This window comes from Demequina pilifera, assembly GCF_048814985.1.
Lineage (GTDB): Bacteria > Actinomycetota > Actinomycetes > Actinomycetales > Demequinaceae > Demequina.
Genome location: NZ_JBMDTW010000002.1, coordinates 106,247 through 162,640, shown reverse-complemented (window position 1 = coordinate 162,640; position 56,394 = coordinate 106,247). Strand labels below are relative to the sequence as shown.

Sequence of the window (56,394 nt, the reverse complement as noted above, 5' to 3'; positions counted from 1 at the left end):
GCGCCCTCGAAGAGGCGTCACGTCCTGTGGCACTGGGTCAAGTCTCAGCCGATCGAGGCGCTCGCCTTTCTCGGCTTTCTCGTTGCCTGCATCTCGTTCCTCACCATCGTGATCCCCGAGTGGTCGCAGGGAGCAGGCGGACTCGTGATGGCGAACCTCCTGGCCCATGGGTACGTGCTGATCTGGATGCTCGTGGCCACGGTCGTGGTGCGCACCGTGGGGATACGGCAGACGGTCGCGATGTTCTTCTCTGGCTTCTTCTTGGCCACGACGGTCTCGTGGCTGTTCACCAGGCCCCTGTTGAACCTGTTCGGCGGGAACGACCTGACGGTCGCGGTGTGGGTGCCGCTCGTCGAAGAGTTGGCGAAGGCCATTCCGCTGGTGCTCTTTCTGTGGCTCTATTCGCGCCGCTCCGGTCAGTCGCACGGGGTGAGCGAACTGATGATGCTGGGCTTTGCCGTAGGCGGCGGCTTTGCGGTCTACGAGGATCTGCTGTGGAACCGCTCGATGGCATCGTCGGATGGGGCAGTGTTCGGTGCATTTACCGAGCCTTGGGGAGCCGTTTTCCCGACGTTCTATGCCGGCTTTGGGGACCTGTTGATTGTGCACGCGGGCTGGACTGCTATCGCCGGCCTGGGCCTGGCTCTGGCGTCGATCTACCGCCGTCGTCGCATTCTCGCGCTGTGTTGTGCGGTCGCGCCGTTGGTGCTCGTCACGCTCGACCATTCCGCGCTCAACATGCGCGGTGGCTTCGCGCCCGTGGTCAATGTGCTGACGCTCAACAATGTGCTGCCCCTGGTGGTGCTCGTGGTGGGCTTTCCGCTGGCGATCCTCTACGACGTGCTGCGGCGGCGTCACCGTCCTCCGGCGTTGCCCGTGCCCGGGCGCGAGCTCTACCGGGTGGGCCTGGGCAACCGGGGCGATGTGTGGCGGGCCGTCATCAACGTGCTCGCGCTCGGCCACTACCGCAGGGGATGGACGGCTGCCGCCTATGACCGCGCATCGGTGCTGGGCCGGGGCGACGACTACGCCCGGCTGGCGGCCTGGTACCGGGTGGTGGTGCCGCCCTCGCGGGTGGCTGAATCCGCGCCCGAGAAGTAGTCCAGTGCTGGTGCGCTTATAGGGCGAGCCGGCCCGCGCATCGGCCGGTCGCGTAGGAGGCGTCGGGGTGTCGGGAACGCTTGCCGATCACCGATGTCAGACCCGGGTGATGGGATGGATGCATGACCGAGGCACCCGAACTGCTCACCCCCGTGGGGGGCGATGCTGCGCGGGTTTCCGAGGGCACGCGGGGTTCCGAAGGTGCCGCGACGTGGGACGAGCGCGTGCGCGCCGCCCTCGTGGACCGGCGCGAACTCACGCACGCCGGTGTGAGCGCGATGGCGGAGGACGATCTTGTGGCTCTCGGCGCCGCTTTGGGCGCGGTGCGCAAGGACGCGGACCGGATGATGGCCGTGGTGGCCGCCGAGCAGGCCGCGCGCTCCCGCGCCACGGCGAAGAAGTTGGGGTTGGCGCGCCGTCGCGGCACCGGTGACGAGCGCGGGCTGGTCTCCTCTCAGACCGGCGGCTCCAATGCCGAGGCGGGCCGCCTCATCGAACTCGGCGAGGCGCTGCGGGATGTGGAGCGGGCGGAGGCCGAACCTGAGGTCAGCGGGGAAGCCGCGCCACCGGCGCCGGGCCCGGATCAGCGCCAGGAGCAGCCGGAGCCCGCCCCCGTGTTCCCGCTCGTGGCCAAGGCCGTCAACGCCGGAGAGCTGGGCGTCGAGGCCTCCACGATGATCTTGCGGATGCTGCGGCGCGTCGCGAAGAGCTCCGCCGAGCAGGCGGTGTCGGCCGCCGAGAAGGACCTGGTGGAGTCCGCGCAGTACATGCGGCTCGACCGGTTGGCGAAGCTCATCACTCGCACCGAGGAGCGCCTGGATCGGGAACACCTCGAGGAACTCGCGCGGGACCGGCGCGAGCGGCGCTACCTGCATATTGGGGAGACGCCCGACGGCATGATCACGGTCAGGGGCCAGCTCGACCCCGAGAATGGCGCGCCGCTCGTCGCGGTGATGCAGGCGATGGTGAACCAGAACTTCCGGCTGCGCAAGCGTATGAAGGACGCGGCTAAGGCGGGCAAGGCTGTCGTGATCGACGAGCGCACTCCTGAGCAGGTGAGGGCCGATGCGATCGGCGACTTCGCGCGCCACCTCGCCGGGTGCGAGGTTGAGGTTCTTCCGCGCTCGGGCGTGACTTTGGTGGTGCGGAGCACTCTCGAGGAGCTGCGCGAGGGTCTTGGTGGCGGATCCGTCGACGGGCTCTCGACCACCATGGATGCGGGCGCGCTGCGGCGTGCGGCCGCGGCGGCAGGTGTGATTCCCGCCGTGATGGGAGGGCCGTCGGTGGTGCTGGACTACGGGCACCGCCGGCAGCACTTCACGTTTGCGCAGAAGCTGTCGCTCGTCGAGAGGGATGGCGGGTGCGCGATGTGTGGCGCTCCGCCCTCGTGGTGCGACGCGCACCATATTCGTCATTGGGCTCACGGCGGCCCCACGGACCTGGCCAACGGCGTGATGTTGTGCGTGCGATGTCATCACGACATTCACAATGACAATTGGCAGATTCATGCCACCGCGGAAGAGGTGTGGTTCACGCCTCCGGCCATTGTGGATCCTGCCCGAAGACGGCGCCCGGGAGGGCGGAGGCTCTTCGACGCGTATCCGCTTGAACCCGAACCGGCGGCGAGTCCTGACCCGACGCCCAGTCTCGAACCGATGGCTAGTCCCGAACTGACGTCCAGTCCCGAACCGACGCCCAATCCCAGTGCGGAGGACGGCCTATGCTTGATGGCGGCTCGGGAGCCGTGTGTGGTGGCGCCGGCACGCGTCGATGTGGCGAAGCATCCAGCGCTCGACCGGGGCGGGCCGTCCGTGGTCGAGAGAGCGCTGTCCGGGCTCCAATCCGGCCGGCGTCGGTCGGGAGAGCACATCGAGCGATGCGGTCCGGCCGGTCACGCGAGCGTCCTCGAGCGAGCGGGACCGGCGGGCTCTCGCCCCGGCTGGCGACACCGCGGGCAGAGTCTGATGGTGGGCTTGCCGGTCGCGATCGACCTCGGCGACGCCGACTGACGCCGCACCGTCCCCTACAGGGAGCGCCGCTGTTGCGCGAACCACTCGACGACCGCACTGGACGCGCTGCCGAAAACGAGCATCGGACCTACCACCAGGAATGGCATGGCCAGTGAACCGATGAGGTCAAGGTCGAGCGAGGTTGACGCCAGTACGGCCCAGATTCCCACAGGAAGCCCGACGATCAGCGCCAGCACTCCCCAGATGGCCGTCAGTGAGGCCACGCGCTGCCAGTAGGGGCGGCGCTGTGCTTCCTCGACGTCCTTGGCGCTGCGACTCGCCATCCGGACGAATGCTGCGATAGCGAACACCGGTGCGCAGATCACGGTGACGATCGTCGTGACCCCCATGGACGGCGTGCCGGAGCGGCCATCGGTCCCACCCTGCAGCAGGAGAGTGCCGACGACCGTCAGCCCTGCGATCGCGACTGCTTTGGCAGCGGCTCTAGCGGTGCGTGCTCGACTCATGCCGGCCTCGTGTTTGTCGGTTGCCCGCGGGAACGCTTGTTCTGTAAGCGCCACGCTAGCAAGGTGTGCGGCCCGCGGCCTGGTTCGCGTGTCCTGGGCAACGCGGCAGCCTGCCGCCACCCGCGTGCCTGCCCGGGCTGACCTGAGCACCGGCACGCCGCCGACATAATGGATGCGTGGCGTCGCAACGGATCTTTCGCAAACTTGTGAGCGACGACGATGCCGACGCCGAAAGCCTGAGCCCGGAGGCCCGTCCCCATATCGCGGCCAACGGGGTCCGGCAGATGGCCGCCCAGGCCCTGCAGTCCGTGGGCGACCAGGTGGTCAACGCCAAGACGGTCCTGCCGTGGCTGGTGAGCGCGCTCGGCGCACCCAGCGCCTTCGTCGCCTTCCTGGTGCCCATTCGCGAGTCCGGCTCGATGCTTCCGCAGGCCGCCTGGGCTCCCAGGGTCCGCAGCCGGCGCGTGCGCAAGTGGGTGTGGGTCGCGGGCGCGACCGGCCAGGCCATCGCGACCGCGGGGCTTGCGCTCGTGGCGGCGACCGCATCGGGCACCGTCGCCGGAATTGGTGTGCTGGCCGCGCTCGCGGTGTTCGCGCTGGCCCGGTCGCTCAGCTCGATCGCGAGCAAGGACGTGCTGGGCCGCACCGTGCCCAAGGGGCAGCGAGGCCAGATCAAGGGGGCGACCACGGTCGCATCGGCCGCCGTGGCACTGACGCTCGGCCTGGCGCTGCGCGCTTGGGGCGGCGATGGCCTGGGAACGGGCGTGATCGCGGCGCTGCTCGGCGGTGCGGCGCTCGCGTGGGCGGGTGGGGCCGCCATCTTTGCGACCATCCGCGAGCCCGCCGGGGAGGCGACCCCGGTTGATGAGGACGGCCCGGGCTGGGTGCGTCAGTCGGTCGAGCTGTGGCGCGGGGACGCGGTGTTCCGGAAGTTCGTCATCGCGCGTGCGCTGCTGCTCGTGTCCGCACTCAGCCCGCCGTTCGTGGTGACGCTTGGCGTTCAGCAGGGGGCGGGACTGAGTTCTTTGGGCCTGTTCGTGATCGCGCAGGGCATCGCTGGGCTCGTGGGCGGTCGCGTGTTCGGACGGCTCGCGGACCGATCGTCGCGGCGGCTGATGATTGGGGCCTCGCTGGCGGCATCGGCCGTCATCGTGGCGTATCTGGGGCTGTTGCGCGTGCCCGGCCTGGGCGAGACCGCGTGGCTCGCGGCCGCGACCTATCTGCTGCTCGCGCTGGTCCACGTGGGCGCGCGCCTGGCCCGCAAGACCTACGTGGTGGATATCGCCGAGGGCGACCAGCGCACCCAGTACGTGGCGGTGGCCAACACGATGATGGGAGTGCTGCTGCTGGCCGTGGGCGCGGTCACCGCAGCGCTGGCGATGCTGGGCGGCGAGTTCGCGCTCGTGCTGCTCGCCGTGCTGGGCGTGGCCGGAGCGGTGGTGGGCCGGGGTCTGCCCGAGGCGGGGCGGACGTAAGGGGTCCTGCCGATCGCGTGCAGTAGCCCGCCACCCGGCAGCCGAAGTCCTCGCGTGCCAGGATCGATTCATGACACCCTCAGGCGGAATCGTCCATGTGGTCCTGACGCAGTGGCGCAGCGACACCCCCAGCGAGGCACTTGCCGAGTTGCCGGAGATGATCGAGCGCTTCCCGGCCGAGATACCCGGGGTGGTGAGTGTGGTCCACGGCGAGAGCGTCAGCCCCGAAGGGCTCGAGGCCGGATACGACTGGGGTCTGGTCGTGACCTTCGACAGGGCGGACGGCCTCGACGGCTACCTACCGCACCCGACACACCTTCCGGTGGCGGGGGTGATCGGCGAGTGGGCCGAGCGCCTGGTGGTGTTCGACCTCAGCGCCTAGGGCGCGAGCCCCGGCACCGTGGTTTCAATCCTCACAGCAGTCGGCCTCAAAGCAATCGATTGAGCGCGCCCAGCGGGATCTGCACCCAGTCCGGCCGGTAGTTCGACTCGTAGACCACCTCGTAGAGGGCCTTGTCGATCTCGTAGGCGTGGAGCAGCGCCACGGCCGTCTCCGTCTGCTCATACCCGTAGCCGCGCAGGAACGCGATGCGGTTGCGGCTCACCCAGTCGTTGATGTGCTCGGTGTCCTCGATGCCCGAGACGATCGCGACGGAGTGCGCCGCGTAGTCCAGCGACCTGAGTTGGCCTGCGACATCGCGAGCGACCGAATCCAGGCGGGTGCGCTCGAGGAGCGGCTGAGCGGGCTCGCCCTCGAAGTCGATGATCTTCCACCCGGAGGTGGTGCGCAGCGTCTGCCCCAAGTGGAAGTCGCCGTGCACGCGCTGCACCGGCACGGGGGTACCCGAGTCGATGGACGCATAGGCGTCACGGGCGCGGTCGGCGTAGTCGGCCACCGACGGCTGCATCGAGACGGCCGAGTCCAGGCGTGCGGTCAGGCGCTCAACAAGAGCGTGGACCTCGGACGGGCCCCAGCTGCCGGTGGGCAGCGTCTGGCGCATCTGCTCGTGCACCAGCGCCAGGGTCTCGCCCAAGCGCTCGCTCTCGCCCGCGAAGTCGCCGCCGGCCTCACGAGCCCGGACCGCATCGTCCTGAAGGGCGCGCACGCTGGTGCGTGCCGTGTCCCAGCCGTCGGTCGCGGAGCGCTGGAAGACGCCGATCATCGCGAGGTCGATGTCGCCCGCGCTGATCCAGCCTTCGAGAGGCGAGATCTCCTCCGAGCCCAGCTCGGTGAGTGCCGCCTGGATCTCAATGTCGGGATTGCGGCCGGGCGCGAGCTTGCGGAAGAACTTGATGAGGCTGTCGCCCACGATCACGGAGGTGTTGCTCTGCTCCGCGGACAGCAGCACGTTGTCCTCGTGGGACTCGAGGGCGAACCCGTCGATGCGCGAGTATTCGATGCCCGAAGGAGTATCGGCGCCCTCGGCGAAGCCCTGCAGCAGGATGCCGCGGGCCTCCGGGTCGTGCAGGGCGTCGTAGACATAGAAGACCTCGCCGTCGAGCGTCCCAGCGCCGATGAATCCGTACGACAGGTCCTCGCGAGGCGTCTGCCGGTAGGACAGCGGCACGTTGAACAGGGACCCGGCAGTCACGAGCTCGAAGCGGACTCCGAGCCCCTCAGAAGGGTCGCTCAGCCACTCGAGCTCGCGCACCTCGGTGATCGCGACCTCTTCTTGGCCCTGTCCGAACCAGCGCTGACGCGCCAGGTAGGCGCTGAGTTCCGGGCGTTCGATCCACTGACTCATGGCAGTGTTCCTTCCGTGAGAGCGGGCCGGCTGATCCGGAACCAGTAGAAGCCGTATCCGGCGAGGGTCAGCAGGTAGGGCAGGTCGCCGATGGCGGGGAACTCCACGCCACCGAGCATCTCCACCGGCTGCGAACCACTGAACTGATGCAGGTCGAGCTCGACCGGCTGCGGGAAGCGGGAGAGGTTGTTGACGCACAACATGACGTCGTCACCGTCCTCCCGCAAGTAGGACAGCACCGACGGGTTGGACCCGCCGAGGTCATAGAAGCTTCCTCGACCGAAGGCCGAGTGCTGGCGGCGCACGTGGATCATCCGGCGCGTCCAGTGCAGCAGCGAGGAGGTGCTCTCCTGCTGCGCCTCGACGTTGACCGACTGGTAGCCGAACACCGGGTCCATCACCGGCGGCAGCGCCAGCTTGCCCGGGTTCGCCTGCGAGAAGCCGGCGTTACGATCGGGCGTCCACTGCATCGGCGTGCGGACGCCGTCGCGGTCACCCAGCCAGATGTTGTCTCCCATTCCGATCTCGTCGCCGTAGTACAGCACCGGGGAGCCCGGCAGGCTGAGCAGCAGCGCGGAGAACAGCTCCATCTGGTTGGTGTCGTTGTCGAGCAGGGGAGCGAGCCGCCGCCGGATGCCGATGTTGGCCTTCATCCGCGGATCGGTGGCGTACTCCTTCCACATGTAGTCGCGGTCCTCGTCGGTCACCATCTCGAGCGTGAGTTCGTCGTGGTTGCGCAGGAAGATGCCCCACTGGCAGTGGTCGGGGATCTCCGGCGTCTGGTCGAGAATCTCGCTGATGGGGTAGCGCGACTCACGCCTGACCCCCATGAAGATGCGCGGCATGACGGGGAAGTGGAAGCACATGTGGCACTCGTCGCCGCCGACCTCCGGGTCGCCGAAGTAGTCGACCACGTCCGCCGGCCACTGGTTCGCCTCGGCCAGCAGCACGCGGCCCGGGAAGTTCGTGTCCACGTACTTGCGCACGGTCTTGAGGAACTCGTGGGTGCGGGCGAGGTTCTCGCCGTTGGTGCCCTCCTCCTCGTAGAGGTAGGGGACGGCGTCCAGGCGGAACCCGTCGACGCCGCGCTCGAGCCAGAACTTCAGCACGTCGAGCATCGCCTCGTGGACCGCAGGGTTCTCGAAGTTGAGGTCGGGCTGGTGGCTGTAGAAGCGGTGCCAGAAGTACTGCTGGCGCACCGGGTCCCACGTCCAGTTCGAGCTCTCGGTGTCGACGAAGATGATGCGGGCCTCGGAGTACGGCTCGTCGGTGTCGTTCCACACGTAGAAGTCGCCGTACGGGCCGTCCGGGTCGCTGCGCGAGGCCTGGAACCAGGGGTGCTGGTCCGAGGTGTGGTTCATGACCACGTCGATGATCACGCGGATGCCGCGCGAGTGCGCCTCGTCCAGGAAGGCCTGGAAGTCGTCGATGGTCCCGATGTCCTCCGCGACGGCGGTGTAGTCCGCGACGTCGTAGCCGCCGTCCTTCAGGGGCGAGGGGAAGAACGGGGGGAGCCACAGGCAGTCCACCCCGAGCCACTCGAGGTAGTCGAGCTTCTCCGTGAGCCCCTTGAGGTCGCCGACCCCGTCCCCCGACGAGTCGCGGAAGGACCGGATGAGCACCTCGTAGAACACCGCCGATTTGAACCAGTCGACGTCCGTGTGGTCTATGCCCTGCTCGACATCAGTCATGTACCCAACCTATGCAATGGATTGGCAAAGAGCCAGGTGGGTGTGCGAGGTCGGGTGCGCCCGGACCGTTCCGCGCCGTCGGGACCAACGTCCCTAGCGCGCTGGCGCCCGCGGACTAGCGTCGCAAGTGGAGGCGTGTCATGGATGACATCCGGATACTCGCTGTGTCGGGACTCGACGCCCTCATCGCAGAGCTACGGTCTCGCGGCTACCGGGTGATGGGTCCCACTCTCCGGGACGATGCGATCGTCACCGGCGAGATTCGCTCGGCCTTCGACCTTCCGCGCGGCATTGGCGACGAGCAGGAACCGGCCCGCTATCGCGTGCGTCAGCGAGAGGACGGCGCCTTCTTCGGCTTCGCCGCTCCCGCCCAGTCGTCCAAGCCCGTGTTCTTCCCGGCGGAAGAGGTGCTGTGGCGCGGCCGCCGCGATCGCGCTGCCACCTCGAACCACGGCACCTCGAACCACGGCACCTCGAACCACGGCAGCGCGAACAGCGACCCCGGGTTCACCGTCGAGCGCGACCACCTCGATGCCCAGCCCACCGCGCTGCTGGGCGTCCGCTCGTGCGACCTGCGCGCCGTCCAGATTCACGACGCGGTGCTCGCGGGCCGCACCCACATCGACGCTCACTACGTCGCCCGCCGCGAGGGCACGTTCGTGGTCGCCGTCGCGTGCGGAGTTCCCGCCGCCACGTGCTTCTGCGCCTCGATGGGGACCGGGCCCCGCCCGGCCGATGCCGACCCCGGCACCGGCGAGCCGTCGTACGACCTCCTGCTCACCGAGGTCGCCGCCAGCAACCAGGACCGGCACCACTTCGTGCTCGAGATCGGCACCGACGCCGGACGCGACGTCGCCCGGGCGATCGAGACCTTCCCGGCGGACTTCGACGACCAGCACGAGGCGCTGGCGGTGACCGCCCACGCCGCGTCCCTGCAGACGCGAAGCATCGACACCGCGACCGTCCACGACGACCTGCGTGCATCGGCGGAGTCCTCGCGCTGGGAAGACGTGGCCTCGCGGTGTCTGTCCTGCACCAACTGCACCCTCGTGTGCCCCACGTGCTTCTGCACCACCGTCGAGGACGTCTCCGACCTCACCGGTGATGCGGCCGAGCGCCACCGCGTGTGGGACTCGTGCTTCTCCGAGGACTTCACCTACATCCACGGCGGCCCCACCCGCGAGTCCGTCAAGGCCCGCTACCGCCAGTGGATCACCCACAAGCTGTCCTCATGGGAGGACCAGTTCGGCATGCTCGGCTGCGTGGGCTGCGGCCGCTGCATCACCTGGTGCCCCGCGGGCATCGACATCACCGAGGAGGCGGCGGCCCTGGGCCGCATGCGCGCTGACAGCCTCGCTCCCACCGGGGGCGCTGTGCCAGCGGCGAGTCGCCGCGTGTAGGGGGAGGAGCAGCGATGACCAGCATGGGCACCATCGCCGATGCGGTGGCTCGCACGGGTCGCGCCGACCCGATGATCCCGCGCCGCTTCGCGATCACCCGCGTGCGCCAGGACACCCGCGACACCTTCACGCTGCTGCTCGAGCCCGTGGACGGCGGCGATGAGATGACCTTCCGCGCCGGCCAGTTCACGATGCTGCATGCGTTCGGGGTGGGGGAGGTGCCCATCTCGATCTCGGGCGACCCGCGCCACCCCGCGCCGCTCGAGCACACCATCCGCAACGTGGGCGCGGTCACCCGCGCGCTCGTGAACGCTTCTCCCGGCACGGAGATCGGCGTGCGCGGCCCCTTCGGGACCTCGTGGGATGCCGCCGATGCGATCGGCCACGACGTCGTCTTCGTCACCGGCGGCATCGGGCTGGCACCGCTGCGCCCCGCGATCCTGGGCGTGCTCGCGGAGCGCGACCGCTACGGCAAGGTGCTGCTGCTGTACGGCTCGCGCACCCCCGACGACATCCTCTACGGCGACCAGATGCGCCGGTGGCAGGACCTCGACGGCGTCAACGTGCAGATGACCGTCGACAACGCCCCCCATGGATATCGCGGCCGCGTGGGGTTTGTGACCGAGCTGATTGGTCGCGCCGGCTTCGACCCCCGCCGCGCATACGCGTTCGTGTGTGGGCCCGAGCCGATGATGCGCTCCGCAGCGACCGCGCTCGTGGGGCGCGGCGTGAGCCCCGCTCAGGTGCGGCTGTCCATGGAGCGGTCCATGAAGTGCGGCATCGGACTCTGCGGGCACTGCCAGATGCGCGAGCTGTTCGTGTGCGTCGACGGGCCCGTGCTCGACTACGCGCGCCTCGAGCCGCTCATGGACGTGAGGGAGCTGTGACATGACTGAGCACCCAGTGCCAGCATCGGCCGAGCCCGCCACCGGAACTGAGCCGACCGTCGCATCGGCTGTCGCACCCGAGCCGGCCGCCGGAACTGAGCCAGCCCCCGCATCGGCCGCGCGCCCCAAGCTCGCCGTCTGGAAGTTCGCCAGCTGCGACGGCTGTCAACTGAGCCTGCTCAACTGCGAGGACGAGCTGCTCTCGATCGCCGGTGCGGTGCACATCGCCTACTTCCCGGAGGCCACCCGAGCCGTGGTCGAGGGGCCATACGACCTGTCGCTCGTGGAGGGCTCGATCACCACGCCCGAAGACATGCGCCGCATCCACGAGATCCGCGCGCAGTCCGGCACCCTCGTCACGATCGGCGCGTGCGCCACCGCCGGCGGCATCCAAGCGCTGCGCAACTGGGCGGACGTGGACGAGTTCCGCTCGATCGTCTACGCGCACCCCGAATACCTGTCCACGCTCGACACCTCGACGCCCATCGCGAGCCACGTCGATGTCGACTACGAGCTGCGCGGCTGCCCCGTGGACAAGCGCCAACTCATCGAGGTGCTCGCGGCGTTCCTCAACGGCCGCAAGCCCCGCATCCCCAGCTACTCGGTGTGCGTCGAGTGCAAGCGCAAGGGCAACATCTGCGTGCCCGTCGCGAACGGCACGCCGTGCCTGGGTCCCGTCACGCAGGCCGGCTGCGGTGCGCTGTGCCCCTCGTACGGGCGCGGCTGCTACGGCTGCTTCGGCCCGCAGGACACCCCGAACACGTCCTCGCTGACCACGCAGCTTGTCGAGCTGGGGATGTCCGACGCAGACATCGTCCGCGTCTACCGCACCTTCAATGCGGGCGCACCGGAGTTCGAGGCGGCCGGCAACGCGGTCGAGGCGGGAGGTGCACGGTGACGCACACGCTCAAGGACGGCGGCCAGGTCCTCAACGTCGGCATGCTCGCGCGCGTCGAGGGCGAAGGCGGCATGCACATCGAGATCAAGGACCGCAAGGTCGTCGACGTGCGGCTCAACATCTTCGAGCCGCCGCGGTTCTACGAGGCGTTCCTGCGCGGCCGTCACTTCACGGAGCCACCGGACATCACGGCGCGCATCTGCGGCATCTGCCCGGTCGCCTACCAGAGCGCGTCCACCGAGGCGATGGAGGTGATCTGCGGCGTCCAGACCACGCCCGAGATCCAGGCCATGCGCCGGCTGCTGTACTGCGGCGAGTGGATCGAGTCCCATGCGCTGCACATCTTCATGCTTCACGCGCCCGACTTCCTGGGCTACGACTCAGTGCTGGAGATGGCCGAGACCCACGGCGACGTGGTGCAGATGGCGCTGCGCCTGAAGAAGTGCGGCAACGACCTCATGGACATGGTGGGAGGGCGCGCGATCCACCCGGTGAACGTGCGGGTGGGCGGCTTCTACCGGATGCCGGCGCGCGCCGACCTCCTATCGCTGCGGCCCGACCTCGAGCGGGGACTCGAGGACGCGCTGGCCGCGGTCGAGCTGGTGTCCACGTTCGACTTCCCCGACATGCAGCAGGACTACACCTACGTGTCGCTGCGCCACCCCGACTACTACCCGCTCGAGCGGGGCGCGGAGGTGGTGGCGTCCACGGGGGCGCGGTTCCCGGTCGCAGAGATGCCCCGGCACGTCGAGGAGTTCCACGTCGCGCACTCGAACGCGTTGCACGCGAGGTTCGACGGCGAACCGTTCTTCGTGGGACCCCTCGCCCGTTACACCCTCAACTTCGACCAGCTCAGCCCGCGCTGCCAAGACGCCGCGCTCGCGGCGGGCCTCACCGAGACGTGCAGGAACCCGTTCAAGTCGATCATCGTGCGCTGTGTCGAGCTGGCCTACGCCTTCGAGGAGGCGCTGCGCATCATCGACCAGTGGCGCGACGGGTACGCGCCATCCGTGCCCGTCGCGCCACGTGCGGGCGAGGGGGTGGGCGCCTCCGAGGCTCCCCGCGGCACCATCTGGCACCGCTACCGCACCGACGAGGCAGGTGTCATCGAGGACGCGCAGATCGTGCCGCCCACGTCTCAGAATCAGTCCAGCATCGAGATGGACCTGCGCACCGCCGCCGAGCAGTGGGTGGACCTCGACGATCACGCCCTCACGCATCGCTGCGAGGCGGCCATCCGCAACTACGACCCGTGCATCTCATGCGCCACGCACTTTCTGGACCTCCGGGTGACGCGGTCATGAGCACGCCGGGCGTGGTGGTGGTCGGTCCGCTGGTCGTGGTCGGCCTGGGCTCGCCCGACCGGGGAGACGATGCCGTGGGCGGAGCCGTCGCGACGCTGGTGTCGGAGCGGCTCGGCGCCCAGGTGCGCGTGGTGACTCGCGAGGATCCCACCGCGCTGGTGCAGCTGTGGGACGGCTGCCGGGAGGCGATCGTGATCGACGCCGTGGTCTCGGCCCACACTCCGGGGACCGTGCAAGTGATTGAGGCGGGAGCCGACGACCCGCCGCTGCCCACCGACGCGTTCGCCGCCAGTGGCCGCGGCGGCACCCATGCGTTCGGACTCGCGGGCGCGGTCGAGCTCTCGCGCAGGTTGGGGACGCTGCCTCCCCGAGTCGTGATCGTCGGCGTCGAGGCGGCCACCTTCGCCTACGGACCCATGTCCCCACAAGTCAGCGCGAGCATCACCGCCGCGGCAGCCGCCGTGGAGGTCGAACTCGCCCGAGAAGGAATCGAGGCCACGACATGTGCTTAGGAACCATCGCGAGGGTCATCGAGGTGCACCGGGACGGCCGTGCCGTCGTCGACGTGGATGGCGCTCGCCAAGAGGTGCTCGAGATGACGCTCTCCGACGACGACATCGAGCCAGGCGACTGGGTGGTCATCAACTCGGGCTTCGCTCTCGAGAGGCTCACCGAGGAGCAGGCCCTGGAGGCGCTGCGGATCCGCGCCGCTGACGAGACCACGGGGGAAGCCCGGCCCGCGCAGGAGGGCCAGCCCGGGCCGGAGGCGCCACCCGTGCAGGAGGCCGAGTCATGACTTCCACCCGCACGCGCGGCCTCGCGCTCGCAGCGGTCACCGCGACCATTTCCGGTGTCGCGATCTACGTGAATACCAATGGCGTGGCCGCGTACGGAGACGCGACCGCCTACACCACCGCCAAGAACTCCGCGTCGGCCCTCGTGATCGCGTTGGTCTTCGTGTTGGCTCGCCGCGCCAAGGGCGCCGGCTCCGTCTCCCTCACCCGCCCGTCGCGACCCGGGCACTGGTGGGGTCTGATCGTGGTCGCGGTGCTCGGAGGGGCAGTGCCGTTCGTGCTGTTCTTTGAGGGGCTCGCGAGCACCGCGTCCACCCAGGCGGCGTTCCTGCACAAGACCCTGATCGTGTGGGTCGCGGTGCTGGCCGTCGTGCTGCTCAAGGAGAGGCTCACGTGGTGGCACGGTGCGGCGATCGCGCTCCTGGTGCTCGCTCAGTTCGGCCTCTCCGGCGACGTGCGCATCGCGGCGGACATGGGGACGGCGCTGATCGCCGCCGCCACGCTGATGTGGGCGGCCGAGGTGGCCATCACCAAGCGGCTCCTGCGCGACGCGACGCCGTGGACGCTGTCGCTGACACGCATGGCGGGTGGCTCCGTCGCGTTGCTCGCATGGTCCGCGCTGACGGGCTCGCTGAGCGCCGTGGTCCCTGCGACTGCCGCGCAGTGGGGATGGGTCGCGGTCACCGGAGTGCTGCTCGCGGGTTACGTGCTGACGTGGCACCAGGCGCTCGCGAGGGCGCAGGCCGTGGACGTCACGGCGGTCCTGGTGCTGGGCGCGCTCGTGACGGCGGCGCTCGCCGGGGCCTTCGACGCGGTGCCGATCGCGGCTCAGGCGCCATGGCTCGCGATGATCGCCGCTGGCGGGCTGCTGGTGTGGCTCGCTCCCCAGCTGTCCCCGCGCGGAAGGCGAGCCGTGACGTGACCCAGACCGCGCATCGGCCGGATGCCGCGCCTGCCCAGGCGGACGGCGCGCTCCTGTTCGGCCGGTACGCGTTCCCGCCCAACGAGCGCGGCTACTGCGGGCCCGACCGGGCGCAGGAGTTGCTCGAGCGGGTGAGCGAAGGAGCCTCAGGCGGCGCGCTCGCGGAGGTGGCGCGCGGCTTCGAGGGCGCGTGGCCCTACCTCGAGCACATCGGCCAGTGCCTGGGGCGCGCGCCGCTCGACGCCGCGGTGGTGACCACGTACTGGCTGGGCGGCCCCGCCTTGGCCCGATGCGGGGGCGCGGCCTTCGCGCGATCGCTCGAGGAGCGGTTCCGGCGCCGGCTCAGCCGCGAGGAGTTCGAGCGACTCGAGGACGGCGTGCGCAACGGGGGGACCCCCCACCACAGCTTCCACGTCTTCGGCGTGTACCCGTGGGTGGGGCTGCTGCGCGGCGGGATGACCGACGCTCCGCTCCTCGTACTGGACCGTTGTCGCATCCGGTGGGGGCGGGTGGTGTCGATTGACGGCGAGACCGCCGTGGTGCGCAGCCGTCACCTCGAATGGGACGGACGGCGGCTGCACCTGGGGCCCCGCACCCTCGACACGGCGCGGCTGCGGCGCGGCGGGCATGCGCTCAGCAGGCCGGTCGAGCCCGGCGACTGGGTGTCGCTGCACTGGGACTGGGTGTGCGACCGGCTCACGCCCCAAGAGATGTCGTGGCTGGTGCAGTCCACTTCCATCGAGCTCGAGGCCGTGAGTTCCTGTCGATACTCCGCGCCGGCGACTGTCCTGTCCTGAGCGCCGGTGCTGGCGGTGATCACCATGACCGCAGTGCTGGTGTGCGAGGCGCGGGTGTGGCGTCGCCGTACTGTCACACCGCAAACGGCGGCGGTTGTTGTACGTCGATAAAACCCTATTCCTGCGCGTCCGTCGATACCGGCGGATAGCGGCCTCGGCAGGGGAAAAGGGTGCACATAAAACGCGTTCGTGACAATGTCACACGAGGTCACTAGCCTGGTTGCGAGCGCGACCGAACAATGCGGTTCGGTCGGCCCGGTGCGGACCGGGTTCGCTGTGTGAGGGAGTCGACGAACAATGACAGAGAATGCCCCTGCAGGCTGGTACGCACAGCCCGACGGAAGTCAGCGCTATTGGGACGGTTCGGAGTGGACCCCGCACATTGTGCCAGCGGGGACGCCGCAACCCGAGGCGGCACCAGGTGATGGAAATCCCGACGTGCCGGTGTCGGATTCCACGGCCACTGACGATCGGCCGCTGTGGAAGAAGAAGCGCCTCATCATCCCGGTCGCCGCAGTCGCCGCGCTGATCGGCATCAGCGCCCTGGGCACGGCAATGGGCGGCGGCGGCGCGACCGACGATGTGGCCGCCAGCCCGTCGCCGTCGGCCACCGTCGAGGAGGTTGTCGCCGAGCCGACCGAGTCGCCGGCGCCCACGACGCTGACGATGCCGGACGTGGTCGGCACCAATCTGCAGGACGCCCAGGACTCTCTGCAGGCGCTGGGCTCCTACTTCCTCGACCAGGAGGACGCGTCAGGGGAGGACCGGACGCAGATCGTCGACTCGAACTGGCGAGTGTGCACTCAGGAACCCGTCGCGGGAACAGAGATCCCCATCGAGGCCACCGTGATCCTTGCCTCGGTGAAGGAGGATGAGCCGTGTCCAGGGGACGAGCCCGAGGATACGACCAGGGCTGACGAGCAGGAGGAGCAGGACGAGCCCGCGGAGCGGGACGAGCCCGATGAGCCCGCCGATGAAGGTCCGACGGAGACCGCGGGGCAGCGCAACGCTCGCCAGTCGGCCGAGTCGTATCTCGCCTTCTCGGCCTTCTCCCGTTCCGGTCTGATGGATCAACTGGACTACGAGGGGTACGACGCGGCCGACGCCGAGTACGCCGTCGATGCCGTCGGCGCCGACTGGAACGAGCAGGCCGTCAAGAGCGCGGAGTCGTACCTCGACTTCTCGGCGTTCTCGCACTCCGGCCTGATCGACCAGCTCGAGTACGAGGGGTTCACCACCGCGCAGGCGACCCACGGTGCGGATTCGGTGGACGCCGACTGGAACGAGCAGGCGGTCAAGTCCGCGGAGTCGTACCTCGACTTCTCGTCGTTCTCCCGCTCGGGACTCATCGATCAACTCGTGTATGAGGGCTTCAGCCGCGAGCAGGCGACGTATGCCGTAGACGAGGTTGGACTCTAGGGGACCACTGGCGCAGCGCCCCCGGGCCGCGTCACCACGCGGCTCGACCCGTCCGCGAGCCTCTCGACCTCGAGTTTGGCCGGGATCTGCTCCTTCATCGCCTCGACGTGGGAGATCAGCCCGATCGTGCGCCCGCCCGACCTCAGCTCGTCCAGCGTCGACATCGCGTCCTCCAGGGTGTCGGCGTCGAGCGAGCCAAAGCCCTCGTCGATGAACAGCGTGCTCAGCCGGATGCCGCCGGCCTCGGCGGTGACCGTCTCCGCGAGCCCCAGCGCGAGCGCGAGCGACGCGAGGAAGGTCTCGCCCCCCGAGAGCGAGTGAGTGGAGCGTGACTGGCCCGTGTGGGAATCGGCGATCTTGAGCCCCAGGCCCGCCTGCGTGTTGCGGAACTGCTTGTCGTCGTCGTGCTCCAACCGGTACTGGCCGCTCGACATCACCTGCAGCCGCGCGTTCGCCGCCGCCACGATCCGCTCGAGCTTGGAGGCCAGCACGAACGACTCGAGCCGGATCCGGCGCGCGTTCGGCGGGTTGCCCTCGAGGCTGTCCGCCAGCGTCAGCGCCACGTCCCGAGCCTCTCGGGCCTGCAGAGAGGACTCCGCCCGCTGGGCGTACTCGGCACGCAAGGCAGCGAACCTCTCGCTGCGCGACACGGCGGCGGTCTCGGCAGCCACCGCGGCGTCCCGCGCCTCCGACGTGTCGGCGGCCGATGCGGTCAGCACCTCGAGATCCGTCGTCAGCTCCGGTAGGCCCTCGCCGCCCAGGTTCTTGACGACGGCGCGCGCCCCCGCCAGCTCCGTGTCGTGGTCGGCGACGGCCGTGGTCAGTGCCGCGAACTCCGTCTCCGGCAGCAGCGCGTCGCGCGCCTCCGGGGCGGTCTCGAAGCCCGACTCCTCGAGGGCCTCGGCCAGAGACTGCTGGGCCTGCGCTGAGGCGGCCTGCGCATCGGCCAGCGTTCCGACGGCCGATGCGACCGCCGCCACCAGCTCCTTCGCTCGCTCCAGGTCGCGCGCCCGGGCGCCCACCGACTCGTACTCGGCCCGGCTCTTCGTGACGGACTCTTGCGCTGATTCGACTGCGGCGACGGCCTGGGTGCGTGTCGACTGCGCCGCCTCCAGTGCCGCCGTCTTGGAGGCGAGCGACTCGTCGAGCACCTCCTTGCGCTCGTCGAGTCCCGCCAGCTCCTCGTCGAGCCGCGCCCGCTCGTCGACGGCCGCCCGCGCCGCCTCCAGCTGGGCCAGCGCCGCCTCGACCTTCGCGGTGGCCGCATCCGCGTCCTCGTCGCCGGCCTTCGCACGCACGGCCGCCAGGTTCGACTCCACCCCGGCCACCGCATCCTTGGCGCCCTTGAGCGCGTCTCCGGCCTCGGTCTCCGTGGCGCGCGCCGCGTCGACCTCGTCGTCCGTGACGTGATCCTCGGACGGCTCGGCGGGGGAGGGATGCTCCGTCGCCCCGCACACCGCGCACGGCTCTCCGTCGGTGAGCGCGGCGGCCAGATGCGCGGCCTGCGACCTCAGCCGCCGCTGCACCAGGTCGTTGTAGGCCTCCGTCGCGGCCGCGTGGGCGGCGAGCGCGGCGTCGCGTTCCTTCACGGCGGCCTCGAGCTCGGACGCCAGCTCGACGGCCCGCTCGTGAGCCTCGGCCGACTCCTCGGCGCGCAGGTGCGCCTGCTCCAGGTCCTCCACGCGCGCCGCTGTGGTGGCCGCCTCGTCACGCTTCGCGCGCAGCTCGCGCGCCAACTCGGGCAGCGCGTCGATCTCTTGTTTGACCTCATCTCGCGCCTCGACCGCAGCAGCCACCGCGAGCTCGGCTGCCTCGGCCTCTTCGCGCAGGCGCGGGAGCGCCAACTCCTGTTCGAGCGCCTTCGCCAGCGCGCCGGTCTCTGCCGACAGATCGTTCACGCGAGCCGTCAGCGCCTCCTCCGAGGCCTCCGCCAGCGCACTGAGTCCATCCAACGCGTCCCGTCCGCCCGGCCACGCGACCTCCGCGACCGCCGCGGACTGCGCCCCCTCGACCGCGGCCTTGCGCCCGTCCTCGGCCCTCTCCAGCTCCGCTGTCGCGCGCTCCGCGGCACGCATGGGCGCGGCGACCGGCTTGGCGCGCGTCGCCTGGTCGAGCCGCGCGCGATCCGCCTCGTGCTCGTCGGCCCGCGCCTCGAGCGCCGCCACGGTCGCGCGCGCCTGCGCCAGCCGCTCGTGCTTGTCCGCAGCCTCCTTGGCGGCAACGAGGGCCTGCGCCGCGGCATCGGCCGCCTCGCCGGCCTTGGCCCGCGCGCCCGACGCGGCCGCTGCCAACTCAGCCAGCGCATCGGCCGTCGTGGAAAGCCACCGGTCGCGCTCGGCCAGGCCCGGCGCCTCCGCTCCTTCCTCTGACGCGGAGCCGGCCTCCGCCGCGGCCCGCGCCACCAGATCCGCCAGGCCGGCATCGGCCGTCTCGACCTCCCGCGAACGCTCCTTGGCGAGATCGCGCACGTGCCGCTCCAGCGCGGCGAAGCGACCGGTGCCGAACAGCGACCGCAGCACCTCGCGCCGCTCGTCCGGCTTGGACTCCAGGAACTTCTGGAACCGCCCCTGCGCGAGCAGGATCACCTGCAGGAACTGATCCGCGGTGAGGCCCAGGATGTCCGTGATGAGATGACCGGCCTCGACCGGGCGCACGGCCAGCGCCTCCCAGTCGCCGTCGCGCTCGACCCACAGCGTGGCCTCGGCCTTCTGAGTCGTGAGGCCCTCGCCCCGACGCTTGGGCCGCTGGAACTCGGGCGAGCGTCGCACGCGATACCGCTGGCCGCCCGATTCGAACTCGAGCGTCACCACCGTGGGATCCGCGTCCGTGCAGTGGTCGCTGCGCACGGACCTCGAGGCGCCCTCGTAGCGCGGCACCTTGTCGTACAGGGCGAACACGATCGCGTCCAGGATGGTGCTCTTGCCCGCGCCGGTCTTGCCGGTGATGACGAAGATGTCGTCGTCGAACTCCGCGAAGTCGATGGTCTGTCGCCGCAGGTACGGGCCAAAACCCTCGATCTCGAGGTTGAGGACCTTCATCGGGTGGCCTCCCGAGCATCGATCGCGTCCAGGGCCTGATTGATCAGCGACTGCTCCGCCTCGGTGGGGCCCGCGCCGTTGCGCACGTAGGCGAGGAACTCCTCGAGCACCTCCGCGTCGCTCTTGCCCTCCACGCGCTCCGCGTACTGCTGCTGGCCCGCGTCGTGGCGGTTGGCGGGCCGGTGCGCGAGCGTGACCGCGTGCGGGTAGCGCTCCTGGAGCGTGCGCATCGCGTCGCGCGGCAACTGATCGTCCGTGAGCACCACCTCGACCCACGCGTCCGTGGCGTGGGGGTGGGCGCCGGGCGCCGTCAGCTCCGCGAGCGCGCCCTCGAGCCGCACCGCCTCTCGCGGAGTGGGCAGCTCGAGCCACTCGGTGTTCTCGACGCCGTCCGCGCCCAGGTCGACCAGCCACATGCCCTTGGCGCTCGACCGCTCGCCAAAGCTGAATCGCAGGGGAGCGCCGCTGTAGCGGACGGTGTCGGTCAGCGTCTGGCGCGAGTGGATGTGCCCCAACGCGGTGTACGCGGGACCGTCAAAGGTGGCGGCGTCCACGAGGTTGAGCCCGCCGCGCGTGATGTCGCGCTCCTCCGCGCGGCCGGTGTCCTCGGTGGTCTCCGGCGGGGCCGTCCCCGCGGCCGATGCGGCAAAGCAGTGGGCGGCGACCACGTACCTGGGTGCGGTTCTGGCAAGCGCATCGGCCCGGATCGCGTTCATCGCGAAGGCGAGGGCGTCCTGGTGAGTGGAGCCGGTGAAGTCCGCGTGCGCGCCGCGCATGAACTCCGGGTGCAGGTACGGGATCCCGTAGACGAGCACCTCGCCGTGCTCGTCGGCGACAGCCACCGGCGTGGCGAGGTCGGTGTGATCGGCCTTGATGTGAACGCCGCCGGCGCTCGCGAAGGCCGCGTTGTGCGCGAGCCGCGCGGGCCCGTCGTGGTTGCCCGAGGTGAGGATCACCTGGGCGCCGTTGTCCCGAATCGCCCCGAGCGCATCGGCCAGGAGCGTGAAGGCGTCCGCCTTGGGGGTCGAGCTGTCGAAGATGTCCCCGGCGACGATGACGGCGTCGACGCCGTGCTCCGCCACCGCATCGGCGATGGCGGCGAGCACGGTGTGCAAGTGGTCGTCCGTGCTGTGCCCGTGGAAGGTGCGGCCAATGTGCCAGTCGCTGGTGTGGAGGAGGCGCATGGCCCGAGGTTAACCGGCGTCGGTGACAGGGCCGCATTCGGGTGTGAACCTGGTCACTGCCCACGCTTGCGCGACTGCGGCCACCCAGATTCCGAGCCGAACTGTCCACGGCTAGCGAGATCGAGGAGCCATACTGCAGAGATCACCACTCTCGGCGGCAACCGCCGCCGGGAGAGACCGCCCGCTGGAAGACCGGGGGCGCTTCACACCCCATAGGGGAGTGGCGTCATCAATCGAGACGTGAACTATGCCCCCCTTGCTGCCCGCAGACTCGAATGCGCCCGGTGGGGCGCCCGGAGCGGACGACCCTCACCCCATCGCGCAGCTGGGCATCACGGGTGCCGAGCTGGAGTCGTCCCTGACCCGGCGCGTCGACTGGCAACAGTTGGTCGGGGCGCTGCCTCACCTCGTGTGGGTCGCCCGGCCCGATGGCTATCACGAGTACTTCAACCAGCAGTGGTTCGACTACACCGGGCTGACGCTTGCCGAGAGTCTCGGAGATGGCTGGAATCCGCCATTCCACCCCGACGAGCGCCCCTTGGCCCGCCGGTTGTGGGACGAGGCCACCCTGACCGGCGAGCCGTACGAGATCGAGTACCGGCTGCGTCGCCACGACGGTGTCTACCGCTGGATGCTCGGCCGAGCCGTGCCGCTGCGAGACGAATCGGGCACGCTCCTGAAGTGGTTCGGGACCTGCACCGACATCGAGGAGCTGAAGGTCGCGCTCGACGATGCCGCAGAACTGCGCCACGAACTGGAGCGACGGGCTACTCGCGACTCGCTCACCGGCTTGGCCAACCGGGAACTTCTCTTCGAGCAGATGGAGCACAAGCTCAGCCAGCGGCGGCGCACCGGCATGGCCGTGGTCTACATGGACCTCGATTGGTTCAAGGAGATCAACGACCGGCTCGGTCACAGCGCCGGCGATCGGCTCCTCGCGTTCATCGGTGAACGCCTGCGTGACACGGTGCGTCAGGGCGACATCGCCGCACGGATCGGCGGCGACGAGTTCGTGGTCGTCGGCGAGGCTCAAGACCACGAGGAGGCCGAGCGCTTCGCCCAACGCGTGGTCGAGGGGGTGCGCGGCCGTCTCAGCGTCAGTGGCGAGAGTGTCGAGGTGGCCGCCAGCGTGGGCGTCACCTACGTCGACGCAGCGGACACGCGGAGCGCCGACACGGTGCTGGCGCATGCCGATGCCCGCATGTACGAGGAGAAGCGTCGGCGCTGACGGGCCGGCGTCAGCCGAGCGCCTCCGCGAGCTCTCGAATGTGCTCGTCGCCGATGATGGTGACCTCGCCGTTGTCGATCACGGACTTGACGGTGGTCGCGGAGATCACCAGGCCATCCAGGAGGATGGCGATCCGGTTTCCCGGCGCCGGGCTCGCCACTGCGGCCCCGGTCAGGTCCGCCATCGCTGCGGTGCCCGCCTCGGTGAGGGTGATGTTCAGCGAGTCGCCGGATCCGTCGTCCTCGACCAGCTCTGAGCCGCTGATGTGCGAGCCGTCGAGCGCGGTGGGGCCGAGCAGGAACACCTCGGAGCTGTGGGTCGAGCACGCGGCCGCGGCGTCGGTGCTCGAGACGGGGTCGGCGGCGCAGTCGCCGACGGTGAACCACTCGGCCGCCTCGACCGTGTCAGGGGACTCGTCGAGTCCCAGGTCCGCGAGCATGTCGCCAAGTTCGATGTCGTCCTTGCGCAGCGGGTCGCTCGTATCAGCCACCGGGGCGGCGAGGGCCACCGCGCGGATCTCGACGGTCGATCTTGCCGCAGCGCTCGGCTCGGCTGCGGCGCTCGACCCGGCTGTGGTGGCGACCGCGCCGCCCTCCTCCGCCCCACACGCGGCGATGAGGGTCGCTGCGGTGATGGCCAGTGCGGCCGTGGCGGCGCGCGAGGCGAAAGGAGTCATGAGGCCCACCGTGTCACAGGCGAGCGGCAGGCGTCACGAGTCGCGCAGTGCAGCGTCGCGAGACTTCAATGTGTCGACCTCCGCACGAAGCGCCTTCACCTCCGCACTGCGCCTGCGCGAACGCCTCACCAGCAGCACGATCGCCACCGCGATGGCGGCGAAGATGGCCAGGGTGACGACCGTCCAGGCGACGTCGTACGTGGCCGGCAGCAGCGGGTCGGGCACGTCGGCGAGCATGGTCACAAAGTAGCGCCGCGGTGCCGTGCACGCCAGAGCTCACCCGCGCATCGGCCGACTGACCCCCTCGCCCTGAGGTTGGTTGCTTGGCGAACTCCCGTGGGGGACGACAGCCGTCAGTCGAGCGGACGGCTCCGCTGCTCGATGCCGGCGGCTCCGTACGGCCAGTCGGCGGGCTCGGGGTCACTCGCGGCGTCGAGCAGGGCGAGGTCCTCGTGCGGCAGCTCCAGGTCCACCGCGTCGAGGTTCGACTCGAGCTGCTCGGTGGTGCGGCAGCCGAGGATGATCGAGCTGACCGCGGGGCGGGAGTCCAGCCACGCGAGCGACACCTGGGCCGCGGTGCGGCCGTGCCGCGCGGCGACCTCGGAGACCACATCCAGCACTCGCCACGTGCGCTCGTTCCGGGCGCGCTTCGCGTAGGCCTCGACCCCGCGCTCCGGGTCCTCGCCGAGCCGCGTCGCGCCGGTGGGCGCCGCGTCCTTGGAGTACTTGCCCGCCAGCCAGCCGCCACCGAGCGGCGACCAGGGGAGCAGCCCCAGACCGTTCGCCTGGGACGCGGGCACGATCTCCCACTCGACCTCGCGAGCCAGCAGGTTGTACTGCGGCTGCATCGACACCAGCGGGAACCGGCCGCGGGCGAGCGTCGCGGCCTGCGCGATCTGCCAGCCGAGGAAGTTGGACAGGCCCACGTAGGAGACCTTGCCGGAGTCGACGGCGTACTCGAGGAATCCCAGCGTCTCCTCGAGCGGAGTGACGGGGTCCCAGGAATGCACCTGGTACAGGTCCAGGTGGTCGACTCCCAAGCGCGCGAGCGAGGCGTCGAGTGCGCGGCGCAGGTGGCGGCGGGACAGGCCGGCCTCGCGTGCGGGTACGCCCACCGGGAACCGGCCCTTGCTGGCGAGGAACATGGCGTCGGTGGTGTCGCTGCCGCGGCCGGCCAGCCACCGCCCCACGATCTCCTCGGAGGCACCCGCGCTGTAGACGTCCGCCGTCTCGATCACGGTGCCGCCCCGCTCGGCATACATGTCGAGCTGTGCGTGGCTGACCTCTTCCGAGGACTCTGTCCCGAAGGTCATCGTGCCGAGCGAGTAGGTGGACACTGCGGCTCCTGAGCCGCCCAGCTGACGGTACTTCACGTGTGGTTCTCCTTGAGCGACGGGTTGTGCCCACCATCGTCGCACTTCGCGCGCTGGCGAGGCGCGTCACGAGCGATCATTCCTCGTCCAGAGCCCCTCACCGACGCTCGCCCATAGCCCCGCATCGAGTGGCCGAAGCGGCCCGCAGCAAGAGGAGGAAAAGTTCGGTTCGTCACGGTTGTGTTGCAGGGGGCACGCAGCGCGAGCGGAATAGGCCCCGAGGTGGAAGAGTTGCCCTAGATGGCAGGAATTGCACACCTACTTTGAGGGACACCGTGACAGTGACACACCCATCTGTCATGACCTTGGAGCCGGTGACCGAAGGCCGCCATCCGGTCCGTGTCACCGCCCCCTCGGTGATGACACCCCGCCCGGGCTCCAGCACGCCCGACGCTGGGCCGCGCTCCACCGACGGCTCGCACGCCGTCATCGACCACTCGAGTGTGGTCGAACGGCGCACGCGCCTGGCGATCAGCCTCGGCTCGGTGGCACTGCGCACCCTCGCCGTCGGCGGGATGCTCCTCATTGCGTACCTGGCCGTCACCCAGGGCTGGATCCCTGCGGCGACCGAGTCCGTGGTCGGGTGGTACTCCGCGAACATCGCGCCCTACCTCGCCATCGACCCCGTGGTGATGCAGCTGCCGGAGGATCACGGCACGCTGTTCGGCAATGCGACCACCCCGTCGTTCGTGGTGACCGACTAGGAGCGACTAGGTCCGTGACCGCCTGGACCGCCGGGCGAGCGCGCGCGTGGCGTCCGGCGCCACCGCCACGATCAGCACCAGCGCGGCCGCGGACATCACCGCCGAGGCGAGCGGCAGCCACTGCGCTCCCCACCACGCCAGCATCCCGGCGCCCAGCACGGATCCCACGGCATTGCCCGCGTTGAACGTGCTCGCCTGAGCGCCCACCCCGATATCGCTGGACCACGGCGTGTGGCGCAGGGCCCAGTTGAGCATCGCGGCCACCAGCAGCGACCACGCGAGCCCTTGCAGCAGCACCATCAGGATCGCGATGGGCTTGTGCTGCCCGAGCGTCGCGAGACCCAGCCACATCACCAGCAGGCCCACCTCGCCGAGCGCCACGGCCCGGACCGGCCACCGGTCCAGGAACCTGCCGGTCAGCCACATCGACACGACGCCCGTGGCGCCCGCGAGGGCCAGCAGCACGGGGACGGTCGACTCGGCGAACCCCGACACCTCAACGAAGAACGGCGTGATGTAGGTCCACGTGGTCGCCATCGAGCCGGTGGTCAGCAGCACCACCGCGAGCACGCGGATGAACCGCCGCAGCGACGGCACGTCCCCCCGTGCGACAGAGCCCTCCTCCGTGCGGAAGCTCGGCATCAGCACCGCGACCGTCGCCGCCAGCACGAGACCGCCGATCCCGACGATCATGAACGGCACGCGCCAGTCCGTCTGCTGCGCGAGCCACGTCGACATGGGCAGCCCGATCACGCCCGCGCCGGTCGCCCCCAGCATCAGCCGCGTCACCGACCGGCCCCGCACGTGCGGCGCGAACATGCCGGCCGCGGCGGGCGTCACGACGGCCCAGAACAGCGCGTGTCCCATCGCCGTGATGACGCGCCCGCCCAGCACCTGTGCGAACGAATCCGCGGTGGCCATGACCAGCGCCCCCGCGGACCAGAACGTCAGCGTCGCGACGATCAGCGGGCGCCGCGGCAGGCGCGTGGTGAGCAGCGCGAGCGGCACGGTCGACACCATCGCCACCACGGCGAACACGGTGGTGACCAGGCCGATCTCTGACTCCGTGCGGTTCAGGTCGGCCGCCATGAGGCGGATGAGCCCCAGCGGCGCGATCTCGTTCGTGACGATCAGGAAGGCCGATGCGGCCAAGGCGACGAGCGCGGCCATCGACCGCCTCGATGAGGCGGGCGGAGTCCACGGCTTGGTCGCGGGGGCCTGGTCTGGGCCCGCTCCCTCTGGCAACAGGGCCGATGCGCTCGTTCCGGGAGTCGGCACCGCGTAGCCGTGCGGGGGCTCGGTTGAGCCGTCGCGCGGTTCGGGGATCGCGTCGTCGCGCATCGGCCGGTCTCCATCGTCGTCGGGGTGAAGGTTGTTTCCCTCAACATATTGTGCAGTGTCCGGGCCGTCGCGGAAGACCACCGCTCCTCATCCGATCCCGGCCCCCGCATCGGCTAGCGTGGAAAGCGACAGGTGAGCCGCGCATCGGCCGCCCGACGATCCCAAGGAGAGCGCATGTTCCCAGGCATCACCGAAGAGTCCTGCGCGCTGGCGTGGTCGATCATCGAACCCGCGGTCAGGAGCGCGCATCAGATCGGCGAGACGAACGGTTTTCGCGGCACCCTGATGGTCCTCGACCCCGTGAATCCGGACCCCGACGCGCCGCTGTTCGTCGCGCACGCGGGAGAGCCGGACCCGGAGTTCCTGCGCAACGTCGAGGGCAAGGTGGCGGTGACGATCCGGACCGGGATGGACAGCTCGCGCGTGCGCCAGGACTTTCCCCACCTGTACCGGGAGGGCGACATCAAGTACCCCGGCGCGATCATCCGCGAGGGGCTCATCGTGTCGTTCAGCGGGGTCCAGGGTCACTTCGACGAGATGATCTGCGAGTGGATGGTGGCGACGCTGCGGGCCGTCGCGCGCGAGAGGTTCGCCGCCGCGGACGAGGCGGACGGGGCGTACCTGTGACCGACGTTCCCGACACTCCCGCGACCAGGGCCCTTGCCACATCGGGCATCGAGCACGAGGTCACCGCGCACGGGCCCGTGCGGTCCCTCGAGGAGGCGGCTCAGGCGCGCGGGCTCGAGCCGCGTCAGATCCTGAAGACGCTCGTGGTGCGACGCGGCGAGGACGACTACCTGTTCGTGCTGGTGCCCGGCGACCGCCAGATCTCGTGGCCCAAGCTGCGGGAGCACCTGGGGGTGTCGCGGCTGTCGATGCCGGACAAGGACACGGCGCGGGACGTCACCGGCTACGAGCGCGGCACCATCACGCCGTTCGGGTCCGCGCTGTCGCCGGCCGGGACCCCCTGGCCCGTGATCGCCGATGCCCTGATCGTCTCGCGCGAGGGGCCCGTGTCCGTCGGCGCCGGAGCGCATGGGGTCGCGGCGTCGGTGCACCCGGCGCAGCTGGTCGAGGTGCTGGGCGCGAGCGTCGCGGACGTGACCGAGCCGGTCTGACTCGTCCCGACGAGACGTTGCTGAGCCTGCTTGGCGACACTGAGCGCCCTCCAGGATGCGCGGGCGGCTCAGATCCGACGCTGGCTGCCCACTGGGGCGCTCAGGCGGGGTACGGGCAGGCGGGAGTTTCGGAAGTGGCGGGGTGCGGTCAGGCGTCCAGGCGGGCGAGCCACGCGCCCAGCCGGTCCTCGAACGCGTCCGCCGCGTCCGCGTCGTAGTCGCGAGTCGAGGGGTCCACGAACATGTGGCGGCGGCCGGGGTAGCGGTAGACCTCCGCGCCAGGCACCTCGCGCTCGAGGGCGCCCACCTCTTCGGCGGTGCACCAGTCGTCCGGGTCGGCCACGTGGATCTGCAGCGCGACGTTCGGGCGCCACGAGGAGCCGTGCATGTCGGCTGACGTCGCGCCGCCCATCAGCGCGCACGCACGTATGCGCCGCCGGTGCTGTGCGAGGTGCTGGGCCGGGCCCGTGCCCATCGAGAAGCCGATCACCACGTCCGCCGAGGGGTTCAGCCGCGCGGACCTCGCCGCCACCTCGAGCACCGCGTCGTGCCCGATCCGCTCCGCGAATGCGATGCCGTCGTCCACGCTGTCGAAGGTGCGCCCTTCGAAGGCGTCGGGGGTGTGGACCGTGTGGCCGTCCGCGCGCAGGCGGTCTGCCAGCGCGGTCAGGCCCTTGGTGAGGCCGTGCGCGTGGTGGAACATCAGGATCTCCGCCATGCCTCCAGTCTGTACCCCTGGCCACATCCTCGCTGGGTGGGCGCCCTGCGACCGTCGGCGCGCGGGTGTACCTTCGCTCGCATGGAGCCGGTCGAGGAACTGGTGCGCGTGCGGGTGCCAGACGACACGGTCGAGGTGCGCGTCCACGGGGTCTCCGGCACCCCGCCCCAGGCCCTGCTCGGCGCGTTCCCGGTGCGGGTGGCGGGGAACGCCGATGCGGGCTTCTACCGCGCGCACGATGCCCGGGACGGCGGCGGCATCGCGGAGGCCTTCAGTTGGGGAGGGCTGACGTCACGCCGGCGCAGCACCGCGCTGTGGCTGTTCCTCGCCCCGCTGTCCCTCATCAACGTCGCCAGCTGGATGACTCCCACCCACTCGCTGCCGCTGTCGGGGCGCGAGCGCGTGCGCGTGGGTGCGCGCGGCGAGCGCTCGCACATCGTGCGCGACGCCGCGATGCGGCTCGTGACCCTGGTGGCGACCGCCCTGGTCGCCGCTGTCGCGGTGCAGGCCGGCGCCTTCGCGCTCGGCCTGATGACGGCCGATGCGACCCGCGCCCCTGGCCGCGCGGCGGCGGCCATCGTGCTGGCGGCCCTGGTGCCCGTGGGGCTTCACCTGCTGGCCGGGGTGGGCAAGGCGCCGAACGACCGCGACCGTCACGACGACCCGTGGGGCAGGGCGCTCGCGCTGCGGTCGCTCGCGCTGGCGCACCTCGGGGTCGGCCTCGCGGTCGTGGCCGTCGTGGGCTGGGCGGTCACGCTCGCGGGCGGAATCCAGCAGCCCTCCGGGTCGATCGGCGCCTCGGTGGCGGCGGCCGCGGGCGCGGCGCTGGCCGGGGCGGCGCTCGCGCTCGGGGTCGCGACCGCGCTCGGCACTCGCGTGAACGGGAAGGACCGCAGCCATCCCGCGGGCCCACCCGCCGCGCTGCTGGGAGCGGCGGCCGTGGTCGCGGCCGTGGTGAGCGCCGCGCTGCGCGACGGGGCGGGCAGCGCGGCGAACGGCCTGACGGCGGTGCACTTCGTGCTCGCTGCCGCGGCGGTGATCGCCCTCGGCGTGGCGCTGGCCGGCGAGGCGCGCATGCCGGTGCGCCGCTCCGCGGGCTACTCGGTGGCATTCGCGACGCTGGGCTTCTTCATGGCCTATGCCGCGTTCGGCGCGCTGTCGTACGCGCTGCTCGCCTTCGAATCCGACCGCTCGGCGCGGGCCTTCATCGAGTCGCCCGAGCCGGCGGCCATGTTCCGGCTCGTCGACTTCGCCGCCGTGACGCTCACCTGCGGCGTGCTCTACATCGCGGCGCGGGTGATCGGGGAGATCAGGCCGCTGGCCGAGCCCGGTGAACTGGGCGTCGCCGCGGCGACTCGCGTGCGCGCCGCGGTCGAGCGCGCTCCCGACGAGATACGCCGGGCGGGAATCGGCATGCTGGTCGCCGCCGCCGTGCTCGTCGTGGGTGAGCTGCTGCGGGTCAGCCTGCCCGCGCAGGAGTGGGCGCAGACCGCCGGGCGCATCGTCACCGAGCCCCGCCAGGCCATCGGCGCGCTCGGCTGGGCGTTCGTGGCGTACCTCGCCTTTCGCGTCTGCCGCGGCAGGAGCCGCGCGCTGGTCGCGGCGGTGGCGGGGGCGGCTGGGCTCGGCGCCCTCGCATGGCTGCTGGCGCGCGCGGGTTTCGACGTGCTGTCGTGGGCGCGCGTGGGCGGCGCCGCCCCCGGCGACGGCGGCCTCCGCGACGGGTCGGCCGCGGAGACCGCGCTCGGGGTGGACGCCGTGTCGGACGTGGCGGCCGCGACGGGATCCGTGCTCGGCGACCCGTGGGTCGCGGCGTCGGCCTTCACGCTGATCGCGGTGGTGATCGCGCTGTTCATCCCCGCGGCATGCGTGCTGTGGTTCGTCCTGTCGGCCTCCGGCAACCGCGAGTCGCGCCGGGGCGTGGGGGTGGTGTGGGACCTCACCAACTACTGGCCGCGCCTGCACCACCCGTGGGCGCCGCCGCCGTACTCGGAGACCGCGATCCCGGCGCTCGAGCAGCGGCTGCGGGACCTCCGCTCGGATCACCCCCGCCACCGGATCGTCCTCAGCTGTCACAGCCAGGGGGCGTCCCTGGGCTTCCCCGCCATGCGCCGGCTGCTCGCGGACGACCCCGCCTACGCGAGGTCCGTGCGCTTCCTCAGCTTCGGCAACCTGCTGGCGGCGCACTATCAGCGGCTCTTCCCGCACCTGTTCGACGACCCGCGGCTCCGGGCGCTCGCGGACGCCTCTCCCGGCAGGTGGATCCAGCTGTTCCGCGAGACCGATCCGCTGGGCCACCCGATCGACGTGCTCGGCGCTCAGTGCCGACCCGTGTCCCACGTGCCGCCCCGCGGGGGCACGCGCGTGCTGGCGCACTCTCACTACGAGTACAGCGCGGAGTACCAGCAGGCCCTGGACGATCTCGCCGCGACGCAGTGAGCCCTTAGAGCTCGACCGTGAGCATGGGCTCCATGGTCGGGTGCGCGGAGCCGCCCGACGGTTCCTCCGTGATGCACACGGCCGTGACCCCGCCCATCTCCATGTGGACCACCGCCATGTAGTCGCCGCCGTCGCGCGGCACGAACGTGGGGCCCGGCACCGCGGTTCCGTCCGCCATCACGAGCCACACCTGGTACTCCATGCCGTCGGCCGGCATGGGAGCGGCCGCCCCCATGAGGGCCAGGCTGTCCATGCGCTCGCTCTTGACCACGTGGCCGCTGCCGAGGTCGAGGTCCATCGTGCGCGCATCCGGCGCGGACGTCACCATCATGACGTCCTTCTCGAGGGCCAGCTCGGTTCCGGGCTCGTCGCCGCCGAAGGGGAAGGCGGTCAGCGCCAGGGCGGCGACCACGACGGCCGATGCGGCCGCGCCGATCATTGCGGGCAACCAGCGCCGCTGGCGCTGGGAAGGCGACGTGCGCGCCTGGGTTGCGTCGCGCACCTGGGCGACCCGCGCATCGGCCGCCTGCTCATCGGCGGCGCGTGCCTGGGCAACCCGCGCATCGGCGGCCTGAGGGGTCAATTGCGCCGTGCTGCCCACCTGGTCCATGACCCGCGACCTGAGCGCGGTCGGTGGGGCCGTGGCGTGCGCATCGGCGATAGCCGTGGCGACCGCGGTGAACGAGGCGAGCTCGTCACGGCACTCGGCGCAATCGTCGAGGTGGCGCTCCACGAGGTCGCGGTCGGGCGTCTCGAGGGCGTCCAGCGCATACGCGCCCACGAGCGAGTGCAGGTCCACGCTCATCGCTCCACCCCCAATGCGTCCCGAAGCTTGATGAGCCCGTCCCGGATGCGCGCCTTGGCGGTGCCGAGCGGGATGCCCAGGGCCTCGGCGGCCTCGCGCTGCGTGTAGCCCTTGAAGTAGGTGAGGTCGAGCGCCTCGCGCTGGCGGTCCGTGAGCGTCTCCATGCCCTTCGCGACGCGCTCCGCCTCCCACTCGCGATACATGACGTTGACCACGGAGTCCTGCTCGCCCGCGTCGACCTCCTCGGCCGCGCCATGGGCCCGCATGCGGGTGGTGTGCGCCTGCTCCGAGCGCACGCGGTCGACGGCGCGGCGGTGGGTGATGGTGAGGATCCACGAGCGCGCGGAGCCCGCCGAGCGGTCGTAGCGTGCCGCGCGGTGCCAGATCTCGACGAGCACCTCTTGAGCGATGTCCTCGGCCATGCCGCGGTCCCGGACGATCCGCACGGCGAGGCCGAACACGGAACCGGCGACCGCGTCGTACAGCCGTTCGTATGCCTCCGCGTCGCCCAGCGCCGTGCGCTCGAGCAGCGTGGTCACGTCGGGAGCGGGGCCGGACGCGGGTGGCGAGCCGGGCTCGGGGACCGCGTGCAGGTGCCGTGCGGCGCTCATGCGGACCTCCTCGCTGCTCGTGTCCATCATGGCCGGTGCTGCTCACCGCCACCAGTAGTTCGGCCCGGAGCCGGTGATGGATGGGTGACACGGGTTCCGCTGAGCGGGCCGGGGCACAGCAAAGGGCGGCCGACCCGCTCAGTCGACCGCCCTGTGAGTGAAGTGAAGACTAGATCAAGGCGTGGGTGCCATCGTGTCTTCCATCAGCGGGTCGGTCGTGGTGTCCAGGTCGCCGTTCGTGGTGGCGTCGCCGCAACCTGCGAGAAGGGCGCCGCCGACGAAGACCAGGGCGGGAACTGCTGCCTTACGAAGATCCATTCTGGATGCCTCCTTGGGGTCATGGCAGAACGGGCCACTCTGACCCGCCACTTCCATTGACCCTCGAAAACTGGCCCTCCGCAAATGGAGGCGGGCAAAACTTTCGGAAAGTCCTTTACCCGAATGTGAAGGCGTAGGCCTCGATGCCGGGAGAGAATTCCAGGATCATCACGTCGTCGGTGGGGCCGTCTTCATACAGGTCGTAGAGGTCGGAGACGCCGTCGACCACCACCACTTCCTCGTAGTCCTCGTCGTCGAGCAGGGTGACCCGCACCTCGCCCTCGCCCGCCATGACCAGGTGCACGTCGGCGGCGTAGAAGTTCAGCATGATCCGCGCATCGGCTCCCGAGAGGGCGTGCTCCTCGGTGACCGTCCATTCGCCCAAGTAGGCGAAGTGGTCGGGCTGCGGGAAAGCGTCATGACCGAACACGGCGGGCTCGTCCTCGCGCACCTGGCCGGAGTTGTCGGCGAACTCGAGCCGGCCGTATCCGAGGTAGGTCTCGTGGGTGCGGCCCTGCGTGTGCCGGCCCTGGTCAGCGTCGACGGCGGGCATGGGCGCCGTCTCCAGCAGCTGCTGGATGAGCTGCTCTGTCTCCGCGTAGCGACCCTCCCCGTAGTGGACCTGACGCACCACGCCCTCTTGGTCGATGAGGTAATGCGCGGGCCAGTACCGCTGATCCCACTCCCGCCACGTCTCGAAGTCGTTGTCGATCGCGATCGGGTAGTCGATGTCGTAGCGCTCCGCCGCATCGGCGACGTTGCCGACTTTCCTTTCGAAGGCGAACTCGGGGGAGTGCACGCCGATGATGGTCAGCCCGTCGTCGCGGTACCGCTCGTCCCAGCCGGTGAGAAAGGGGAAGGTGCGCTGGCAGTTGATGCACGAGTAGGTCCAGAAGTCGATGAGCACCACGCCCCCGTCGCTCGTGAGCTCCTCGATGTCGAGAGCCTGGCCGTCCTCGGTGTTGACCCACTCCTGGATGCCCACCAGCTCGCGCGCGGGGCCGCAGTTCTGCAGCTCGTCGGCGGGGCCCTCCTCGCACTCGTCGAACGTCAGCGCGTCGCCCACGGCGGGTTGCGCCTCCTCGCGACCGGTCAACACATCGAGCTCGTCGCGCACGGCGCCGCTGTCCTCGATGGCCTCCTGTGCGCTCGCGAGCACGCCGGGCACCCAGCGCTGCAGCGGCTCGGCCACGTTGGTGGCGACCACGAGCGCGGTCGCGAGCAGGACAACGCCGGAACTGATGCGGATCGCCTTGAGGCGCTCGCGGACGGCACGGATGCGCCCGCCCATCGCCTGGCCCGCGAGCCCGAAGGCGAGCAGCGGCACCGCGATGCCCACCGAGAAGCTGAGCGTCAGCGCCACGAGCCCCCAGCTGAAGCCGTTGGTCGCCGCGAGCACCGTGATCGACGCCAGGATGGGCCCGGCGCACGGCACGAACACCAGCCCCAGCGCGAGGCCCATGACGAATCCGTTGCCGTCGCGCGTGAGCTGCGGAGGGCCGATGCGCTCGAAGGGTCGCTGCAGCAGCTCGCCGAGCGGGGGTATCGCAAGGCCCAGCCCCACGAGCGCGAGCACCACGATGCCCGCCCACCGGAGCACGTCCTGCGGCAGCCCCAGCGAGGCCAGCAGCAGGCCGCCCAGCAGCGTGAAGAACGCGAAGCTCGTGACGAGTCCCGCGATCACCACCACGGGCCGGCGCCTGGACGCGGCGCCGTCCTGGATCGAGCTGGTGAGGATCGCGGGCAGCACCGGCAGCACGCACGGGCTGACGGCGGTGATGATGCCGGACACGAGGCCGACGACGGTGAGCAGAAGCACGCTGGGTGTTCGGAGGCCGGGCGCCCGAAGTTGGGTCGGAGGGGTCAGCCGCGCTCGACGCCGGAGCGCAGCGCGCGGTCGGCCATGCGGTAGCCGTCCCTCGCCATCGCACGCCACATCTCCACCGCGACCTGGGGCTGATCGGCGGTGATGCGGTCGATCGACTCGGCGGAGAGCCGCAGGAGCGTCAGGTCGCCGTCGGCATGGATGGACGTCTCCTGCACGTCGTCGGCGCCGAGCGCGAGCTCCCCGAAGGAGGTGCCGGGGTTCATCGCCACCGCGTGCGTACGGTCGCCGTTGGGACCCTCGACGGTCGCGACGGCCGTGCCGCTGACGACGACGTGGACGCCCGCGAACGGTGCCCCGGCCTCGAGGACGAGCTCGTCGTCGGTGAAGGTCAGGTGCTCCATCGCGTCGTCGATCACCCTGCGCGCGTCAGGGGACAGGCCCCGCAGCAGCGGGTGATCGTCGACGTGAGCGCGCTCGTCGGCGGGGCCGTCGCCGTGGCGGCGCAGCAGCTCGTCCTCGCACCACCGCACGGCGGAGTCGCGGTCCTCGAAGAAGGGGCTCGCGTGCTCGGTGCCGGCGTCCGGGTCGTGCAGGACGCCGTGCGGGTCCACGACGGCGGCCTCGGAGCCGGCCTCGCGAAGCATGGAGCGCAGGCCGCGCAGCGCGACCCGGGCCACGTCGGCGACGTCGTCGACCCGGCGCACGTCGACGACGGCGAGCTCGGGCGCGTCCTCCACGACCGCCCTGACCACGTGCTCGGCCCCGGCGAAGAGCAGGTCGCCGTGCAGCTCATAGACGACGGAGCGCCCGGCGTGCTCGTCCAGCACCGCCTGATCCGCATCCGGGCGGCGCCGGCGCGACGCGACCTGGGAGAGCGGGTACCGATTGCGCACCGCAGTGTTCGACGAGCGCCCCACGTGCATGAGGTGCATCTCCATGTCGCGCGACATCCGCTCGCACAGCTCGACGCCGCGCGCGCTGTTGCCGTGCGAGTCGAGCCGCGGCGAGAACACCGCGAGTCCGACCTGGCCCGGCAGCACAGCGATGATCCCGCCGCTGACGCCGCTCTTCGCCGGCATGCCGACCGCGGAGATCCAGTCGCCGGCGGAGTCGTACATGCCGCACGTCGCCATCACGCTGAGCACGCGCTCCACACTGGTGGTCTCGAGCACGCGGGTGCCGGTGACGGGCTGCACGCCGCCGTTCGCCAGCGTCGCGGCCATCAGCGCCAGGTCGCGAGTGTCGACGCTGATGGCGCACTGGCGCACGTACTGCGCGAGCGACTCCTCGGGGTCTCCCTCGAGGATCTGGAACTCGCGGAGCATGTGCGCGATGGCGCGGTTCCGGTGCGCCGTCGCCAGCTCCGAGGAGTAGACGTCCTCGTCGACCTCGAGGTCGCGCCCGGCGAACGAGCCGTACCACTCGAGCACGCGCTCGAACCGAGGCTCGCCGCTGTCGCCGGCCACGAGCGACGCCGCGGTGATGGCGCCCGCGTTGATCATCGCGTTGCGCGGTCGTCCGGTGTCGGAGGCGAGGCTGATCTCGTTAAACGCGTCCCCCGACGGCTCCACGTCGACCTTGGCGTCCACTGCCTCCGTGCCCTGATCCGACAGCGCCAGGGCGTAGGTGAACGGCTTCGAGATGGATTGGATGCTGTAGCGGGCGTCGGCGTCGCCCACGGTGTACACGTGGCCGTCGACGGTCGCGAGGGCGAGAGCGAACCGGTCGGGGTCGGCGTCCGCCAGCTCGGGGATGTAGGACGCCACCTCGCCGTCGGTGCTGCGGCACTGGTCGACGATGGACTCCAGGTACTCCTGCACGGGGCTCCGCATGTATCGAGACTAATGCGACCCGCTCTCACCCCCGATACCCAGCAGCGCCGATCCACGAGACTGTGAGAGCCGCATGTTGGCGCTGCTGGGTATCGACGGGGGAGGACGTGGGGGCGAGCGGGGGTGACGTAGCGTTGAGCGCATGAGTGCACTCAAGGACGGACGGTGGGGCCTGGTGGCCGTGCAGGGGCTGCTGTTCGCGGCCGTCGCGGTGACCGCGCTGATGCCGGCGCTGACGCCCGCATGGGCGCCCCTGCTGTGGCAGTCGCTGTGGACGGGCCTCGCGCTGGTGGTGGTCGGCTCGATCGGCGTCATCTGGTCCGCGAAGGACCTGGGTGAGTCGCTCACTCCGTCTCCCGTGCCCAACCGCGCGGGACTCGTCGCACGCGGCCCGTACCACTACGCGCGCCACCCCATGTATACGGCCCTGGTGGTGATCTGCCTGGGCGTCGCCGTCGGCTCGGGAGCGACGCTGACGTACCTCTCGGTGCTGCTGCTGGCGCTCTTCTTCGAGTACAAGACGCGGGTCGAGGAGCGCTACCTCCTCGCCGCGTACGACGGATACGCCGAGTACGCCCAGCGCACCGGCAAGTTCATCCCTGGTGTGGGCCAGCTCGTGGCGTCGCTGTAGGGGACGCTCCCCGCGGTCGTCCCATGTCGCGGTCGTCCCATGTCGCGGTTGTCCCATGACGCCCGACTTACCCCTATACGCCCGGCCGCGACGGCGCTACCCTGGGCCTCAGGCAGCATCCTTGCGGATATGCCTGCGAGGTCGCCACTGATGCGCCACGTCTTCGGGGGGGAGAAACGGCGCGACGACGGGGGAGACCGCGCTGTGCCGGGTCGATGGCGCCTGGACGTCGTCAGGGCCGGGGTGGGGTCTCACGCACCGGGAGCCCGCCCCGGTTCCTGCGCCCAGACGCACCGGGAGCCCGCCCGTGTCACGCGCCGTCCCATGGCCTAGCCTCGACCTTATGGAGCAGCTGCACGCCGTCGTCACCGGAGCGTCATCGGGAATCGGTCACGAGACCGTCCGCGTCCTCACGCGCGACCACGGCATGAAAGTCACGGCCGTCGCCCGCAGGCGCGACCGGCTGGACGCCCTTGCGGAACTGACCGGTTGCGACGTCGTGCAGGCGGACGTCACCTCTCAAGAGGACGTGGACTCTCTCGCTCGCGACATCCGGGGGCCGGTGCACGTGCTGGTGAACAACGCGGGTGGCGCGATCGGCTGGGACACAGTCGCGGCATCGAGCCTCGACGCCTGGAGCCAGCAGTACGAGCTGAACGTCGTCGGCACGGTGCGCGTCACGCAGGCGCTGCTCCCGGCGCTCACGGACTCTGGTCGCGGCGACGTGGTGGTGGTCACCTCCACCGCCGGCCACGAGCCGTACGAGAACGGTGCTGGGTACGTCGCCAGCAAGCACGCCGAAGCCGCCATGGCCCGCACGCTGCGACTCGAGCTCGCCGGCACGGGGGTGCGGGTGATCGAGATCGCGCCCGGCATGGTCCGCACCGAGGAGTTCTCGGTCAACAGGTTCGCCGGCGACGAGGAATCCGCGGCTGCGGTGTATGAGGGCATCGAGCCGCTGACCGCTCACGACATCGCGGAAGCCATCGCGTGGACCGTCACGCGTCCTCATCACGTCAACGTCGATCAACTCGTGATCCGGCCTCGGGAGCAGGCGGGCGCGTCCAAGACCGTACGCACCGCACCACGCTGAGTCGGGGTCGACGCCACACCGCGCGGCATCCCTACAATGACGGACATGGCGACTGAGAGGGCAAGGCTGCTCCTGCACCCCGTGCGGATGAGGATCGTCATCGCGCTGTCGGCGCAGGAGCTCACCACGAGGCACATGCAGGAGCTCATGCCCGATGTCCCGCAGGCGTCGCTGTACCGCGCGATCTCGCAGCTTGCCGCCGCCGACATCATCAAGGTCGTGAGCGAAGAGCGTCGCGGCGGAGCGATGGAGCGCACGTACCGGATCGCGCCGGAGGACCAGGCGCGGCTGACCACGGAGGATCTCGCCTCGTCGAGCGCCGAGGAGGCGCTCGGAGTCGTGCAGGCGCTCGCCGACGTGATGGTCATGTCCACCAGCCGCTATCTCGCGGAGGCGGGCGACGACTGGTCGCAGTCGTCCCTCACCGTCCGGCATGCGCCGCTGTGGCTGACGCCGGACGAACGCGATCAGCTCACCGAGGACATCGTCGGGCTGGTCGCCGACTACCAGGCAAAGACACGCAGGCCCGAGTCCCGCCTGCACACCTTGCAGATCGCCGCCGTGCCCGAGGTGGGGCCACCTGACGTGTGTCCCAACGCGGGCGCCAGCGACGAGGATTAGCGACTGATCCGTCGCCTCACCCTGCGGGCTCGATCTCCATACGGACGATGCGGTCGTCGCCATCGCGCGGCTCGCCCCGGCCATCGGTGTTGTTGGTGAGGACATAGAGCGCCCCATCGGGACCGACCTCGACCGCGCGGATCCGACCGAGGTCATCGACCAGCACCTGTGGCTCTCCGATCCCGTCCGCAGTGAACGGGACGCGGAAGACGGCCTGCCCGCGCAGCGCCGCGACGTACGCGCCCTCCTCGGTGACCGCGATCCCGCTCGGTGAGGACGCCGCGGTGGGTCTCCATTCGGCAGCCGGGTACGTGAGTCCGTCCACGGTGTCGCCGAGCTCGGTGCCCTCGGGGGCGCCGATGAGCCCCTCGACCAGCGGCCAGCCGTAGTTGGCTCCCGGCTCGATCACGTTCAACTCGTCGGCGTTCGCCTGCCCGAACTCGGAGGCCAGCATGGTCCCGTCCGGAGTCCACCCGAGGCCCTGCACGTTGCGGTGGCCGTAACTCCACACCAGGTCGTCGAACGGGTTGCCGGGAGCGGCGGCGCCGTCCTCCGCGCCGTCCGGGCCGTCGGCGACGACGCGCAGGATCGTGCCGTGCAGGGTGTCCCTGTCCTGGGCGAGCTCGGGCTGCGCGGCGTCGCCGGTGGCGATGTACAGGTGGTCGTCGGGGCCGAAAGCGATGCGGCCGCCGTCGTGATTCGCGGCCTTGGGGATCCCCGCGACGATGTCGACCGGCGCGCTCAGGGAGTCTCCGTCGAGGTCCATGCGCACCACGGCGTTGCCGTCGGATCGCGTCAGATACGCGTACAGCACGCTCGGGTCGGTCGGCAGCAGCGCGAGACCCAGCAGGCCCGCTTCGCCAGTGGCGTCGGTCTGCTCGAGGGCCCGCGCGCCCGGGCCGGTGAGCGGCGTCGTGGTGCCGCCCGCGCCCACGCGGACGATCCGCCCCGCGTCGCGTTCGGTGACCAGCATGGAACCGTCGGGCTCGAAGGCGATCGCCCACGGGGCGGACAGGCCGGTTGCCACGTCCTCGCTCGCCACCACGGCCATCTCGCCGATCTCGGCCTCGACAGTCGGCGCCTCGACCGACGGGGCGGGCGACGCGCTGCCCGCCGTCACGCCCGGGATCTCGTCCGGGCCCGTCGGCGACGCGGTCGGGTCGGGATCGGAGGAGCACGCGACCAGCGTCATCGCCGCGGCGGCGGCGAGGACGAGCGCGCGGGTGCGCGCGGTGCGGACGGCAGCAACTGAACGCATAGCGCCACCCTATGCGCGCGCATCGGCGCTTGCACAGGCGAGTCAGGAGCCGGGCGTTCCTCCGTCGCGCGGTTTGGCGCGGGTGCCGGGCGGGCGGGCGGCACCGGCCTTGCCTGCCGCGCCCTTGATGACCTTCTTGACCGCCTCGCCCCCCTTGGCCGCGGGATTCTTGCGGGTGCCGTCGGCCTTGCGGGACTTGGGGCTCGTGCCCGCCTTGGCCCCGGGCTTGGTGCGGGACTTGCGCGGCTTGCGGGTGGCGAGGTCGGCGTACGCGCGCGGCTTCTGGGTGTTGAGCTGGGTGCGCCACCACCACTCGCGTCGCCGCTCGTTCAGGGCTGCCTGCGCGGCGAGTGCGGCGCGCACCTGGCGGGGAACGCTCAGCCGCTGCAGGGTGCGGCGGTCGACCGTCGCGATCACGCCGGCGGCGACCAGGGTCAGCCCGAGCGACACGAACGGCAGCCACTGCGCGCCCCAGGTCGCGACGATGAGCCCGCCCAGCGCCGGGCCCAGCGCCGCGCCGACGTTGAACACCACGGTGTAGGCGCCCGCGCCCATCTCGCTGCGCCACGGCGTGTGCCGCATGGCCCAGTTGAGGAGCGCCGCGACGATCACGGCCCACGATGCGGCCTGCACCACCTGGAAGGCCACGGCCGACCACGTCTGGCCGATCGCCAGCAGCCCGAAGGCGACGAGGAGGCCGGCGATGCCGAGAGCGACGGTGTGCACCGGCCGGCGCGACAGATGACCGGAGATCCCGAGCGTCGCGGCCACCGCAACCGCGCCGCCGAGCGCGAACAGCAGCGGGAGGGACGAGACCGGCATGCGTCCCACCTCGGTCAGCAGGGGCACCACATAGGTCCAGGTGAGAGACATCGCGGTGGTGGCCACGAGCGTCACGCCGAGGACGCGCGCGAATGCCGGCTTCGAGGGCAGGTCTCCGACCGTGTGCTGCTGGGGTGACGCGGATCGGGAGGAAGGCAGGACCAGGGCGAGAGCGACGGCCAGGGCCAGCCCCACGGCCGCCAGTCCCCAGTACGGCGACCGCCAGGAGACGGAGGTGCCGAGCGCGGTGACGAGCGGGGTGCCGAGCACGCCGGCGGCGGCGGAGCCCAGCATGATGGTGGTCACCGTCCGCGCGCGCAGGTGAGGCGCGAACAGGCTGGCCGCGGCGGGGGCGACCACCGCCCAGAACAGCGCGTGCGCGGTCGCCGAGATGACGCGGCCGGTCGCGAACATCGCCAGCCCGCCCGAGGTCGCGACCACGATCACCCCGGCCGTCCACACCCCGAAGGTTGCACTCAGGGCGACCCTCCGGCTCACACGCCTGGTCACGATGGTGAGCGGCAGCGTGGCCACCACCACCGTGAGGGCGAACGCCGTGGCGAGCAGCCCGATCGAGGAGACAGCGACGTCCAGTCCGGCGGCGATGGTGGTGCTCATCGCGACCACCGAGGCCTCGTTGGCGCCGACGGCGAACGCCCCGACCGCGAGCGTGATCAGCCCCAGTCGAGCGCGGCGGGGGGTGAGAGCAAGCGCCTCCTCGGACCGGTACCCAGGGTCCGGCTCGTCGAGGACCATCGAGGCGGTGGTGCCGCCCGCGATGGGGATCGACAGCGTGGCCGGCTCATACTCGTAATCGGCCGGGTCGAACCCCGGCAGGGACCCGACGGGCAGCTCCTGGGTGGTGGCGAGGGGCTCTGTGGTGTCGTCGTCGCTCAGGGGGAGCTCGAGCGTGCTGGTGGGATCGGACAACGTGCGCGGCTTTCTGGGGTCGACGACGAAAAGTTGTGGCTGGTATGAGGCGATTTTTGCGAGACGACCAGCGGAGATCTCGCGGTCCGACGACCCCTCGATGAGGCAACGGCCGCGGACCCCATCATGTTCCCACGATTCGGCGGCTCGTCGCGCTCTGTGGGGCGAGCCGGCGCCGCGATTTCAGGCGCGCTCCGGAGCCTCTTCTGCACCCACCGGTTCGCCGAGATCGGCGAGCTGCACCGGTCGTGAGCACCACCATCGGTGGGAGAACCGGGCGACGAAGGCTCCTGCCGTCACCGCGAGGAAGCCGATGACCGCGACGCGCAGGTCCTGGGTGACGGTGACTCCGCTCATCGCCGCCTCCCCGCAATCGGACGGGCGATCTTCTGTGGCTGCGGGACGTGCCGCGACACGTCCTCGCAGCCCGGCTCGTACTCGCCGGCACGGCCCGCGCCCGCCTCTCCCGCCACCGCAGCGTCCTGGGAGGTCCTCAGTGCTCGAAATTGGCGAAAATGGGCACTGAGCGCCTGCTGGGGTGCGTGGCGGACTGGCCGGCCCGCGCATCGGCCGTGTGCCTGGCCGTGACGCCTATACTGGTCGCACCAGCGACGACCCGGCCATCACCGGTGAGCTTGCGGAGGAACGGGCCCAAGCGCCCCAGTAGAACCGCACGGGCAGCCCGTCACAGCGAGTCCCCTCGGGGACATGAGCGGTCACGCGCCGCCCGCGCCAGCGGGGGAGCGGGGCAAGCGAGGTGGTACCGCGCGAGCGGGCAAGCGGCCGATGCGGTCGCCGGCCTGGGAGCGTCCTCGTGACAGCAGTCGTCAGTCCAGGACCACCGAAGGAACCGCATGTACCCCCAGCACAGGCCCGCCTCCGAGGTGCCCGCCTCCCCGAGCTTTCCCTCCATCGAAGAGGACGTGCTCGCGTACTGGAAGGCCGACGGCACGTTCCAGGCGTCGATCGACAACCGGTCAGACGCCGAGGAGTTCGTGTTCTACGACGGACCGCCGTTCGCCAACGGCCTGCCGCACTACGGGCACCTGCTGACCGGCTATGCGAAGGACGTGGTGCCGCGCTTCGAGACCATGCGTGGCAAGAAGGTGGACCGCCGGTTCGGCTGGGACACGCACGGGCTCCCGGCCGAGCTCGAGGCCGAGCGCGTGCTGGGGATCACCGACAAGGCCCAGATCGACGAGATGGGCATCGCGGCCTTCAACAAGGTGTGCCGCGAATCGGTGCTCAAGTACACCGATGAGTGGCAGGAGTACGTCACGCGCCAGGCGCGCTGGGTGGACTTCGAGAACGACTACAAGACGCTCGACGTCACCTACATGGAGTCCGTGCTGTGGGCCTTCAAGTCGCTGCACGACAAGGGCCTCGCGTACGAGGGCTACCGCGTGCTGCCGTACTGCTGGCGCGACGAGACGCCGCTGAGCAACCACGAGCTGCGCATGGACGACGACGTCTATCAGATGCGCCAGGACCCCGCGCTGACGGTGCTGCTGCCGCTGGACCCGGCTGCCGTCGCGGCCACCGCCCTCGGTGACGACGTGAAGGCGTCCCTCACGGGCGCATCGGCCGTCATCTGGACCACGACCCCGTGGACGCTGCCGTCCAACCTGGCGGTCGCGGTGGGGCCCGAGGTCGAGTACTCGGTGGTGTCGCCGGTCGAGGGTGACTTCGCGGGGCGGAAGGTGATCCTCGCATCGGCCCGCGTGGGCGCGTATGCGCGCGAGCTGGGCGAGGATGCGACCGTCGTCGCGACCGTGACCGGCGCGGAGTTGGCAGGCCTGACCTACCAGCCTCCGTTCGACTACTTCGCGGGCCGCGACCACGCGCACCAGATCCTGGTCGCGGACTTCGTGACGGTTGAGGACGGCACCGGGCTGGTGCACCTCGCCCCGGCCTTCGGTGAGGACGATGCCGCGGTGTGCGGCGAGGTCGGCATCGAGACCGTCATCCCGGTCGACTCGAAGGGGCGCTTCACAAGTGAGGTTCCTGACTATGTCGGACAGCAGGTGTTCGACGCCAACGCGCCGATCATCCGCGACCTCAAGGATGCCGGGATCGTCCTGCGCCACGAGACGTACGACCACTCGTATCCGCACTGCTGGCGGTGCCGCAACCCGCTGATCTACCGGGCGATCTCCTCGTGGTTCGTGCGCGTGAGCGAGTTCCGCGACCGCATGGTCGAGCTCAACGAGGACATCCGCTGGGTCCCGGACCACATCAAGGAGGGACAGTTCGGCAAGTGGCTCGAGGGCGCCCGCGACTGGTCGATCTCCCGCAACCGCTACTTCGGCACGCCCATCCCCGTGTGGGTGAGCGACGACCCCGCGTACCCGCGCACCGATGTGTACGGCTCACTCGAGGAGATCGAGCGCGACTTCGGCCGACTGCCGGTGAACGAGGACGGCGAGCCCGACCTGCACCGGCCGTTCATCGACGACCTCACGCGCCCCAACCCAGACGACCCCTCGGGCAAGTCCACGATGCGGCGCATCCCCGACGTGTTCGACGTGTGGTTCGACTCGGGGTCGATGCCCTTCGCGCAGGTCCACTACCCGTTCGACAACCGCGAGTGGTTCGACGGACACCACCCCGCGGACTTCATCGTCGAGTACATCGGCCAGACGCGCGGCTGGTTCTACGTGATGCACGTGCTCGCGACCGCGCTGTTCGACCGGCCCGCGTTCACCACGTGCATCTCGCACGGCATCGTGCTGGGTTCCGACGGGCGCAAGATGAGCAAGAGCCTGCGCAACTACCCAGACGTCAACGACGTGTTCCACCGCGACGGCTCCGACGCGATGCGGTGGTTCCTGATGGCGTCGCCGATCCTGCGTGGCGGCAACCTGGTGGTGACCGAGGAGGGCATCCGCGAGGGCGTGCGCGAGGTGATGCTGCCGCTGTGGAGCTCGTACTACTTCTTCACCCTGTACGCGGGCGCGGCGAACGGCGGCTCGGGCCACCGCGCGTCGCTCGTGGCCGACGGTGACGTCGCGTCGCTGCCGGTGATGGACCGCTACGTGCTCGCGAAGACCGCCGAGCTCGTCGACACCATGACCGCGCAACTGGACGCGTACGACGTGCCGGGCGCATCGGCGTCCCTCACTGCCTCGATGGACCTGCTCACCAACTGGTACGTGCGTACCCAGCGCGACCGGTTCTGGGACGAGGACGCCCAGGCGTTCGACACTCTCTACACGGTGCTGGTGACCATCACGGAGGCGGCGGCGCCGCTGCTGCCGCTGCTCACCGAGGAGATCTGGCGCGGGCTCACCGGCGGTCGATCGGTGCACCTCGCCGACTACCCGACGGCGCCGGATGCTTGGCGTGACGCGTCGCTCGGCGACGTGATGGATCAGGTGCGCGAGGTCGTCTCGACTGCGCACGCGCTGCGCAAGAAGGAGCAGATCCGCGTCCGCCAGCCGCTCGCCGCGCTGCACGTCGCGGTCTCGGATGTGGAGGCATTTGAGCCGTACGCGGATCTGGTGGCCGCGGAGCTCAACGTCAAGGCCGTGCACGTCCAGGGGGTGGAGGCGTTCACCGCCGCGCACCCGGTCGAGCAGACGCTGACGGTCAATGCCCGAGCGGCCGGCCCGCGCATCGGCAAGGAGGTCCAGGCTGCGATCAAGGGCTCGAAGACGGGCGACTGGTCGCTGTCCTCGTCCGGCGAGGTCGTGTCCGGGGGCGTCGCGCTGGTCGAGGGTGAGTACGAGCTCGCGACGGTGATCGGTGGGGGCTCAGGCTCCGACGCGGACCCGGACTCGGATGAGGCCGCCGCGGTGCTGCCGACCGGCGGTTTCGTGCTGCTCGAGACGACGCTCACGCCCGATCTCGAGGCCGAGGGCTACGCGCGCGACGTGGTGCGTGCCGTGCAGGACCGGCGCAAGGCCGAGGGACTGAATGTCTCTGACCGGATCCAGTTGACGCTGCGCGTGCCGACGGACCGGCTGGGTGCTGTCAAGGCCTGGAGGGCCCTGATCGCACGCGAGACCCTGGCGCAGGACCCGGCGTCGGGCAAGGACCGGATCGAGGTCATCGCGGGCACCGAGCTGGACGTGGCGGTGGCTCGCCTCTAGCCCCAGATACCCAGTACGTCCAATCTCACGCTCGTTGGGGACTCTGGATACCCAGTAGGTCCAACCGGCGTGCGATCGCGCGTCGGACGACCTGTCGGCATCGCTCGGGCGATCGCGTCATCTGTCCGTATGAGAAGCGCAGAGTGAGGATGCCGTGAGTGCTGAGGAGGGCGTCTCGCGCGATGTCCCGTTCGCGGCGTCGGGGATCGGAGTGGGTGCCGCCATCGAGTTCGATGGCGGTCCGGGTGACGGGGTCGAACATGTCTAGCCGAAACGCACGACCCTCGAGTTTCACCCGGTGCTGGCGTACAAACTGCGCGAACTCAGCGGTATTGAACACCTCGCGTAGCCCAATCGTCTCGAGGTGGCTCTCCGACCCGGCTGCAATCGATTGAAGTAGAAGTTTCAGATATCTGCGGCCCTTCAGCCGTGGCATCGCGTCCATCGCGGCGACGAGGTCGGGAAGCGACGCCACCTGGTGGCGCGCGGCCGCGTATACGCAGTCCGCGCCTCGGTCTGGACCCCACTCGCTGTACGTCGTGACCGCGGCGAAGGGAGCATCGGCGATGTGCGCGTTCGCCCCATGTGCGAGATGGCGCTGCGATGCGGGGATCGGCACGCCGGTCCGCACGAGCGTGAGCCATTCGCAGTCGGGCGCATTGGTACCCCGTGGCGCGGTGAGGCGCACAGTCGTCGGTGGTTCAACGAGAAGGCCCCAGACATAGGCCGAAGCGGCACCGACGATGACACCGCGCCCGGCGCTCCAGACCTCGGCGGCGTGGATGCGAGTAACCAGAGACTCCGCATGCTCCGCACCCGCGAAGACCTCGGGAAGAACCCGCCTCACGTCGCCGGAGCGTACTGCTGCGCGCAGGGCCGGCTCGGACCAGTGGTCGACCAACGCCGCTCGGCTGGCGGCGAGCGGTGATCGATGCATGGACTCGGCGAGGGCTCGGGCTTCAGGGCTGTACATGCGCACCATGAATACGCGCGCGCTACGGATGCTTCGTATGTGGGTGCGGCGGAGCGTGAGTGACTGGGGTCCACGTCACGTTGGGGACGGTCGCAGACTCTTGCGCAACGTTGGCCGTGCTGGGTATCAGGAACGTCGTGAGCGCGCCAGATTGGCCGTGCTGGGTATCGGAGGGGGAGACGGGGGGATCCCTGATCAGGATGGTCCGCGTGACGGACGGACAGCGAGCGGCCGACATGGGACACTTGCCGCATGTCAGACCCCAGCGACCTCACGCTCGGCGGCCTCACCCCGGATGAGGCAGAGCGCGAGATCTACAGCCACATTCTCACCCGCAACCCCGAGCACGACTTCGAGCCGACGCTCGAGCGCGTGCGTGAGGCGTGCGACCTGCTCGGCAACCCGCAGTCCGCCTTCAAGGTGGTGCACATCACCGGCACGAACGGCAAGACCAGCACCGCTCGCATGGTCGAGTCGCTGGTGCGCGAGCACGGGCTTCGCACCGGGCTGTTCACGTCGCCGCACCTCAGCACGGTCCGCGAGCGAATCCAGGTCGACGGCGAGCCCATCACCCAGGACGAATTCATCCGCCTGTGGCAGGACGTCGCGCCCATCATCCACCTGGTCGACGCGCGCTCGATCGAGCGCGGGGGACCGCGGCTCAGCTTCTTCGAGGTGCTCGTGGTGCTCGCGTACGCGGCGTTCGCCGACACTCCCGTCGACGTGGCGGTCATCGAGGTCGGCATGGGCGGGGTGTGGGACGCCACCAACGTCGCGGACGGCCAGGTCGCCGTGGTCGCACCGGTGAGCATGGATCACGCCCAGTGGCTCGGCGAGGATCTCGCCGGCATCGCGGGGGAGAAGGCCGGCATCATCAAGGACGGCGCCACCGCGGTCATCGCCGAGCAGACCGATGCGGTCACACCAGTCCTGCTTCAGGCCATCGCCGAGCGCGGCGCGACCGGGCTATGGGAGGGCGACGCGATCGAGGTCGTGGAGCGCCAGCCCGGCGTGGGCGGTCAGCTCGTCACGCTGCGCACCCCCGCAGCGACCTACGCCGACCTGTTCGTGCCGCTGTACGGCGAGCACCAGGCGCACAACGCACTGCTCGCGCTCGCGGCCACCGAGGCCCTGCTGGCCGACGGCGGCGATCCCGTGTCCCTGAACGGCGAGACCGTCGAGGCGGGGTTCGGCGCGGTCGCGTCGCCCGGGCGCCTCGAGGCGGTGCGCACCTCTCCGATGGTGCTGGTCGACGTGGCGCACAACCCCGCGGGCATCGACGCTCTGGTGAGCGCCGTCGAGGAGTCGTTCGCCTTCGAGTCGATCGTGGGCGTGGTGGGTGTGCTCGACGACAAGGACGCGGAGGGCATCCTCGGCGGCCTCGAGCAGCTGCTGGATCACGTGGTGATCACGGCCTCGAGCTCGCCCCGAGCGATCCCCGCCGACGAACTCGCCGAGGTGGCCCGCGGCATCTTCGGCGACGACCGCGTGCAGGTCGCGCACGATCTTCCCGACGCCATCGACCGCGCAGTCCAGACGGCCGAACGCGTGCACGACATGGGCGCCGGGGTGCTCGTGACCGGGTCCGTCACCGTGGTCTCGGAGGCGCGCGTGCTCATGGGCGCCGACCGTCGCAAGGGGGCGGGCCAGGCCCGATGACCCCCGAGGAGACGCCGCGCGACGCGGCACGCGAGCGCGCGCAGGACGACGCCGCGCAGGACGACGCCACGCAGGACGACGCTCAGGAGCGCACGCCCGCTTCCGCGTCAGACACGGCCCCGGCACAGCCCGATGCGGCGCAGCCGCGCCCGCAGCGGCCCGCGACGTTGGTGTTCACCCAGTCGGTGCTCGCGCTGCAGGCGTTCGTGGCGCTGTTCGCGACGCTGGTCGCGTGGAGCTTCGCGCACAACGGCCTGCTTGACGTCCCGGCGGGGTGGGTCGCGGGCGTCGGCATCGCGCTGATGGTGTTGCTCTTCTACGCCGCAGGCAAGCAGAAGAAGCGCTGGGGCCGCATCCTCGGCTGGGTGCTGCAGGCGCCGATGCTCGTCGCCGGAGTGCTGGTGCCTGCGATCGCGGCCCTCGGGCTCGTCTTCCTGGTGATCTGGGTCATGGCGCTGCGCCTGGGCTCGCGGATCGACCGGGAGCGCAAGGAGCGGGACGAGGCGGCCGCCGCCGCGACCGACCGCGACGGCGCACCGGACGCCAGCGACGGCGCATCATCCAGCCCCGCACCGGCCGACGGGCCGACCTCCAACGGGCAGGCATCCGCGTGAGGTCCGCATCGTCCCTGCTCCGCCGAGTCCTGACGGCGCTGGTGATGGGGATCGTGGGCCTCACCATGCTGGTGTGGGCGCTGGAGCGCACGTCGCTGGTCAACTTCGCGGCGCTCCACGACGGCGCGGAGGCTCAGATTCCCATGCGCGTGTACGTGACCATGTTCATCGGTCTGGCGATCGTCAACCTGTGTACGTTCTGGGCCGTGAGTCAGTGGTCCGCGTACCTGCGCGCGCACCCCGACGCCCCGCAGCTGCCGGTGTGGTTCCTGCTGGTGCTGATCGTGCTGCCGGGCGGAGCGCTGATCACGTCGGTGGCGACGCACGCCGGCTACATTCGCAGCCTCGACGCCGTCCCGGTCGACCCGAACATGGGCTTCATCGCATTCCAGGTGATGATGGCGGCGCTCGTCATCATTGCGCTGGTGCTGCTCGGTGTTCGCTGGTCCCCTGGGTATAAGCAGCCCCGCAACGCGCAGCCCCGCAACCCGCAGCCCCGCGAGGAGCGGTAGCGCGAGCGCTGGCAGGAAGCCGCGTCCGGTCGTAGTCTCCGAAGATGGGCAGGCTGGTCTACTCGTATCTCGCGTCGCTCGACGGATACATCGCCGATGCGGCGGGCGCCTTCGACTGGGCGGTGCCGGACGATCAGGTGCTGGGATTCATCAATGAGGTCGAGCGTGACGTCTCCACGTATCTGTACGGACGACGCATCTACGAGATGATGACGGTCTGGGAGACCGACCCGGACCTCGCCGCCCATTCGCCCAAGAACGCGGAGTTCGCGGACATCTGGCAGCAGGCGGACAAGGTGGTGTTCTCGCGCACCTTGGACGTGGTCCCGACGCGACGCACCCGGATCGAGCGCGAGTTCGACCTCGCCACGGTCGAGCCCCTCAAACAGTCCATCGACGGCGACATCGCGGTCTCCGGGGCGACCCTCGCGGCCGAGGCGTTCCGACTGGGCCTCATCGACGAGGTCCAGGTGTTCTTCGCGCCCATTGTCGTGGGAGGCGGTCAGCGGATGTTCCCCGACGGCGTGCGTCAGCGGCTCGCGCTGCGGGGCCAGCGCCGGTTCGCGAACGGCATGGCGTGGCTGCGGTACGACGTCCTGAAGTGACGCAGCAGGCGACGTGACGCACGAGGCGACCTACTCGGGAACCTCGACCACAGAGATCACCTCGGTCCCGGCGAGCGCCTCGCGGCCAGGCAGGCCGGCCAACTCCAGCAGGAACGCGTAGCGGACGCTCGCGGCCCCCGCCCGAGTCAGCATGTCGCCCACCGCGCGCGCCGTCCCGCCGGTCGCGAGCACGTCGTCGACCACCAGCACCCGCTTGCCGTCGATGCCGTTCGGGCTGAGCACCAGTTCGGATGCGCCGTACTCGATGGTCGCGTCCGACTCGAGCAGGTCGCCGGGCATCTTGCCCTTCTTGCGCACCATCGCCATGCCCACGCCGAGCGTCTGCGCGACGACGGGCGCGAAGATGAAGCCCCGGGCGTCCACGCCCACCACCAGGTCGACGGAGTCCGGCTCGGGCGTCAGCGCCTCGCAGGCGTCCCGGAACAGCGCCGGGTCCGCGAGGATCGGGCTGATGTCGTAGAAGAGGATTCCCGCCACGGGGAAGTCGGGATGGGTGTCGAAGTCGGAGAGCGTGATCACGCACACATCGTGCCATTGCGCGGGGCCCGCGAAGATCGCACGTGCCATTAGGCTGGCCCGCATGACTGAACGCACCCTGATCCTCGTCAAGCCCGACGGCGTCAAGCGCGGCCTGTCGGGGGAGATCCTGCGCCGCGTCGAGGCCAAGGGCTACGTGCCCGTGGCGATCGAGCTGCGCACCGCGACTCCGGAGCTGCTCGCCGAGCACTACGAAGAGCACGTCGGCAAGCCGTTCTACGAGCCGCTGGTCGAGTTCATGCTGTCCGGGCCCACGCTCGCGATCGTCGCCGAGGGCGAGCGCGTGATCGAGGGCTTCCGCTCTCTCGCGGGTGCCACGGACCCCACCGGCGCCGCCCCCGGCACCATTCGCGGCGACCTGGGCCGCCAGTGGCCCACCAAGGTGCTGCAGAACCTCGTTCACGGCTCGGACTCCGAGGAGTCCTCCGCACGCGAGATCGCCATCTGGTTCCCCTCCCTCTAGCACCACGGCCGATGCGGGCGCGGCCCGCCCGCCTCGGTCGCCTGGGTGCGGGGAGCCTCTAGACTCGCCCACGTGCACCTCAAGACGCTGACGCTCCGCGGCTTCAAGTCGTTCGCGTCCGCGACCACTCTCGATTTCGAGACCGGCGTCACGTGCGTCGTGGGCCCCAACGGCTCGGGCAAGTCCAATGTGGTGGACGCGCTCGCCTGGGTCATGGGCGAGCAGGGCGCGAAGACGCTGCGCGGCGGCAAGATGGACGACGTCATCTTCGCCGGCACCGCGGGCCGCGCCCCGCTGGGCCGCGCCGAGGTCTCCCTCACCATCGACAACTCCGACGGCGCGCTGCCGATCGAGTACACCGAGGTGACGATCACCCGCACGCTGTTCCGCACCGGGGGGTCGGAGTACCAGATCAACGGCTCGCCGTGCCGGCTGCTCGACATCCAGGACCTGCTGAGCGACTCCGGGCTGGGCCGCGAGATGCACGTCATCGTGGGCCAGGGCCAGCTGGACGCCGTCTTGCGCGCGACCCCCGAGGACCGCCGCCACTTCATCGAGGAGGCGGCGGGCATCCTCAAGCACCGCAAGCGCAAGGACAAGGCGCTGCGCAAGCTCGACGCGATGCAGGCGAACCTCACTCGCGTCAACGACCTCACCGCCGAGCTGCGGCGCCAGCTGGGGCCGCTGGGCCGCCAGGCCGAGGTCGCGCGGCAGGCGCAGCGCATCCAGGTGGATGTCCGCGATGCGCGCGCCCGCCTGCTCGCCGACGACATCGCGCAGCTCGAGTCGCGCTTCTCGCAGGAGAAGGCGGACGAGACCGCGCTGCTCGAGCGGCGGGCGGAGGTCGAAAAGGCCCTCGGCGGCGCCCGTGACCGGCTCGCCGACCTGGAGCGCGCATCGGCCGAGGCGACGCCCGCCCTCACCAAGGCGAACGACGTCTACTACCGGCTCAGCGCCATCCGCGAGCGGCTGCGCAACCTGTCCTCGCTGGCCGAGGAGCGGCTGCGGATGCTCGGCAACTCCACTCAGGACGCCCCGCCGACGGACCTGGTCGACCTCGACGAGCAGCTCGAGCGCGCCCGCGCCGCGACGGCGGAGCTGCAGTCAGAGGTGGGAGAAGCCGCGACCGCACTCGAGCAGGCCGAGCAGGACCGGCGTGACGCCGAGCAGGTGGCGGAGGACTCCGAGCGGCACCTGGCGAACCTGCTGCGCTCGGTGGCAGACCGCCGCGAGGGCGTCGCCCGCCTGGCCGGGGACGTCTCCGCGCGCCGGTCGCGAGTCGAATCGGCGGAGGCGGAGATCGGCCGCCTGCGCGAGTCGCTCGCCGACGCGCAACGCCGTGCACACGAGGCGACCACGGAGTTCCAGCACCTCGAGACCCAGGTCGCCTCGGTCGAGCAGGGCGAGGAGGACCTCGACGACGCTCACGAGGCCGCGACCGAGGAGTGGGACGAGGCCAAGGCGGCGCTCACCGAGCTCAAGGACCGCCTCAACACCGCGATGCGCGAGCGCGACACGTGGGCCGCGAAGGTCGAGGCCCTCGACCTGTCGCTCGCGCGCAAGGACGGCGCCGGTGCGCTGCTGGCATCGGGGTCGAGGTCCGTGCGCGGCACGGTCGCGGCCCTCATCGAGGTGGGCGCCGACGCCGAGGACGCGATCGCCGCCGCCCTGGGTGCGCTCGCCGATGCGCTGGCCGTCGACTCGGTCGAGGACGCCGTGGACGCGATCCGGTGGCTGCGCGACGAGGACGCGGGGCGCGCCAGGTTCCTGGTCGCCGATCCGGGCGCCGCGGTGGCGAACCCCGACGTCGCGCTGGCGGACGGTGCGGTGTGGGCATCTGACCTGGTGTCCGGGCCTGCGGGAATCGTGGACACGGTGCGCGCGCACCTGTCCGGCGTCGCCGTCGTCGACGACCTGACCGCGGCCCGTGCCGTCGTGACCAAGCATCGCGAGGTCGTGGCGGTGACGCGGCGCGGCGACGTGCTGGGTGCCAAGAGCGCATCGGGCGGCGCGGGAGACGCCCCCAGCGTGCTTCACATGCAGGCCGCGCTCGACGAGGCCAAGCAGGGCCGCGACGCCGCGGTGACCGTGGTGGAGTCCACGACGTTCGAGATCCGCGGGGCGGAGGAGCGGGAGTCCGAGGCGCGCACGCGGCACGAGATCACCCTCGAACGCCTCAACGACTCCGACGCGCGCATGGCCGCGGTCGCGGAGCAGCTGGGCCACCTGAACGCCTCCGCGAGGGCGGCGCGCGCGGACGGCGAGAGGCTGGAGACCCAGATCGAGGCCGCGCAGGAGCGCATGGCGGAGCAGTCCCGGGAACTTGCGAGCATGACGGAGCGGCTGGCGGCCGCCCAGGCGGAGCCCGAGCAGACGGAGTCCGACACCGCCGGCGCCCAGGTGCAGCGCGACGAGGACGCCCAGGCGGCCGTGGCGGCGCGCGCCAAGGAGACAGAGGCGCGGCTCGCGCTGCGCACCGCGGAGGAGCGCTCCCGCGCCCTGGCGGCGCGCGCCGAGAGCCTCGAGCGCGCCGCCAACGCGGAGCGGGACGCCCGCGCCCGCGCCGAGGAGGCCGCGCGCAGGCGAGAGCGTCAGGCGCAGGCGGCCCGCGAGGTCATGGCGGGAGCGGCCGATGCGCTCGCGGCGATCGACGTCTCCGTCGCCCAGGCGGACGACGCCCGCGCGGCGGCGGAGGCGGCCCGCGCCGAGCGCACGGCCGACCTCACCGACGTGCGGCGCGAGGTCGAGGGCCTCGCGGACGAGCTGCGCCGGCTCACCGACGAGTCCCACCGCGACGAGGTGGCCCGCGCGCAGGTGAAGGTGCGCCTCGAACAGCTTGAGCAGCGCGCGGTCGACGAGCTCGGGGTGGATCCCTCCAAGCTGGTCGAGGAGTTCGGTCCGCACCTGCCCGTCCCCGTGACGGATGCGGAGCCCGACGAGGACGGCGAGCAGCCCACCGAGCCGTTCGTGCGTGAAAAGCAGGAGAAGCGCCTGCGCACCGCGGAGCGCGCGATGAAGCAGCTCGGTCAGGTCAACCCGCTCGCCCTCGAGGAGTTCTCCGCGCTCGAGGAGCGCCACAAGTTCCTGCAGGATCAGCTGAGCGACATCAAGAAGTCACGGGCGGACCTGATGGAGATCGTGCGGGAGATCGACGAGCGGGTGGAGCGCATCTTCGTCGACGCGTTCGAGGACACGCGGAAGCAGTTCGAGCTGATCTTCCCCCGGCTGTTCCCGGGCGGCGAGGGCAAACTCGTGCTCACGGACCCCAAGAACATGCTCGAGACCGGCATCGAGGTCGAGGCCCGGCCCGCCGGCAAGAAGGTCAAGCGGCTGTCGCTGCTGTCCGGCGGCGAGCGCTCGCTCACCGCGGTCGCGCTGCTGGTCGCGATCTTCAAGGCGAGGCCGAGCCCGTTCTACGTGATGGACGAGGTCGAGGCCGCTCTCGACGACGCGAACCTGGGCCGGCTGCTGGAGATCTTCACCGAGCTGAAGGAGGACTCGCAGCTCATCGTGGTGACCCACCAGAAGCGCACCATGGAGATCGCCGATGCGCTCTACGGCGTCACCATGCGCGGCGACGGCGTGACGACCGTGATCAGCCAGCGGCTCTCCGACGAGGGCGCCGCGTAGGGCGCAGGCCCGGCGTGCCCCTGCGCCACCCGGCTACTGACCGCCTCCGGCGACGACGCGCAGGTCGTAGTCCGCGGCAGACCCGGTGAAGTACGTGGTCACCGCGACGATCCACCGGCCCTCCGGAATGGTCTGGTCCAGGAGCGGGTCGAAGTCCGCGAGCACGTCCGAATACGGGTTGCCGTCTGCCCACGCGAGCCGGTACGGCTGCTCGTCGTAGCCGAGGATCTCGAGCACGAGGTCCTGGTCGGTGAGCGTCGCCGCTTGGATCGTGAGCCGCTGCGCCCGATCGTTGTCGAGGCACACGTAGGTGCCCTCTCCCTCGACGGTGAGGGTGTCCCCGGGGGAGAGCGTGGGCGCCTGATCGCACAGCCCCGGTGTGACGTCGGCGTGCATGCTGGTCGCCTCGCCCCGGCGCGCCAGGTCGCCGTCGTCGTCGTAGTAGAACTCCAGCGGACCCGTGGCGCCGCCGAGCCACGCGCTGGCGGCGACCATGTAGGTCCCGGGCTCGAGTTCGAGGCTGGTCTCCGGGTCGAAGCCGATGGCGTCGTCCGCCGTGCGCAGCAGCGTCGCCGCGCCGCCTGCGTCCGCCGCCCGGTAGATGGCCATCGTGAGGTCGGGGGAGTCCACGTCCGCCGGGTCCGCCGATGCGAGGCCCACCTTCGCGAACACCGTCTCCGCGACCTCGACGCACGCGTAGTGAACGTCGCCGGTGGCGCTCGGGTCGAGCGTCGCATCCGTCGCCTCGCCCTCCGGGGCGATCGTCACCGGCTCGTCGTCGGCGACCACCGGCACCTCCGTCCCGCACGCCTGCGCGGGCGGAACGGACGCCGTCCACCCGTCCCCCGCATCGGCCGTATCGCCTCCCTGGGGCGCGAACGTCGCGGTGTACAGCAGGAACGGCGGCGCCTCGCCCGCCGCCGGCCCCGCAACCTCGATCGCGAACGTGCCGGGCTCGAGCTCGAGCGCGATCTCGGGATCCCAGTCCGGCTCGCTGGCCGCGGTCGCGAGCTGCGCGCCGTCCGCGTCGTACAGCGTGAGCTCGATCGTGTCGCTCGGCTCGAGAGCGGCCGCCCCGATGGTGATGGAGGCGGGCTCGTCCAGCACGAAGCAGGTGTGCGGTGAGGGGTCCACCACCTGCCCGTCCAGGTCGATAGACTGGCCCTCGACGCCATTGCAGCCGTCGCTCGCCTCGGACGGGCTCGCAAGGGGTTCGTCCGGCTCGGATGAGTCCCCGAACGTCAGCAGCGCCGCCACCAGTGCGCCTGCCGCGACCACGGCTCCCGTCGCCCAGAGAGCAACTGTTCGGCCCCGCCGCGCGTTGTCCATGCTGGGAGGGTAGCCGCTCCATCACGTGCCGCAGTCGATGCGGCCGGGCGCGCCCATCTGAGTGCTTCTGAGTTGAATCTGAGTTCGACGGCGAGCCACAATCTGTCCGGAATATCCCAGAAGGAGACTCGATGCTCTCGTCCATGATCGGCCCGCTGTCGTTCGCCATCCTGCTCGCCGCCGGCCTGATGCTGGCTGCCCTGGTGGCGGAGGGTCGCGGCCGTCGCATCGCACGGTTCGTGGTGGCCGTGCGCTCGCGGCGGGACCTGCAGACCTTCCTCGTGGACAGGCCGTACGAGAGCGGCGACTGGGAGCTCGTCGAGAACGTGGATTCGACCCCGGATCGCCCCGCGCCTGGCGTCCGCGTGGCCACCTGGGCGACCGACACCGGAGCCAAGGCGTCGCGTGCCGTCGCGGATCGCGCATCGGCGCTCGGCCGCCCCGGCGATGCGATCGAGTCCGGCCCTGCCACGGGCGAGCTGG

The 56,394-nt window shown here is 70.7% G+C and carries 50 protein-coding genes (2 of these 50 only partly in view); 29 read left to right on the top strand and 21 right to left on the bottom strand.

Features of this window, described 5'->3' with window-relative positions; genetic code table 11:
* Positions 1 to 1,101, top strand: partial view of a PrsW family glutamic-type intramembrane protease gene (locus ACNI14_RS03550; protein ID WP_420518589.1) — the 3' portion only. 18 nt of this gene lie to the left of the window's left edge; only the last 1,101 of its 1,119 coding nucleotides appear in the window; its start codon lies beyond the left edge, outside the window; its stop codon occupies positions 1,099 to 1,101.
* 122 nt (positions 1,102 to 1,223) lie between these two features.
* A complete protein-coding gene (locus ACNI14_RS03545) occupies positions 1,224 to 3,110 on the top strand; it encodes an HNH endonuclease signature motif containing protein (RefSeq protein ID WP_420518588.1) in 1,887 nt (628 codons plus the stop codon).
* A gap of 14 nt (positions 3,111 to 3,124) precedes the next feature.
* On the opposite strand, the gene ACNI14_RS03540 is transcribed toward ACNI14_RS03545, so the two are convergent.
* Positions 3,125 to 3,631, bottom strand: coding sequence for a hypothetical protein (locus ACNI14_RS03540; RefSeq protein ID WP_420518587.1), 507 nt, complete (start codon positions 3,629 to 3,631; stop codon positions 3,125 to 3,127).
* 152 nt (positions 3,632 to 3,783) lie between these two features.
* Between ACNI14_RS03540 and ACNI14_RS03535 the strand changes: the two genes are divergently transcribed.
* Positions 3,784 to 5,052, top strand: coding sequence for an MFS transporter (locus ACNI14_RS03535; RefSeq protein WP_420518586.1), 1,269 nt, complete (start codon positions 3,784 to 3,786; stop codon positions 5,050 to 5,052).
* 70 nt (positions 5,053 to 5,122) lie between these two features.
* Complete coding sequence (locus ACNI14_RS03530) at positions 5,123 to 5,434, top strand: Dabb family protein (RefSeq protein WP_420518585.1); 312 nt, start codon at positions 5,123 to 5,125, stop codon at positions 5,432 to 5,434.
* Between the two features lie 46 nt (positions 5,435 to 5,480).
* On the opposite strand, the gene ACNI14_RS03525 is transcribed toward ACNI14_RS03530, so the two are convergent.
* Together ACNI14_RS03525 and treS are read right to left on the bottom strand one after the other, a co-directional pair.
* Positions 5,481 to 6,797, bottom strand: a complete 1,317-nt coding sequence (locus ACNI14_RS03525; protein WP_420518584.1) for a maltokinase N-terminal cap-like domain-containing protein — start codon at positions 6,795 to 6,797, stop codon at positions 5,481 to 5,483.
* A complete protein-coding gene (treS, locus tag ACNI14_RS03520; protein ID WP_420518583.1) occupies positions 6,794 to 8,488 on the bottom strand; it encodes a maltose alpha-D-glucosyltransferase in 1,695 nt (564 codons plus the stop codon). Before treS ends, ACNI14_RS03525 begins: the two co-directional genes overlap by 4 nt.
* A 140-nt stretch (positions 8,489 to 8,628) precedes the next feature.
* Here treS and ACNI14_RS03515 point away from each other — a divergent pair, with 140 nt between their 5' ends.
* The 9 genes from ACNI14_RS03515 (at position 8,629) to ACNI14_RS03475 (ending at position 16,909) form a co-directional block, all read left to right on the top strand.
* Positions 8,629 to 9,888, top strand: coding sequence for a 4Fe-4S dicluster domain-containing protein (locus tag ACNI14_RS03515; protein ID WP_420518582.1), 1,260 nt, complete (start codon positions 8,629 to 8,631; stop codon positions 9,886 to 9,888).
* 14 nt (positions 9,889 to 9,902) lie between these two features.
* Positions 9,903 to 10,775: an FAD/NAD(P)-binding protein gene (locus ACNI14_RS03510; RefSeq protein ID WP_420518581.1), complete on the top strand. Its 873-nt coding sequence runs from the start codon at positions 9,903 to 9,905 to the stop codon at positions 10,773 to 10,775.
* 1 nt (position 10,776) lies between these two features.
* Positions 10,777 to 11,673, top strand: coding sequence for an NADH-quinone oxidoreductase subunit B family protein (locus ACNI14_RS03505; RefSeq protein ID WP_420518580.1), 897 nt, complete (start codon positions 10,777 to 10,779; stop codon positions 11,671 to 11,673).
* Positions 11,670 to 12,977 (top strand): Ni/Fe hydrogenase subunit alpha, encoded by a 1,308-nt coding sequence (locus ACNI14_RS03500; RefSeq protein WP_420518579.1) that lies wholly within the window; start codon positions 11,670 to 11,672, stop codon positions 12,975 to 12,977. Before ACNI14_RS03505 ends, ACNI14_RS03500 begins: the two co-directional genes overlap by 4 nt.
* Positions 12,974 to 13,489, top strand: coding sequence for a hydrogenase maturation protease (locus ACNI14_RS03495; RefSeq protein WP_420518578.1), 516 nt, complete (start codon positions 12,974 to 12,976; stop codon positions 13,487 to 13,489). Before ACNI14_RS03500 ends, ACNI14_RS03495 begins: the two co-directional genes overlap by 4 nt.
* Positions 13,480 to 13,773 carry a HypC/HybG/HupF family hydrogenase formation chaperone gene (locus tag ACNI14_RS03490; protein WP_420518577.1) on the top strand — a complete coding sequence of 98 codons (294 nt, stop codon included), beginning with the start codon at positions 13,480 to 13,482 and terminating at the stop codon, positions 13,771 to 13,773. The genes ACNI14_RS03495 and ACNI14_RS03490 overlap by 10 nt, the downstream gene beginning before the upstream one ends.
* Positions 13,770 to 14,693, top strand: a complete 924-nt coding sequence (locus ACNI14_RS03485) for an EamA family transporter (protein WP_420518576.1) — start codon at positions 13,770 to 13,772, stop codon at positions 14,691 to 14,693. Before ACNI14_RS03490 ends, ACNI14_RS03485 begins: the two co-directional genes overlap by 4 nt.
* Positions 14,690 to 15,490 carry a DUF6390 family protein gene (locus tag ACNI14_RS03480; protein ID WP_420518575.1) on the top strand — a complete coding sequence of 267 codons (801 nt, stop codon included), beginning with the start codon at positions 14,690 to 14,692 and terminating at the stop codon, positions 15,488 to 15,490. Before ACNI14_RS03485 ends, ACNI14_RS03480 begins: the two co-directional genes overlap by 4 nt.
* A 297-nt stretch (positions 15,491 to 15,787) precedes the next feature.
* Positions 15,788 to 16,909 (top strand): Ltp family lipoprotein, encoded by a 1,122-nt coding sequence (locus ACNI14_RS03475; protein ID WP_420518574.1) that lies wholly within the window; start codon positions 15,788 to 15,790, stop codon positions 16,907 to 16,909.
* On the opposite strand, the gene ACNI14_RS03470 is transcribed toward ACNI14_RS03475, so the two are convergent.
* Together ACNI14_RS03470 and ACNI14_RS03465 are read right to left on the bottom strand one after the other, a co-directional pair.
* Positions 16,906 to 19,947: an AAA family ATPase gene (locus ACNI14_RS03470; protein ID WP_420518573.1), complete on the bottom strand. Its 3,042-nt coding sequence runs from the start codon at positions 19,945 to 19,947 to the stop codon at positions 16,906 to 16,908. The two genes, ACNI14_RS03475 and ACNI14_RS03470, sit on opposite strands and share 4 nt — an antisense overlap.
* Positions 19,944 to 21,131, bottom strand: coding sequence for an exonuclease SbcCD subunit D (locus tag ACNI14_RS03465; protein WP_420518572.1), 1,188 nt, complete (start codon positions 21,129 to 21,131; stop codon positions 19,944 to 19,946). The genes ACNI14_RS03470 and ACNI14_RS03465 overlap by 4 nt, the downstream gene beginning before the upstream one ends.
* A gap of 256 nt (positions 21,132 to 21,387) precedes the next feature.
* Here ACNI14_RS03465 and ACNI14_RS03460 point away from each other — a divergent pair, with 256 nt between their 5' ends.
* Positions 21,388 to 22,359: a sensor domain-containing diguanylate cyclase gene (locus tag ACNI14_RS03460; protein WP_420518571.1), complete on the top strand. Its 972-nt coding sequence runs from the start codon at positions 21,388 to 21,390 to the stop codon at positions 22,357 to 22,359.
* A 10-nt stretch (positions 22,360 to 22,369) separates the two neighbouring features.
* Here the strand turns inward: ACNI14_RS03460 and ACNI14_RS03455 are convergent, their stop codons facing one another.
* From ACNI14_RS03455 to ACNI14_RS03445, 3 genes are all read right to left on the bottom strand, one after another.
* A complete protein-coding gene (locus tag ACNI14_RS03455) occupies positions 22,370 to 23,035 on the bottom strand; it encodes a SecDF P1 head subdomain-containing protein (protein WP_420518570.1) in 666 nt (221 codons plus the stop codon).
* A gap of 33 nt (positions 23,036 to 23,068) precedes the next feature.
* Positions 23,069 to 23,272, bottom strand: coding sequence for a hypothetical protein (locus tag ACNI14_RS03450; RefSeq protein ID WP_420518569.1), 204 nt, complete (start codon positions 23,270 to 23,272; stop codon positions 23,069 to 23,071).
* A 116-nt stretch (positions 23,273 to 23,388) separates the two neighbouring features.
* A complete protein-coding gene (locus tag ACNI14_RS03445; protein WP_420518568.1) occupies positions 23,389 to 24,408 on the bottom strand; it encodes an aldo/keto reductase in 1,020 nt (339 codons plus the stop codon).
* A 356-nt stretch (positions 24,409 to 24,764) separates the two neighbouring features.
* Between ACNI14_RS03445 and ACNI14_RS03440 the strand changes: the two genes are divergently transcribed.
* The gene (locus tag ACNI14_RS03440) at positions 24,765 to 25,112 is read left to right on the top strand and encodes a hypothetical protein (protein ID WP_420518567.1); all 348 of its coding nucleotides are present in this window, start codon (positions 24,765 to 24,767) and stop codon (positions 25,110 to 25,112) included.
* Between the two features lie 6 nt (positions 25,113 to 25,118).
* On the opposite strand, the gene ACNI14_RS03435 is transcribed toward ACNI14_RS03440, so the two are convergent.
* Entirely contained in the window at positions 25,119 to 26,453 is a 1,335-nt protein-coding gene (locus tag ACNI14_RS03435; protein WP_420518566.1) for an MFS transporter, read from the bottom strand.
* A 174-nt stretch (positions 26,454 to 26,627) separates the two neighbouring features.
* Here ACNI14_RS03435 and ACNI14_RS03430 point away from each other — a divergent pair, with 174 nt between their 5' ends.
* Positions 26,628 to 27,080, top strand: coding sequence for a hypothetical protein (locus ACNI14_RS03430; protein WP_420518565.1), 453 nt, complete (start codon positions 26,628 to 26,630; stop codon positions 27,078 to 27,080).
* Positions 27,077 to 27,571, top strand: a complete 495-nt coding sequence (locus ACNI14_RS03425; protein ID WP_420518564.1) for an aminoacyl-tRNA deacylase — start codon at positions 27,077 to 27,079, stop codon at positions 27,569 to 27,571. Before ACNI14_RS03430 ends, ACNI14_RS03425 begins: the two co-directional genes overlap by 4 nt.
* 148 nt (positions 27,572 to 27,719) lie before the next feature.
* On the opposite strand, the gene ACNI14_RS03420 is transcribed toward ACNI14_RS03425, so the two are convergent.
* Positions 27,720 to 28,289 carry a dienelactone hydrolase family protein gene (locus tag ACNI14_RS03420; RefSeq protein ID WP_420518563.1) on the bottom strand — a complete coding sequence of 190 codons (570 nt, stop codon included), beginning with the start codon at positions 28,287 to 28,289 and terminating at the stop codon, positions 27,720 to 27,722.
* Between the two features lie 81 nt (positions 28,290 to 28,370).
* Between ACNI14_RS03420 and ACNI14_RS03415 the strand changes: the two genes are divergently transcribed.
* Positions 28,371 to 30,728 (top strand): hypothetical protein, encoded by a 2,358-nt coding sequence (locus ACNI14_RS03415; protein WP_420518562.1) that lies wholly within the window; start codon positions 28,371 to 28,373, stop codon positions 30,726 to 30,728.
* Between the two features lie 4 nt (positions 30,729 to 30,732).
* On the opposite strand, the gene ACNI14_RS03410 is transcribed toward ACNI14_RS03415, so the two are convergent.
* The 5 genes from ACNI14_RS03410 to glsA form a co-directional block, all read right to left on the bottom strand.
* A complete protein-coding gene (locus ACNI14_RS03410; RefSeq protein WP_420518561.1) occupies positions 30,733 to 31,533 on the bottom strand; it encodes an anti-sigma factor in 801 nt (266 codons plus the stop codon).
* Positions 31,530 to 32,144 (bottom strand): sigma-70 family RNA polymerase sigma factor, encoded by a 615-nt coding sequence (locus ACNI14_RS03405; protein ID WP_420518560.1) that lies wholly within the window; start codon positions 32,142 to 32,144, stop codon positions 31,530 to 31,532. The genes ACNI14_RS03410 and ACNI14_RS03405 overlap by 4 nt, the downstream gene beginning before the upstream one ends.
* Before the next feature lie 174 nt (positions 32,145 to 32,318).
* Entirely contained in the window at positions 32,319 to 32,462 is a 144-nt protein-coding gene (locus ACNI14_RS03400) for a hypothetical protein (RefSeq protein WP_420518558.1), read from the bottom strand.
* A 115-nt stretch (positions 32,463 to 32,577) separates the two neighbouring features.
* Positions 32,578 to 34,281, bottom strand: a complete 1,704-nt coding sequence (locus tag ACNI14_RS03395) for a cytochrome c biogenesis protein CcdA (protein WP_420518557.1) — start codon at positions 34,279 to 34,281, stop codon at positions 32,578 to 32,580.
* A 44-nt stretch (positions 34,282 to 34,325) separates the two neighbouring features.
* Entirely contained in the window at positions 34,326 to 36,122 is a 1,797-nt protein-coding gene (glsA, locus tag ACNI14_RS03390; protein WP_420518556.1) for a glutaminase A, read from the bottom strand.
* 142 nt (positions 36,123 to 36,264) lie between these two features.
* Here glsA and ACNI14_RS03385 point away from each other — a divergent pair, with 142 nt between their 5' ends.
* From ACNI14_RS03385 to ACNI14_RS03375, 3 genes are all read left to right on the top strand, one after another.
* Positions 36,265 to 36,753, top strand: a complete 489-nt coding sequence (locus ACNI14_RS03385) for a methyltransferase family protein (RefSeq protein WP_420518555.1) — start codon at positions 36,265 to 36,267, stop codon at positions 36,751 to 36,753.
* 343 nt (positions 36,754 to 37,096) lie between these two features.
* Entirely contained in the window at positions 37,097 to 37,846 is a 750-nt protein-coding gene (locus ACNI14_RS03380; RefSeq protein WP_420518554.1) for an SDR family oxidoreductase, read from the top strand.
* Positions 37,847 to 37,891: 45 nt separating this feature from the next.
* Positions 37,892 to 38,467, top strand: coding sequence for a helix-turn-helix domain-containing protein (locus ACNI14_RS03375; protein ID WP_420518553.1), 576 nt, complete (start codon positions 37,892 to 37,894; stop codon positions 38,465 to 38,467).
* Positions 38,468 to 38,483: 16 nt separating this feature from the next.
* Here the strand turns inward: ACNI14_RS03375 and ACNI14_RS03370 are convergent, their stop codons facing one another.
* The 3 genes from ACNI14_RS03370 to ACNI14_RS03360 form a co-directional block, all read right to left on the bottom strand.
* Positions 38,484 to 39,725: a PQQ-dependent sugar dehydrogenase gene (locus ACNI14_RS03370; protein ID WP_420518552.1), complete on the bottom strand. Its 1,242-nt coding sequence runs from the start codon at positions 39,723 to 39,725 to the stop codon at positions 38,484 to 38,486.
* A 42-nt stretch (positions 39,726 to 39,767) separates the two neighbouring features.
* Positions 39,768 to 41,477, bottom strand: a complete 1,710-nt coding sequence (locus ACNI14_RS03365) for an MFS transporter (protein WP_420518551.1) — start codon at positions 41,475 to 41,477, stop codon at positions 39,768 to 39,770.
* 183 nt (positions 41,478 to 41,660) lie between these two features.
* Positions 41,661 to 41,834 (bottom strand): hypothetical protein, encoded by a 174-nt coding sequence (locus ACNI14_RS03360; RefSeq protein WP_420518550.1) that lies wholly within the window; start codon positions 41,832 to 41,834, stop codon positions 41,661 to 41,663.
* A gap of 497 nt (positions 41,835 to 42,331) precedes the next feature.
* Between ACNI14_RS03360 and ileS the strand changes: the two genes are divergently transcribed.
* The gene (gene ileS, locus ACNI14_RS03355) at positions 42,332 to 45,568 is read left to right on the top strand and encodes an isoleucine--tRNA ligase (RefSeq protein WP_420518549.1); all 3,237 of its coding nucleotides are present in this window, start codon (positions 42,332 to 42,334) and stop codon (positions 45,566 to 45,568) included.
* A gap of 25 nt (positions 45,569 to 45,593) precedes the next feature.
* Here the strand turns inward: ileS and ACNI14_RS03350 are convergent, their stop codons facing one another.
* Positions 45,594 to 46,541 (bottom strand): endonuclease domain-containing protein, encoded by a 948-nt coding sequence (locus ACNI14_RS03350; RefSeq protein ID WP_420518548.1) that lies wholly within the window; start codon positions 46,539 to 46,541, stop codon positions 45,594 to 45,596.
* A 252-nt stretch (positions 46,542 to 46,793) separates the two neighbouring features.
* Here ACNI14_RS03350 and ACNI14_RS03345 point away from each other — a divergent pair, with 252 nt between their 5' ends.
* Genes ACNI14_RS03345 through ACNI14_RS03330 form a run of 4 tightly spaced genes read left to right on the top strand, consistent with a single transcriptional unit; the run spans position 46,794 to position 49,931 of the window.
* Positions 46,794 to 48,200 carry a bifunctional folylpolyglutamate synthase/dihydrofolate synthase gene (locus ACNI14_RS03345; RefSeq protein WP_420518547.1) on the top strand — a complete coding sequence of 469 codons (1,407 nt, stop codon included), beginning with the start codon at positions 46,794 to 46,796 and terminating at the stop codon, positions 48,198 to 48,200.
* Positions 48,197 to 48,814 carry a DUF4233 domain-containing protein gene (locus ACNI14_RS03340; protein WP_420518546.1) on the top strand — a complete coding sequence of 206 codons (618 nt, stop codon included), beginning with the start codon at positions 48,197 to 48,199 and terminating at the stop codon, positions 48,812 to 48,814. The genes ACNI14_RS03345 and ACNI14_RS03340 overlap by 4 nt, the downstream gene beginning before the upstream one ends.
* Positions 48,811 to 49,326 (top strand): hypothetical protein, encoded by a 516-nt coding sequence (locus ACNI14_RS03335; RefSeq protein ID WP_420518545.1) that lies wholly within the window; start codon positions 48,811 to 48,813, stop codon positions 49,324 to 49,326. Before ACNI14_RS03340 ends, ACNI14_RS03335 begins: the two co-directional genes overlap by 4 nt.
* Before the next feature lie 44 nt (positions 49,327 to 49,370).
* Positions 49,371 to 49,931, top strand: coding sequence for a dihydrofolate reductase family protein (locus ACNI14_RS03330; RefSeq protein WP_420518544.1), 561 nt, complete (start codon positions 49,371 to 49,373; stop codon positions 49,929 to 49,931).
* 30 nt (positions 49,932 to 49,961) lie between these two features.
* On the opposite strand, the gene ACNI14_RS03325 is transcribed toward ACNI14_RS03330, so the two are convergent.
* Entirely contained in the window at positions 49,962 to 50,471 is a 510-nt protein-coding gene (locus tag ACNI14_RS03325; RefSeq protein WP_420518543.1) for an adenine phosphoribosyltransferase, read from the bottom strand.
* Between the two features lie 61 nt (positions 50,472 to 50,532).
* Between ACNI14_RS03325 and ndk the strand changes: the two genes are divergently transcribed.
* Positions 50,533 to 50,952, top strand: a complete 420-nt coding sequence (gene ndk, locus ACNI14_RS03320) for a nucleoside-diphosphate kinase (RefSeq protein ID WP_420518542.1) — start codon at positions 50,533 to 50,535, stop codon at positions 50,950 to 50,952.
* Positions 50,953 to 51,024: 72 nt separating this feature from the next.
* On the top strand, positions 51,025 to 54,582 hold the full coding sequence (smc, locus tag ACNI14_RS03315; RefSeq protein ID WP_420518541.1) for a chromosome segregation protein SMC: 3,558 nt from the start codon (positions 51,025 to 51,027) through the stop codon (positions 54,580 to 54,582).
* Between the two features lie 33 nt (positions 54,583 to 54,615).
* Here the strand turns inward: smc and ACNI14_RS03310 are convergent, their stop codons facing one another.
* A complete protein-coding gene (locus ACNI14_RS03310) occupies positions 54,616 to 55,911 on the bottom strand; it encodes a hypothetical protein (protein WP_420518540.1) in 1,296 nt (431 codons plus the stop codon).
* Between the two features lie 131 nt (positions 55,912 to 56,042).
* Here ACNI14_RS03310 and ACNI14_RS03305 point away from each other — a divergent pair, with 131 nt between their 5' ends.
* Positions 56,043 to 56,394, top strand: partial view of a hypothetical protein gene (locus tag ACNI14_RS03305; RefSeq protein ID WP_420518539.1) — the 5' portion only. It continues 17 nt past the right edge of the window; 352 of the gene's 369 nt are visible here — the first part of the coding sequence; its start codon is at positions 56,043 to 56,045; the stop codon falls past the right edge of the window.

Excerpts from the sequence above, each read along its gene's own strand:
- ACNI14_RS03530 (WP_420518585.1), top strand. The coding sequence starts at position 5,123 with ATGACACCCTCAGGCGGAATCGTCCATGTGGTCCTGACGCAGTGGCGC.
- ACNI14_RS03420 (WP_420518563.1), bottom strand. The coding sequence starts at position 28,289 with ATGGCGGAGATCCTGATGTTCCACCACGCGCACGGCCTCACCAAGGGC.
- ACNI14_RS03465 (WP_420518572.1), bottom strand. The coding sequence starts at position 21,131 with ATGCGCCTCCTCCACACCAGCGACTGGCACATTGGCCGCACCTTCCAC.
- ACNI14_RS03415 (WP_420518562.1), top strand. The coding sequence starts at position 28,371 with ATGGAGCCGGTCGAGGAACTGGTGCGCGTGCGGGTGCCAGACGACACG.
- ACNI14_RS03510 (WP_420518581.1), top strand. The coding sequence starts at position 9,903 with ATGACCAGCATGGGCACCATCGCCGATGCGGTGGCTCGCACGGGTCGC.
- ACNI14_RS03410 (WP_420518561.1), bottom strand. The coding sequence starts at position 31,533 with ATGAGCGTGGACCTGCACTCGCTCGTGGGCGCGTATGCGCTGGACGCC.
- ACNI14_RS03525 (WP_420518584.1), bottom strand. The coding sequence starts at position 6,797 with ATGAGTCAGTGGATCGAACGCCCGGAACTCAGCGCCTACCTGGCGCGT.
- ACNI14_RS03385 (WP_420518555.1), top strand. The coding sequence starts at position 36,265 with ATGAGTGCACTCAAGGACGGACGGTGGGGCCTGGTGGCCGTGCAGGGG.
- ACNI14_RS03345 (WP_420518547.1), top strand. The coding sequence starts at position 46,794 with ATGTCAGACCCCAGCGACCTCACGCTCGGCGGCCTCACCCCGGATGAG.
- ACNI14_RS03470 (WP_420518573.1), bottom strand. The coding sequence starts at position 19,947 with ATGAAGGTCCTCAACCTCGAGATCGAGGGTTTTGGCCCGTACCTGCGG.
- ACNI14_RS03435 (WP_420518566.1), bottom strand. The coding sequence starts at position 26,453 with ATGCGCGACGACGCGATCCCCGAACCGCGCGACGGCTCAACCGAGCCC.
- ACNI14_RS03375 (WP_420518553.1), top strand. The coding sequence starts at position 37,892 with ATGGCGACTGAGAGGGCAAGGCTGCTCCTGCACCCCGTGCGGATGAGG.
- ACNI14_RS03400 (WP_420518558.1), bottom strand. The coding sequence starts at position 32,462 with ATGGATCTTCGTAAGGCAGCAGTTCCCGCCCTGGTCTTCGTCGGCGGC.
- ACNI14_RS03505 (WP_420518580.1), top strand. The coding sequence starts at position 10,777 with ATGACTGAGCACCCAGTGCCAGCATCGGCCGAGCCCGCCACCGGAACT.
- ACNI14_RS03495 (WP_420518578.1), top strand. The coding sequence starts at position 12,974 with ATGAGCACGCCGGGCGTGGTGGTGGTCGGTCCGCTGGTCGTGGTCGGC.
- ACNI14_RS03545 (WP_420518588.1), top strand. The coding sequence starts at position 1,224 with ATGACCGAGGCACCCGAACTGCTCACCCCCGTGGGGGGCGATGCTGCG.
- ACNI14_RS03330 (WP_420518544.1), top strand. The coding sequence starts at position 49,371 with ATGGGCAGGCTGGTCTACTCGTATCTCGCGTCGCTCGACGGATACATC.
- ACNI14_RS03310 (WP_420518540.1), bottom strand. The coding sequence starts at position 55,911 with ATGGACAACGCGCGGCGGGGCCGAACAGTTGCTCTCTGGGCGACGGGA.
- ACNI14_RS03455 (WP_420518570.1), bottom strand. The coding sequence starts at position 23,035 with ATGACTCCTTTCGCCTCGCGCGCCGCCACGGCCGCACTGGCCATCACC.
- glsA (WP_420518556.1), bottom strand. The coding sequence starts at position 36,122 with ATGCGGAGCCCCGTGCAGGAGTACCTGGAGTCCATCGTCGACCAGTGC.
- ileS (WP_420518549.1), top strand. The coding sequence starts at position 42,332 with ATGTACCCCCAGCACAGGCCCGCCTCCGAGGTGCCCGCCTCCCCGAGC.
- ACNI14_RS03360 (WP_420518550.1), bottom strand. The coding sequence starts at position 41,834 with ATGAGCGGAGTCACCGTCACCCAGGACCTGCGCGTCGCGGTCATCGGC.
- ACNI14_RS03340 (WP_420518546.1), top strand. The coding sequence starts at position 48,197 with ATGACCCCCGAGGAGACGCCGCGCGACGCGGCACGCGAGCGCGCGCAG.
- ACNI14_RS03490 (WP_420518577.1), top strand. The coding sequence starts at position 13,480 with ATGTGCTTAGGAACCATCGCGAGGGTCATCGAGGTGCACCGGGACGGC.
- ndk (WP_420518542.1), top strand. The coding sequence starts at position 50,533 with ATGACTGAACGCACCCTGATCCTCGTCAAGCCCGACGGCGTCAAGCGC.
- ACNI14_RS03405 (WP_420518560.1), bottom strand. The coding sequence starts at position 32,144 with ATGAGCGCCGCACGGCACCTGCACGCGGTCCCCGAGCCCGGCTCGCCA.
- ACNI14_RS03485 (WP_420518576.1), top strand. The coding sequence starts at position 13,770 with ATGACTTCCACCCGCACGCGCGGCCTCGCGCTCGCAGCGGTCACCGCG.
- ACNI14_RS03515 (WP_420518582.1), top strand. The coding sequence starts at position 8,629 with ATGGATGACATCCGGATACTCGCTGTGTCGGGACTCGACGCCCTCATC.
- ACNI14_RS03450 (WP_420518569.1), bottom strand. The coding sequence starts at position 23,272 with ATGCTCGCCGACGTGCCCGACCCGCTGCTGCCGGCCACGTACGACGTC.
- ACNI14_RS03350 (WP_420518548.1), bottom strand. The coding sequence starts at position 46,541 with ATGTACAGCCCTGAAGCCCGAGCCCTCGCCGAGTCCATGCATCGATCA.
- ACNI14_RS03475 (WP_420518574.1), top strand. The coding sequence starts at position 15,788 with ATGACAGAGAATGCCCCTGCAGGCTGGTACGCACAGCCCGACGGAAGT.
- ACNI14_RS03380 (WP_420518554.1), top strand. The coding sequence starts at position 37,097 with ATGGAGCAGCTGCACGCCGTCGTCACCGGAGCGTCATCGGGAATCGGT.
- treS (WP_420518583.1), bottom strand. The coding sequence starts at position 8,488 with ATGACTGATGTCGAGCAGGGCATAGACCACACGGACGTCGACTGGTTC.
- ACNI14_RS03430 (WP_420518565.1), top strand. The coding sequence starts at position 26,628 with ATGTTCCCAGGCATCACCGAAGAGTCCTGCGCGCTGGCGTGGTCGATC.
- ACNI14_RS03370 (WP_420518552.1), bottom strand. The coding sequence starts at position 39,725 with ATGCGTTCAGTTGCTGCCGTCCGCACCGCGCGCACCCGCGCGCTCGTC.